This window comes from Streptomyces inusitatus, from assembly GCF_014651115.1.
In the GTDB taxonomy this organism is placed as follows: Bacteria; Actinomycetota; Actinomycetes; order Streptomycetales; family Streptomycetaceae; genus Streptomyces; species Streptomyces amakusaensis.
Genome location: NZ_BMWG01000028.1, coordinates 1 through 57671, shown reverse-complemented (window position 1 = coordinate 57671; position 57671 = coordinate 1). Strand labels below are relative to the sequence as shown.

Below are 57671 nucleotides of genomic sequence, written 5' to 3'. Positions count from 1 at the left end.
AGGAGCGCTGAGTGTTCACCGGAATCGTCGAAGAACTGGGTGAGGTCACCGCCGTCGAGGACCTCGGCGACGCGTCCCGCTTCCGTCTGCGCGGCCCCGTGGTCACCGACGGCGCGAAACACGGCGACTCCATCGCCGTCAACGGCGTCTGCCTCACCGTGGTCGAGACCGGCGGCGGGGAGTTCACCGCCGATGTGATGGCCGAGACCCTGAGCCGCTCCAGCCTCGGAGCCCTCACCCCCGGCTCCCGGGTCAATCTGGAGCGGCCCACACCGGTCGGCGGACGCCTCGGCGGGCACATCGTCCAGGGGCACGTCGACGCCACCGGCTCCATCCTCGACCGCACCCCGTCGGAGAACTGGGAGATCGTCAAGATCGCCCTCCCGGCCGCCCTCTCCCGCCATGTCGTCGAGAAGGGCTCCATCACCGTCGACGGGGTCAGCCTCACCGTCGTGGAAGCGGGCTCCGACCACTTCACCGTGAGCCTCATCCCCACCACCCTCGCGCTGACCACCCTCGGCCTCAAGGGCAAGGGCGACCCGGTCAACATCGAGGTCGACATCATCGCCAAGTACGTCGAACGACTGCTCGGACCCCGAATCGAGGGGATCGCGCCATGAGCGCCCTGTCCACCCTGAACTCCGTCGCCTTCACCGCCTTCGGCCAGGACATCAAATGGTCCGACATGATCGGCAACACGATCGGTCTGGCCGCCCTGGCGCTCGGCTGGCGGCGCTCGATCTGGACCTGGCCCGCCCAGCTGCTCTCCGGCGTCGTCCTGGTCGCCGCCTACGCCTCCGCCGAGCTGAGCGGCGGAGTCGGCAAGCAGTTCCTCGTCATCCTCGTCGCGCTCTGGGGCTGGCGGCAGTGGTCCCGGGGCAGCCGGCAGGCCCAGGACGGCTCCATCGCCGTCCGCTTCGCCACCTGGAAGGAGCGCGGGCTGCTCATCGGCGGAGCGGTCCTCGGCACCCTCGCCGTCGGCGGCCTCTTCACCCTCTACCCCTCGCTGTCCTGGAGCCCCTGGGCCGACGCGTACATCTTCGTCGGCACCCTCGTCGCCATGGTCGCCCAGGCCCGCGGCCTGATCGAGTTCTGGTTCGCCTGGCTCCTGGTCGACATCGTCGGCGTACCGCTCGCCTTCAGCAGCGGCCTCGCCTTCTCCGGACTGGTCTACGTCATCTACTTCGCGCTCGTCCTGTGGGGCATGCGCGACTGGTGGCTGCGCTCCCGCACCCCGGTTCTGAAAGGAGCCCCGGCATGACCTCCCTCCCACTGGAATCGACGGCACCCGCCACCCCCCTTCCGCCGCGCCCGGCCCAGGAGCCGGCCCCCACCTGGTACTCGACCGACAACCGCGAGGACTTCGCCCTCGACCCGGTCGAACAGGCCATCCGTGACATCGCCGAGGGCCGTCCCGTCGTGGTCGTGGACGACGAGAGCCGAGAGAACGAGGGCGACCTCGTCATCGCCGCCGAGAAGGCCACCCCCGAGGTCGTCGCCTTCATGATGAGCGAGTGCCGCGGGCTGATCTGCGCCCCCATGGAGAGCGACGAGCTGAACCGGCTCGAACTCCCCCAGATGGTGGAGCGCAACACCGAGTCCATGCAGACGGCCTTCACCGTCTCCGTCGACGCGTCCGCCGCCCACGGCGTCACCACCGGCATCTCCGCCGCCGACCGCGCCACCACCCTCCAGCTGCTGGCCGGCGGCACCGCGTCGGCCGCCGACTTCGTACGCCCCGGCCATGTCTTCCCGCTCCGCGCCAAGCGGGGCGGCGTCCTCGTCCGCAACGGCCACACCGAGGCGGCCGTCGACCTCGCCCGGCTCGCGGGACTGCGCCCCGCCGGGGCCATCGTGGAGATCGCGGGCGAGGACGGCGTCATGCTGCGCCTGCCCGAGCTGGTCCCCTTCGCCCGCAAGCACGGACTGACGATCATCTCCATCGAGGATCTCGTCGCCCACCGGCTCGCCACCGAGCCCACCGTCCAGCGCGAGGCCGCCGTCGACCTGCCGACCTCCTTCGGCCGGTTCACCGCCTACGGCTACCGCTCCACCATCGACGGCGTCGAGCACGTCGCCCTCGTCCACGGCGACATCGGCGACGGCGAGAACCTCCTCGTCCGTGTCCACTCCGAGTGCCTGACCGGCGACATCTTCCACTCGCTGCGCTGCGACTGCGGCCCCCAGCTGCACGCCTCCATGGACCGGATCACCGAGGCCGGCCGCGGCGTCGTGGTCTATCTCCGCGGCCACGAGGGCCGGGGCATCGGGCTGCTGCCCAAGCTCCGCGCGTACGAACTCCAGGAGCGCGGGCGCGACACCCTCGACGCCAACCTGGAACTCGGACTGCCCGCCGACGCCCGCGACTACGCGGCGGGCGCGCAGATCCTCGCCGACCTCGGCGTGCGGAGCGTACGGCTGATGACCAACAACCCCGACAAGATCACCGCCCTGGTGCGGTACGGCCTCACCGTCCACGGCCGGGAGCCGATGCCCGTCCAGGCCGGCGAACACAATCTCCGCTATCTGCGCACCAAGCGCGACCGGATGGGCCACGATCTGCCCGGGCTCGACGCGTCCACCGGGTCCGCCTGCGGAAATCAGTAGAAGACAACCACCGGGAACCACCAGCATCACGAGCATCACCACCGAACGCACACGAGAACCACGAGAACCACGAGAACTCTGAGGAGAAGCGTTGAGTGGCAAGGGCGCACCCGAACTGTCCGTACGCAACGTCGGCGACCTCCGTGTCGCCGTCATCGCGGCCCTCTGGCACGAGAAGATCATGGACGGGCTCGTCGACGGGGCCCTGCGCGCCCTGGGCGAGCTGGGCATCGACGAACCGACCCTGCTGAGGGTCCCCGGCAGCTTCGAACTCCCCGTGGTCGCCAAGGTGCTCGCGGGCCGGGGCTACGACGCGATCGTCGCACTCGGCGTCGTCATCCGGGGCGGCACCCCGCACTTCGAGTACGTGTGCCAGGGCGTCACCCAGGGCCTGACCCAGGTCTCGGTGGACACCGGCGTCCCCATCGGCTTCGGCGTGCTCACCTGCGACACGGAGGAGCAGGCGCTCGCCCGGGCGGGGATCGAAGGGTCGACCGAGGACAAGGGTCACGAAGCGGTCACCGCCGCCGTGGCCACCGCCGCCACCCTGCGCTCGGTCAGCGAACCCTGGCGCTGAACCGGCCGCCCGTACCCCGTACCCTGAGACCATCATGGCGAACAAAACCTTCGAAGAACTCTTCGCCGAGCTGCGGCTCAAGGCGGAGAACGGCGACCCGGCCACGTCCCGCACCGCCGAGCTGGTGGAGAAGGGCGTCCATGCCATCGGCAAGAAGGTCGTCGAGGAGGCCGCCGAAGTCTGGATGGCCGCCGAGTACGAGGGCAAGGAAGCCGCCGCCGAGGAGATCTCGCAGCTGCTCTACCACGTCCAGGTGATGATGGTGGCGCGCGGGATCTCCCTCGACGACGTCTACGCCCACCTCTGACACCTCTGATCCACCGGCCCGCCCGCTCCCTCCACCCGCCTGCCTGCCTACGTAAGGAAGCCGACCTCATGCTGCGCATCGCCATTCCCAACAAGGGTTCACTGTCCGGACCTGCGTCGGCGATGCTCCATGAGGCCGGCTACCAGCAGCGCAAGGAGTCCAAGGAGCTGGTCCTGGTCGACCCGGAGAACGAGGTCGAGTTCTTCTACCTCCGCCCCCGCGACATCGCGATCTACGTCAGCACCGGCCGTCTGGACATCGGCATCACCGGCCGCGATCTGCTGCTCGACTCCGGGGCGGGCGCCGAGGAGATCCTCCAGCTCGGCTTCGCCCGCTCCACCTTCCGCTACGCCACCAGGCCAGGCACGGCCAAGGGCGTCGAGGACTTCGGCGGCATGACCGTCGCCACCTCCTACGAGGGCATCGTCGCCCAGCACCTCGCCGACAACGCCATCGACGCCTCCGTGGTCCACCTCGACGGAGCGGTCGAGACCGCGATCGAACTGGGCGTCGCCCAGATCATCGCCGATGTGGTCGAGACCGGGACCTCGCTGCGCAACGCGGGCCTCGAAGTCATCGGCGAGCCGATCATGACCTCCGAGGCCGTGGTCATCCGCCGTACCGGGGCCGACACCGAGGACCCCAAGGTGCGGCAGTTCCTCCGCCGCCTCCAGGGCGTCCTGGTCGCCCGCTCCTACGTGATGATGGATTACGACTGCCGCGTCGAGCACCTCGAACAGGCCGTCGCCCTCACCCCGGGCCTCGAATCGCCGACGATCTCCCCCCTGCACCACGAGGGATGGGTCGCCGTCCGCTCCATGGTCGCCGCCAAGGAGGCGCAGCGGATCATGGACGATCTGTACGAGCTGGGCGCGCGGGCCATCCTCACCACCGCCATCCACGCCTGCCGGCTCTGAGGATCACCGACACCATGTCCAGCAGCAGCCCCGCCACCCGGAACGCCACCCTCCCGGTGACCTTCCGTCCCACCCGTACCCGAGTCATCCTGCTGACCATGGGTGTGGCGATGTTCGCCGTCGTCGCCTTCGTCGGTCTCACGCTGGAACGGCTGAACACGGGGGAGCGGATCAGCTTCGTCTTCACCGGCCTGCTCTTCCTCGGGGTGCTCCTCCTGCTCAGCAGGCCCAAGGTGGTCGCCGACGACCGGGGTGTCACGATCACCAACATCACCGGGGTCCGCCGGCTGGAGTGGGCGGAGATCGTCCGGGTCAACCTCCGCCCGGGCGACCCCTGGGTCTTCCTCGATCTGAGCGACGGCACCAGCCTGCCGGTCCTCGGCATCCAGCCCGGCGTCGCCAGAGAACAGGCCATCACCGACGCCCGCGCCCTGCGCGCGCTCGTCGACGAGCGCGCGGGCCACTCCGCTTCCTAGGGCTCAGCCCGCTCAGCCGGCCGGGGGCTCCTGAGGCCCCCGGTCGCGCGGGCCCCGGCCCGAGAGCACCTCGCCGTACGCCTGCATCAGATCGGGCAGCCGCAGCGTGGCGAGATCCTCCCGGGTGGGCGTGCCCGGATAGCCGGAGAGCCGCAGATCGCGGTAGGCGCAGCTCTTCTCGTACAGGGTCCGCAGAAAGCGCCCGTTGCCCAGCTCGTCGATCCAGCTCTGGTCGACCACATGGCCGCTGATGGAGCGCAGCTCGTCCACGGCCTCCTCGTCCCACACATCGCCGTTCTCGGCGGCCAGCACCTCGCCGATCGCGGTCAGCTCCAGCGGGCGGTACGAGGGGAAGTCGACCCGGGTGGTGAAGCGGGAGGTGAGCCCGGGGTTGGCGGCGAGCAGCCGGTCCATGCCCTCGGGGTAGCCCGCCAGGATGACCACGAGGTGGTCGCGATTGTCCTCGGCGCGCTTCAGCAGCACCTGGAGGGCCTCGTCGCCGTAGGCGTCGCCCTTGGTGTAGCCGGAGTTGGCCAGGCTGTAGGCCTCGTCCACGAAGAGGACGCCGCCGAGTGCCGAGTCGATCAGCTCATTGGCCTTCACCGCCGTCTGGCCGAGGAACTCGCCCACCATGTCCGAGCGCTGGGCCTCCACCAGATGGTCGCCGCCGAGCAGACCGAGCGCGTAGAAGACCCTGCCGAGGATCCGGGCGACGGTGGTCTTCCCGGTGCCCGAGGGGCCGGAGAAGATGAAATGGCGTTTCGGCGGCTGCACCGGCAGCCCCTGACCGGCCCGCAGCCGGGCCATCTCCAGCTGTGCCGAGAGCGCCTTGACCTGCCGTTTCACCGGATCAAGGCCGACCATCCGCTCCAGCTCGGCCAGTGCCTCGGCGAGCAGCGCGGGATCGGTGGGGCCCGAGGGCAGCAGGGTGGGGGAGCCCGGCCCCGAGCCCTGGGTCCGTCCTCTGATCGCCTCGGACGGCGGCCCGGGCGGGGTCGCGCCGGGGAGCTGGCTCTGCTGGTCGGGCCCGGGGCGCGCCTCGGCCGGGACGGTCCCCTCGGTCTCCACCGCCTCGGTCGCCCGCTCCTGGAGGGGTTCGGGCCCGAATCCGGCGAGGGAGACGGCGAGCCCGGCCGACTCGTCGTAGCCGTCGATCCCGTCGTACTCGGCGATCGCCGTCAGCCGGGCCGAGGTGTCCATGAAGGCGGGGTCGACGCGGTGCACCGCGCGGTAGAGCGGAAGGGCGGCGGCGCTGCGGCCGGTGCCCTCATGGGCCCGCGCCAGCCAGTAGCGCAGCTCCTTGCGCTGGGGCTGTTCGCTGCGGCAGCGCATCAGGGCCGCCGACAGCAGCGGCTCGGCCTGTCCGTACATCTCCAGCCGCACCCGGGCCATGCCGCCGAAGAGACCGGCCTCGATGCCCAGCAGTGCGTCGCCGACCAGGGGTTCGGTGTGGCGCACCAACTCCTCCCAATCCTTGACGAGATAGGCGCGGCAGGCGTGCAGAAAACGCACCTGGGGGTCGGCGTCCACGGGCGGCAGCCCGGCCAGCGCCCGGTCCAGATCGGGCACATGGCGGCCGTCGAGCCAGTGGGAGGCGTGCGCGAGCAGCAGATCGCGCGGGGTCTCCAGGACCGGCTGGACCCACCAGCCGAGCCAGTACCAGGAGTTGAGGGTGCGCCGGTGGCGGGAGCGCTGCTCGCCGAAGCGCTCGCGGGCGCGGTACATCCGCAGCAGCGCGTTGGAGGTGTCGACGCGCAGCGCGTGCAGCCCCAGCCAGCCGTCGGCCATGCCGGGATCGAGCTGTACGGCGGTCCGGAACTCGTCCTCCGCCTGGGGGTAGGCCCCCATGGTGTACGCGTCCACGCCGCGCACCCAGGCGAGGTCGGCGGGGGCCGGTGCGCCCTGCGTGCCGATGTCCATCAGGCCCCCCACAAAGTGCACCTGCGCCGTGTCCGGGAGGACGTCCCCCGGTCCGCCGTCGGCGGGTGACGGCGGCCAAGGCACCGAACCGCCGTTCCTTGGACGGGATTTGACCCCAACGAAGGGCATCGTACCTGCGCGGGGACGCGGAGATTAAGGGTGCCGCCAAGTGATCCGGGTCGCGGTGACCGAGGGTGAGGAAGAGGTGTCGCGGTGGGCGGATCCGGACGGAAATGAGGGGCAGAACGAAGCCCCCGGTCACGGGGGAACAACCGGGGGCTTCGCGTCCGAGTCGGCCTTCAAGGCCGCACATTGAGAACGTAGGACCTGTACGGCCCCTTGGTCAAGCGGAGTTCGGGCCCTCTTGGGGCGGTTTTCCGACGGCTCGACACCCCACTGAAGAGTGGTCACCCAGTGTGATGATCTGGTTCTGACGTGCGTTTGTTCGGGGCCCTGGAAGCAACTCGTACCCCTGGGGACGCTCACGCACCAGCGCATCCGCGAAAGGGCGCGACGGGTCGGCCGAGAAATGGCGTGTCTCCGCCGCTGTCCAGCCGTCCCAGAAGGCGGTCAGCCCCGCGCCGTCGCGCCGCCGGCCGCGGCGCCAGGAGTCCTCGGCGTTCCGCTCCATCCACAGCAGGGCCGCCAGCCGGGGCCGGAGCGCCCGGCGGCCGGCGCCCACGCCCTCGATCAGGACGACGGGGGCGGCGGGCAGGGCGCGCGCCGGGGTGAAGCGGCGCTCGTTCCAGTCGTACGGGGCGTAGCGCGCCTCCGCCCCCCGTGCCAGCGGCCCGATCACCTGGTCGAGCAGCCGGCCCGTCCAGTCGAAGAGTTCCTCGTGGCTGGCCAGATCGTCCAGGTGCAGTACGGGGACGGGGGCCCCGCCGCCGGGAAGGCGCGCGAGCGCCTCTTGGAGCCGGGCGGTGAAGGTGCTCTTGCCGGAGCCCGCGTGGCCGTCGACCGCGACCAGCCGTACCGGGCCGCAGGACGGCGGCCGTGCGCGCAGCGTTCGGGCGAGTCGGTCGAGATCCTCCATTCGGCCAGCCTACGGCGGGAGGACGCCGCAGGTCACACCAGTGGTCCAGGCCAATATCGGGGTGCCGGGAGGGGGCCGTAACACTGGCCGTGACCCGTCGGAAGCGGCGATAGTGGCCCCCGTCGAGTCCAACCGGCCGAGCGTTACCGACCTGGGGGTTTCCCATGGCCACTTCGCGCAGAACCGTGCTGAGCGCCGCGATCGCGGCGGCCGCGGGAGCGGGCGCCCTCTCCGCCGCGTCCGCCGCCGCTCTTCCCGTACCCGCTCTTCCCGTACCCGCGACTCTTCCCGCCGGACGTCCGCCCCGGCCGTACCGGACGCCCCCGACCGTGGACAACCGCTTCTGGTCCTCGTACGCCGACTGGCACTCCGGAGCCCGGGAGGGCGTCCGGGCCGTCGCCGGACGCCGCTCCGGCCTGGTGATCACCCGCCCGGCCGGACTGCTGGAGTACGCCGATCCGCACACCGGGCGCACCGAGAGCTGGGAGTACGCCACCTGGACCTCGCCCGAGCACCGCCCGGAGGTCCCCGCCACCGAGGTCATCGCCTCCTGGAACGCCGAGACCCCGGCCGGCACCTGGCTCCAGACCGAGCTGAGCGGTGTCTACTCCGACGGCACGACCTCGCCGTGGTTCGTGCTGGGGCGCTGGGCCTCGGGCGACGGGGACATCGCACGGACCTCGCTGGACGGCCAGTCCGACGGCAGGGCCTCCGTCTGGACCGACACCCTCTCGATCGACGACGCCGACGCCGACGCCGACGCCGACGCCGACGCCGACGCCGCGAGCGGGCAGCGGCTGCGGCTGCGCTCGTACCGGCTGCGGCTCACCCTCCACCGCAGGCCGGGCAGCCGGCTCACCCCCACGGTCCACCGGGTGGGGGCGATGGCCTCCGACGTACCGGACCGGTTCACGGTGCCCGCGACGCCCGTGACCCGGCCGGGGGCCGCGCGCGAGCTGGAGGTGCCGCGCTACTCCCAGAACATCCACATCGGCCGCTACCCGGAGTACGACAACGGCGGCGAGGCGTGGTGCAGCCCCGCCTCCTCGCAGATGATCATCGAGTACTGGGGCCGTCGGCCCACCCCCGAGGATCTCGCCTGGGTCGACCCGGCCTTCGACGACCCCCAGGTCTGCCACGCGGCCCGCTCCACCTACGACCATCAGTACCGGGGCTGCGGCAACTGGCCCTTCAACGCCGCCTACGCGGCGTCCCACCCCGGGATGAACGCGGTCGTCACCCGGCTGACCTCGCTGACCGACCTGGAGCGGCTGATCGCGGCGGGCATCCCCGTGATCACCTCGCAGTCCTTCCTCAAGGAGGAGCTGACCGGCGCGGGCTACGGGACCGCGGGCCATCTGATGACCGTGATCGGGTTCACCCCCGAGGGCGATGTGATCGCCAATGATCCCGCGTCCGACTCCAACGAGGAGGTACGGAGGGTCTACCGCCGCCGTGAGTGGGAGAACATCTGGCTCCGTACCAAGCGGTACAACGCGAGCGGGAAAGTGTCGTCCGGCACAGGAGGCGTCTGCTACCTCTACTGGCCCGAGCGCCCCACGCCCGCCCAGCGCCGGGCTCTGGCCGCTCTCGGGGTGCGCTGACGCCGACCGCCGCCCCGGGGCCGGTGACGTACGTCTCTACCCCCGGGGCGGTCCGCCTGGCACTGTGGTCGGGACACCGGCCGACCGGGGAGCTTCCCGAGACCCCCGGGGAGCCGTCCCCCGCCGTCCGACCGAGCGAGACCGCCATGACCTCTGCCACCGGCTCCGCCGCCGCCCCCGCCGTCGCTCCCGCCGTCCGCACCCGCACCGGCGGCCCCGACGACCGCTCCGACCTCGTCGAGCACATCGTCGGCTGGACCCTGGTGGTCGTCCTCGCCATGCTCGTCACCCGGCTCGGCCTGATCTGAGGCGCGTCCTCGAAGCAGCGCCTCCCACCGCGCCGGGAGTTGACGGAGCGTCTGCCTCCGCCAACCCGTGACGTATCTCATCCGATCGGGCATACTCAACGCGCCACAGCCGCCGACCAGCGCCTTCCGTGATCCGGAGGCGCAGCATCGGCCTGGCAGAACGACGGGCGATGCGCGCACCCACCCTTCGCGCGCCACGCCACAGCGCCCGACAGGGAGGAGCACGCGCAATGCCCGACAGCGTCCCGCAGCCGGTGGACCGCCAACTGCCCACGGAGGAGTCCGGGGAACTGATCGCCCTGGTCCGAGACATCGCCCAGCGGGAGATCGCCCCCCGGGCGGCCGAGGAGGAGGAGTCGGGGCACTTCCCCCGGAAACTCTTCTCCCTGCTGTCCTCCTCAGGACTGCTCGGCCTCCCCTACGCCGGTGAGCACGGCGGCGGGGATCAGCCGTACGAGGTCTACCTCCAGGTCCTCGAAGAACTCGCCGCCGCCCGTCTCACCGTGGGCCTCGGCGTCAGCGTCCACTCGCTGGCCTGCCACGCACTCGCCGGATACGGCTCCGAGGAGCAGCGGGCGAAGTGGCTGCCGGACATGCTCGGCGGCGGACTCCTCGGCGCGTACTGCCTCTCCGAGCCGTCCTCCGGCTCCGACGCCGCCTCGCTGCGCACCAGAGCGGTGCGCGACGGCGAGGACTGGATCATCACCGGGACCAAGGCCTGGATCACCCACGGCGGTGTCGCGGACTTCTGCACCGTGCTCGCGCGCACCGGTGAGGAGGGCGCCCGGGGCATCACCGCCTTCCTGGTCCCCGGCGACGCGCCGGGCCTTGAGGCCGCCCTGCCCGAGAAGAAGATGGGCATGAAGGGCTCGCCCACCGCGCAGCTCCACTTCGACGGGGTCCGTGTCCCGGACGCCCGCCGGCTCGGCGAGGAGGGGCAGGGCTTCGCCATCGCGCTCTCCGCCCTCGACTCCGGCCGGCTCGGCATCGCGGCCTGTGCCGTGGGCGTCGCACAGGCCGCCCTGGACGAGGCGCTCGGATACGCCACCGGACGCCTTCAGTTCGGCCGTCCCGTCGCCGACTTCCAGGGGCTGCGGTTCATGCTCGCCGACATGGCCACCCGGATCGAGGCGGGCCGCGCGCTCTATCTCTCCGCCGCCCGGCTGCGGGACGCGGGACGCCCCTTCTCCCGGCAGGCTGCCATGGCGAAGCTGTTCTGCACGGACGCGGCGATGAGCGTGACCATCGACGCCGTCCAGGTGCTCGGCGGCTACGGATACACCGCCGACTTCCCGGTGGAGCGCTATATGCGCGAGGCGAAGGCGCTCCAGATCGTCGAGGGCACCAATCAGATCCAGCGCATGGTCATCGCCCGTCATCTGGCGGGACCCGAGTCGCGCTGAACCTCCCCGCCACGGTGCCGCGTTCTCCCGGAGAGCGCGGCACTGCCGTAGGGGTGTTACGGGGTACGGAAGGGTCAGGCGGCGCGCCGGTGCGCGGACCGGGTCGGCACCGGGCGGGAGCCGGGGCCGCCGACGTGCGAGAAGGGCTGCATCCGCCAGTCCAGGCTCTGAGGCAGCGTCAGCAGCAGCCCCATCTCCTGCTCCTGGACCTCCAGCGTCTCGTCGGCGGGCCGGGCGGCTCCGGCGGAGCGGCCGGTCCCGGAGCAGACGGTCAGCCCGAACGGATTCCACGGAGTGGGGCACAGCGCGTGCTCCGGCAGTGTCTCCTCGTCCGCGAGAAGCGCGATTGGCTGGGAGCAGTCCGGGCAGACGACCCGGTACATCTCGAAGGTGTCGTACGCGTCGAACTCGTCCTGCTCCACCGACTCGGCCGGATCGAGAGGCTCCGGTTCGGGACGGCCGATGTTCTTGACACTCTGCATGGGTTCTCCCCCTCGGGTGGGCCAACCAGGGACATGTGGCCTCGACCACAGCAAGCACTTCCCCATGCGATTAGCTGGTAACCGTCAGGTCACGGCCCAGCCCCTCCCATCTCTGTGGCGTTCGTCACATGAGCCTCGTAGATGCCCCGGCACGGCCCGCGGGACTGTGCCGGAGACGGCTCGGGCAATTAGGTTGATCCGCATGGAGGAGCTGGATCGTCACATCGTTGAATTGCTCGTCAAGGACGGCCGCATGAGCTACACCGACCTGGGCAAGGCCACCGGCCTGTCCACCTCGGCGGTGCATCAGCGGGTGCGCCGGCTCGAACAGCGCGGAGTCATCCGCGGTTACGCCGCGGTCGTGGACCCCGAGGCGGTCGGGCTGCCGCTCACCGCGTTCATCTCGGCCAAGCCCTTCGACCCCAGTGCCCCCGACGACATCGCCGAACGCCTCGCCGACGTCCCCGAGATCGAGGCCTGCCACAGCGTCGCGGGCGACGAGAACTACATCCTCAAGGTGAGGGTCGCCACCCCCCTGGAGCTGGAGAACCTCCTCACCCGCATCCGCTCGCTGGCCGGCGTCTCCACCCGTACCACCGTCGTCCTCTCCACCCCCTACGAGGCCCGCCCGCCGCGCATCTGAACCGGTCCGCGGAACTGGTCCGTGGAACCGGACCGCCTGAATCCGGCCGCCCAAGGACACGGCCTAGGGTGGTGCCATGACCGAGAACAGCCACCCGAGCGGCGAGCACCGCACCACACTGCTGCGCGGCGGAGAAGTCCACAGCCCCGCCGACCCCTTCGCGACCGCCATGGTCGTCGAGCGGGGGCATGTCGCCTGGGTGGGCTCCGAGGGCGCGGCCGACGCCTTCGCCGCAGGGGTCGACGAGGTCGTCGATCTCGAAGGGGCTCTGGTCACCCCGGCGTTCACCGACGCACATGTGCACACCACGGCCACCGGCCTCGCGCTGACCGGCCTCGACCTCTCCGGCTCCCGCACCCTCGCCGACGCGCTGCGGCGGGTGCGGGAGCACAGCGCCGGACGCCCCGCCGGGCAGGTGCTCATCGGCCACGGCTGGGACGCCGCACGCTGGCCCGAGCGACGGCACCCCTCCCGCGCCGAGCTGGACGAGGCGAGCGGCGGACGCCCGCTCTACCTCACCCGTATCGACGTCCACTCGGCCGTCGTCACCACCGCCCTCCTCGACCTGGCGCCCCAGGTCACCGGGTTGACCGGCTACCACCCCGACGGTCCGCTCACCGACGCCGCCCACCACGCCGTACGCGCCGCCGCCCACGCGGCGATCACCCCCGCCCAGCGCGAGCGGGCCCAGCTCGCCGCCCTGGAGCACGCGGCCTCGCTGGGCATCGGCACGATCCACGAGTGCGCCGGACCCGACATCTCCGACGAGGACGACTTCACCGGCCTGCTCTCCCTCGCCGCCTCCCGCCCCGGCCCCCGGGTCGTCGGCTACTGGGCCGAGCGAATCGCGGACGCGAAGGACGCCCAGCGGGTACGGGAGCTGGGCGCGCGGGGCGCGGCGGGCGACCTCTTCGCCGACGGCTCCCTCGGCTCCCACACGGCCTGCCTCCACGCCCCCTACGCCGACGCGGACCACACCGGCACCGCCCATCTCGACGAGGGCGACATCGCCGCCCATGTCACCGCCTGCACCGAGGCCGGTCTCCAGGCCGGCTTCCACGCCATCGGCGACGCCGCCCTCACCGCCGTCGTGGCGGGCGTGCGCCGGGCCGCCGACACCCTCGGCCTCGCCCGGGTGCGCGCCGCCCGCCACCGGATCGAGCACGCCGAGATGCTCACCCCCGAAACCGTCGCCGCCTTCGCGGAATTCGGCCTCACCGCCTCCGTACAGCCCGCCTTCGACGCGGCCTGGGGCGGGGACGAAGGCATGTACGCCCAGCGCCTGGGCGTGGAGCGGGCCCGCACCCTCAACCCGTACGCGGCGCTGCTGCGCGCCGGAGTCCCGCTGGCCCTCGGCTCCGACAGCCCCGTCACCCCGCTCGACCCGTGGGGCACCGTCCGCGCCGCCGCCTTCCACCGGACCCCCGAGCACCGGATCTCGGTCCGCGCCGCCTTCACCGCCCACACCCGGGGCGGCTGGCGGGCCGCCGGCCGGGACGACGCGGGCGTGCTGGTGCCCGGAGCCCCCGCCGACTACGCCCTGTGGCGGACCGGCGAACTCATCGTCCAAACCCCCGACGACCGGGTCGCCCGCTGGTCCACCGACCCGCGCTCCGGCACCCCCGGACTGCCCGACCTCACCCCCGGCCGGGAGCTGCCGGTCTGTCTGCGGACGGTGGTGCGCGGACAGACCGTCTGGACGAACCGGTCGTGAGCCGCCGAACGAGTGACGTACGGATATTTCGCTCCCCGGCCCACCGTTCCGGGCGGTCGGCCGCGACCTGCGAGTCTTCCCCGTGGAACCGGCCGAATTGGGCAAACCGCGCAGATCGCTCGACTGTTGACATGAAGCGCCCAGGGGCGGGTAGGTTCGGCCGAGTCCACCACAGGACGTCCGACCGGCAGACCTCCACGCAGTCGTCGAACGCCGCTGGGCCATGGGGCAGTGCGCCGCACCGGGGCACCGCCACTGGGAGCCAGGTCCAGCGCCCGCGCCTCGGGAGCGAGGGAAGGTTTCAGCCGGACGGCAGGTGAGACCCGGACGGGGTCCGGCGTTCAGTAGACAACGGCTCTCGGTCGGCCCGCAGCCGGCGGGTCCCAGGCCGGCCCGAAGGACGCCGGACCCCTGTCCGTACCCTTTGTCACCTCTCTCGTCATCTCTCGCACGATCTCTCTCACGACGGACCCCCGGCCCCCTCGGCCACGCCCCGGCCGACACCCCAGCCCCGTGCCGTCGCGGGAGCCCCGCCCGGCGATCGCTATGGTTGGGCTCTGTGCACGGACATAAAAGGGGCCAGCAGTGAACGACGGCGCTAGGGACAGCGAAGCCCAGGCGAAGCGGTATGGGCCGCTCGGCAGATCCTTGGTGATCATTCCGACCTACAACGAGGCCGAGAACATCACGACGATCGTCTCCCGGGTGCGGGCCGCCGTGCCCGACGCCGACATCCTCGTCGCCGACGACAACAGCCCCGACGGCACCGGCAAGATCGCCGACGAGCTGGCCCACGAGGACGAACAGGTCCAGGTGCTGCACCGCAAGGGCAAGGAGGGCCTCGGCGCGGCCTATCTCGCGGGCTTCGACTGGGGTCTGGAGCACGGCTACGACGTGCTGATCGAGATGGACGCCGACGGCTCCCACCAGCCGGAGGAGCTGCCCAGGCTGCTGACCGCCCTCAAGGGGGCCGACCTGGTCCTCGGCTCCCGCTGGGTCCCCGGCGGCCGGGTGGTCAACTGGCCCAAGTACCGGGAGTTCCTCTCCCGGGGCGGCAGCACCTACTCCCGTCTCCTCCTCGGCCTCTCCATCCGCGATGTCACCGGCGGCTTCCGCGCCTTCCGCGCCGACACCCTGCGCGGCCTCGGCCTCGGCCAGGTCACCTCCCAGGGCTACTGCTTCCAGGTCGACCTCGCCCGCCGCGCCGTCGCCACCGGCTATCACGTGGTGGAGGTGCCCATCACCTTCGTCGAGCGCGAACTGGGCGATTCCAAGATGAACCGCGACATCGCGGTGGAGGCCCTGTGGCGGGTCGCCGGCTGGGGCATCTCGGACCGGACCAACCGGCTGCGCGGCCGCTCCGCCCCCTGACCGCCCGGGCTCTTTCCCGGCCGCTTGGGCCCTTCCCCGGCCGCCCGGACCCTCCCACCGGGTCCGACTCCTTCCGCCGGATCCGCTACCACACCGGCCGTCGCCCATCCAGTGCGAGCTGTGCCCTGTCACCCGGCGGCCGGCGCCCCGAAACTGATTCCGATCCACCCGAACGCCCCGGCCCTCGGTGGCCGGCCGGCTCCCCGCCTGCCGGCCGGCCGCACGAGCGGGGCGGGCCCGGTCCGAGCGGACGCACGGCGCCGAGCACGGGGGAGCGGGGGGTACGGGGGAGCCCGGGGCCGTGCCGAAACGGCGCGGCCCCGCAGGGCGGTCCCCGCGCGCCCGACGGCGCTTCTCGGACAACGTTCGCCCGCACCCGGTGACGAGGCTGCCCCGGGGCTCCGTACCGGCCGCATAATCTCGACCATGGCCCTCCACAACCCAGAACTCCGGAACTTCCTGCTGTCACGGCGGGCCCGGCTCGTCCCGGGAGATGTGGGGCTGCCCACCTCGGGATCCCGGCGGGTGCACGGATTGCGCAGGGAGGAGGTCGCCGCCCTCGCCGACGTCAGCGTCGACCACTACATCCGGCTGGAGCGGGGCCGCGGCTCCCAGGTCTCCGACACCGTCCTGGACGCCGTCGCCAGGGCGCTGCGGCTGACCCCGGCCGAACACCGCCATCTCTACCGCCTCGCCCGGCCCGACGCGCTCGCCGGGACGGACGACCCCGCCGAGACCCCGGTCCGCTCCGGGGTCCGCCAGGCGCTCCAGGCCCTGTCCGCCCCCGCCTATCTGGTCGGCGCGCGCGGCACGGTCCGGGAGTGGAACGGCCCGGCGTGCGAGGTGTTCCTCGACTTCGCCCGGATACCGCCGGAGCGCCGTCTCATCGGCTGGATCGTCTTCACCGACCCGCGCGCCCGGGAGCTGTACGTGGACTGGGAGTCCAAGGCCCACGAGACCACCGCCTTTCTGCGCACCGAGGTCGCCCAGTACCCCCACGACGCCGAACTGGCCGCCCATGTCGACGAGCTGAGCGCGGCGAGCGAGGACTTCCGCGCCCTGTGGTCGCGCCACGCCGTCCTCGGCGTCGCACACGGCACCACCGCGATCCGCCACCCCGGCAGCGGGGTGCTGGAGCTGTCGTACGAGACCATGCGGCTCACCGACGACCCCCGCGAGGTGGTCGTCGTCTACTCCGCCGCCGCCGGATCGCCCTCGGCCGCCGCCCTGGCACGGCTCTGTGCCCGGACCGGCGGGGCGGATACGGGGCCGGGGCCGGCCGGAGAGCCTCGGGCCGCCGGGGAATGATCTTTCCGATCACCCCCTTACGCCGCTCCGGCGGGTGTCCAGGCACACTGGGGTCATGACGACCGGCATGCCCCCGACCACCCCCGGCCCCAAACGATCCCGCGCCCGCACCCTCATTCCGCTCGCCGTCGCCGGCTGGCTCGTCCTGGAGATCTGGCTGCTGACCCTGGTGGCCGGGGCGGCCGGTGGACTGACCGTGCTCGCCCTGCTCATCGCAGGCGCCGTCCTCGGCGGAGCCGTGATCAAGCGTGCCGGGCGGCGGGCCTTCCGCAATCTGACCGAGACCCTTCAGCGGCAGCAGGAGAGCGGCGGCCGGCCGGACCCCTCGGCCGCCGCCCCGCGGAGCGGCGAGGGCAATGGCCTCCTGATGCTCGGCGGGCTGCTGATCCTGCTCCCCGGCCTGCTCTCCGACGTGGCGGGCCTGCTGCTGCTGGCCCCGCCGGTCCGCTCCCTGCTGGGGCGGTACGCGGAGCGCTCGCTGGAGCGCCGGATGCGCCGCGCCGACCCCGGCAGCCTGGGGGACGCCTTTCAGCAGGCCCGTATCCACCGCCCGGACGGCAAGGTCGTCCAGGGCGAGGTCATCCGCGAGGACGGCACTCAGGCCCGCCCCTACGGCGGCGCCGACGGCGACGGCGGCCCCAGGCCCCCGCTGACCCGCTGACCGGCTGACAGGCAGGCAGTCTGACCTGCACCCGGAGCGCGCTCCGGCCCCGGGCGGAGTGCCCGGGGCCGCCTCGTCTCCCGGTCTCCCGCGCACGGGCGTACGGGCGTACGCGCCCGGGTGCACCACATACGCCAAAAGCCGCGGGCCGTGGCACACACATGGTGTGACACGGCCCGCGGCTCTTGTCTTGCTCGATGCTCCGGTATCCGGCTTACGCGGACTTCCTGCTGTCCCGCGGATGCACGGCGATGTTCATGGCGCCGGAACGAAGGACCGCCAGCCTCTCGGCCAGCACTTCCTCCAGCTCCTCGCGGGTACGCCGCTCCATGAGCATGTCCCAGTGCGTGCGCGCGGGCTTGCCCTTCTTCTCTTCGGGGCCGTCCCCGTCCACCAGGAGTGCCTGGGCGCCGCACGCCTTGCACTCCCACTCCGGCGGAATTTCTGCCTCGACCGAGAACGGCATCTCAAACCGATGTCCGTTCTGGCATGCGTACTCCACCGCCTGGCGCGGGGCCAGATCGATGCCGCGGTCCGTCTCGTAGCTGGTAACCACGAGGCGCGTGCCGCGGAGAGCTCGCTCACTCATGAATCGTGCCTCCCGGGCTTGTCGCCCACAGGACAGGTGTCGCTGTCGTCGTCATCCGGTCAACGTCCGGTCGGCCGTAAAGATTCCCGTTCCGGGTCACGCGTCGCCCGTCGTGCCGCTGCTTTCCCAAAGTTGGGGTACCCGCCAGTGCCCGGTTTGTCACATCTGACAGAAAGTGTCACCCACTGATTCCACTTCCCCCCTGTGCGCAGTAACGGTCCGCCTGGCAGGCCAAACGCGTACACTACCGGCCTTTCACTTCACCGTCTAAATCCGGTCCGGCGCGGGATTGCCGGCGGCCGCCACCGCACGGGCCACGGGAACCCGCGCGAGCAGGACGAAACCCACCCCGAAGAAGACCGCCAGCGAGACGATCGCATCGCGATAACTGCCGGTCAGCTGGTACGCGAGGCCGAAGAACAGCGGCCCGAGCCAGCTCAGTCCGCGGTCGCTCATCTCGTACGCGGAGAAGTACGCGGCCTCTTTGCCGCGCGGCACCAGGTGTGAGAAAAGCGACCTTGACAGCGCCTGACTGCCGCCCAGCACCAGCCCGATGGCCGCGGCCAGCGCGAAGAACCACCCCGGCGAGGCGGCCGGCAGGAAGAAGCCCGCCACCAGGATCAGCGTCCACACCGCCAGCGAGCCCAGGATGGTCCTTTTCGCGCCATGGGCCCTCGCCAGCCGTCCCATCCCCAGCGCGCCCGCCACCGCCAGCACCTGCACCAGCAGCACGGCGACGATCAGGGTCGTCTGATCGAGCCCCAGCTCCTCCGAGCCGTAGACCGAGGCCTGCGAGATCACCGTCTGGATGCCGTCGTTGTAGACCAGATACGCGAGCAGGAAGGAGAGGGTCAGCGGATGCCGCCGCATGTCCTTGAGGGTCGCCGCCAGCTGCCGCCACCCCGAGCCCACCGCGCCCGTGCCGTCGCCGCGCACCCGCCGGTCCCGCAGCCGCCGCAGCGGGATCAGCGTGAACGCGCCCCACCACAGCCCCGCCGTCGCCAGACAGATCCGTACCGCCTCCGACTCCGACAGCCCGAAGGACTCGTGCCCGCTGTAGAGCACCAGATCGAGCACCAGCACCAGCGCACCCGAGGTGTAGCCGAAGGCCCAGCCCCGGGAGGAGACCGCGTCGCGCTCGGCAGGCTCCGCCAGCTGCGGCAGATAGGCGTTGTAGAGCACCATCGACACCGACAGGGACGCGTTCGCCACGATCAGCAGCAGCGCGCCCAGCGCATAGCGCTCACCGCCGAGGAAGAACATGCCGGCCGTCGCCGCCGCCCCGGTGTACGCGGCCACCGCGAGCAGCGGCTTCTTGCGGCCCGTACGGTCCGCCCACGCGCCCGCCAGCGGCATCAGCACCACCGCGAGCACCACCGAGGCGGAGACCGAGTACGCGAAGAGGGAACCCGCCCGCACCGGAACGCCCAGCGGGTGGACAAAGCCGTCCGCGTCCGCCGCCGCCTTCGCCACCGAGGTCAGATACGGGCCCAGGAACACGGTGAGGACGCTCGTCGAATAGACGGAGCACGCGAAGTCGTAGAAATACCAGCCGCGCTGCTCCCGTAAGCGGCCGCCGGGCCCGTCGGTCGCCGTGTCCACGGTCTCGGCGGTCATCCGCGCCCCCACTCGTCGCCCGCTCCTCGCGGTGTCTGTTCCCCGGAGCGGGCGGGCGAATCAGGCCCAGGCCCCCCGGTCCGTCAGGACCGTGCGCAGCGTCTCCAGATGATCGGTCATGATGCCATCCACCCCCAGGTCGAGCAGGAGTCCCATCCGCTCCGGGTCGTTCACCGTCCACACGTGCACCTGGAGCCCCCGGGCGTGCGCCGCCCGCACGAACCGCCGGTCCACCAGCCGTATCCCGGACCGCTCCTCCGGCACCTGGACGCAGACCGCCCCGGCGCGCACGGCGGCCGGGACGCCGAGCGAGAGCAGCCGCAGCCCCACCACCCCGCGCACGCCGTAGGAGGTGGCCAGCCGGGGGCCCGCCAGCCGCGCCGCCCGCGCGACGCGGCCCTCGGAGAACGAGCCGACGCAGACCCGGTCCCACGCCCTCGCGCGGCGCACCAGTTCGACCAGGGGGGCCACCGCCGACTCGGCCTTGACGTCCACGTTCCAGCGCGCCCCGGGGAACTCCTCCAGCAGCTCCTCGAAGAGCGGCAGCGGCTCCCGGCCTGCCACCCGGGCCCGCCGCACCTCGCTCCACGGCAGCCGGCCCAGCCGGCCCCGCGCGTCGGTGACCCGGTCCAGCGTCGCGTCGTGGAAGGCGACCAGCTTCCCGTCCGAGGTGGTGTGCACATCGGTCTCGAAGTAGCGGTAGCCGAGGGCGGCCGCCCGGCGGAACGCGGCGGCCGTGTTCTCGACCCCGTCCGCCGCGCCGCCGCGATGGGCGAACGGCAGGGTCAGGGGGTGGTCCAGATAGGGATGGCATACGCGAGTCACCGCCGCAGTATCGCCCGCTTCGGCGGCCGGACGGCGGCGGGGTCCGCCGGTTCGGCCGGGGCCGCCGGCCCCGGTGCGCCGTTCCCGGAGGCCACGACGATCGTGCCCGCCGGGCCGCCGGCGCCCTTCGCGCCCTCTCCGGCCGCGCCTTCTCCGCCCGTGCCCTCTCCGGTGCCCTTCGGCGTCCCGGTCCCGGCCCCGGTCCCGGCGAAGATCCGCAGGAAGAACTGGGCCAGCGGGCCGATCGCCAGGGCGTACGCGACCGTCCCCACGCCGACCGAGCCGCCCAGCGCGAACCCCGTCACCACCACCGTCACCTCGATCCCCGTGCGCACCAGCCGGATGGAGCGGCCGGTGACCCGGTGCAGCCCCGTCATCAGACCGTCGCGCGGCCCCGGTCCGAGCCGCGCCGTCAGATAGAGGCCGGTCGCCGCGCCATTGGCCACGATGGCCACCGCCATCAGCGGTATCCGGGACCCCAGCGCCCCGATGTCCGGGAGCAGCGCCAGGGTGGCGTCCATCACCAGGCCGATGACCACGACATTGGAGACCGTGCCGAGGCCGGGGCGCTGCCGGAGCGGGATCCACAGCAGCAGCACGGCCGCCCCGACGATGATCGACATCGTGCCGATGGTCAGCCCGGTCCGCTCCGAGAGTCCCTCGTTCAGCACATTCCACGGCTCAAGTCCGAGTCCGCTCCGCAGCAGCAGCGCCGAACTCGCGCCGTACAGCACCAGACCGGCGTACAGCTGGAACAGCCGACGGGGGAGGTGGGTGGACCTTCTCTTCACGGTGGTGGCCCCTCTGGCGATAGTGGACTGACCCATGACACTCTGTGGCTATGGAACGGATGGCAACCATGGCCAATTCCGGGAAGGTGGACTGATTTCCATGACTCAGTGGACCTCGGCGGTCGGAGCGTCCCAGCTCGCCCGTCAGCTCACCGCCCAGCAGCCCCGCCCCGCCGGGCCCGGCACCCGCAAGCCGCCCGCCTATCGCGCGCTCGCCGACGGCGTCCGGCTCCTCGTCCTGGAGGGCCGGGTCCCCGTCGCCGCCCGGCTCCCCGCCGAGCGGGAGCTGGCCCTGGCGCTCTCCGTCAGCCGCACCACCGTCGCCGCCGCCTACGAGGCGCTGCGCTCGGAGGGATTCCTCGAATCGCGCAGGGGAGCGGGCAGCTGGACCGCGGTCCCGGCAGGGAATCCGCTGCCCGCGCGCGGTCTGGAGCCGCTGCCCCCGGAGTCCCTCGGAGCCATGATCGACCTCGGCTGCGCCGCGCTCCCCGCGCCCGAGCCCTGGCTCACCCGCGCCATCCAGGGCGCGCTGGAGGAGCTGCCGCCGTACGCACACACCCACGGCGACTACCCGGCGGGCATCCCCGCCCTGCGCCAGATGCTCGCCGACCGCTACACCGAGCGCGGCATCCCCACCATGCCCGAGCAGATCATGGTCACCACCGGGGCCATGGGCGCGATGGACGCCATCTGTCATCTCTTCGCCGGGCGCGGGGAGCGGGTCGCGGTCGAGTCGCCCTCGTACGCCAACATCCTCCAGCTGATGCGCGAGGCCGGGGCGCGGCTGGTGCCGGTGGCGATGGAGGAGGGACTCGGCGGCTGGGACCTGCCCCGATGGCGGCAGGTGCTGCGGGACGCCGCGCCGCGCCTGGCCTATGTCGTCGCGGACTTCCACAACCCCACGGGCGCGCTCGCCGACGACGACCAGCGCCGTCGTCTGGTGGACGCGGCCCGCTCGGCCGGGACGGTCCTGGTGGTGGACGAGACGATGTCGGAACTCCATCTCGACGACGGCCGCGAGATGCCCCGGCCGGTCTGCTCCTTCGACCCGGCCGGCTCCACGGTGCTGACGGTCGGCTCGGCGAGCAAGGCGTTCTGGGCGGGGATGCGGATCGGCTGGGTACGCGCCTCGCCCGAGGTGATCCGCTCGCTGGTGGCCGCCCGTGCCTACGCGGACCTGGGCACCCCCGTGCTGGAGCAGCTCGGCGTCAACTGGCTGATGCGGACCGGCGGCTGGGAGCGGGCGGTCGCCGTCCGCCGTACCCAGGCCCGGGAGAACCGCGACGCGCTGGTGGCGGCGGTGCGCCGGGAGCTGCCGGAGTGGGAGTTCGCCGTTCCGGACGGCGGGCTCACCCTCTGGGTGCGGACCGGCGGGCTCTCCGGCTCACGGCTCGCCGAGGTCGGCGAGCGGGTGGGGGTGCGGGTGCCGTCCGGTCCGCGCTTCGGGGTCGACGGGGCCTTCGAGGGCTTCGTCCGGCTGCCCTTCACCGTCGGCGGCCCGGTCGCGGACGAGGCCGCCGCCCGGCTGGCGGCCGCGGCCCGGCTGGTGGAGACGGGGGCGACGACGGGCACGGACGCGCCGAGGACGTTCGTGGCCTGATCGGGCGTCGGTGCGGTGCGTGGGACCGCCTTCGGGCGGCCCTCGGCCCCCGCCCCGCCTTCGGCCGTCCGCCGCTCCCGCTCAGCCCTCCGCCGGTACGGGGGCGGGCGTGGCCGACGCGTCCCGCGCGGGCGTGAGGTCGCCCGGCGGGTCCGGCTCGTCCGGCTCGCCCCCGCCCGTGTCCTGGCGCTCCGGCAGCAGGTCCAGCACCGCCCGCCGGTGCGCCTCGCTCGTCGCGTCGTCGTACGGGTCCGGGGTCGCCGGGACCTGGAGCCTGAGCACCGGCCCCTCGCCGAGGCGCGCGTAGCCGCGGCCCGGCGGGACCTCGGGCGTCGGCGTGGTGTGCGGGGCCGCCCCGAGCACCGCGGCCACCTCGTCGAATCCGGCGGGGCCGAGCACCGCCCGGGCGCGGGTGTGCGTCCGTACCGTCTCGGACAGCGTGTCCAGGCTGTCGGACTGCTCGGCCACCACCACCGTCACCGCCGCCGCCCTGCCGTGCCGCAGCGGCACCTGGAGCAGCTCCTGGGGGTCGCGCCGCCCGTCGGCGGCGGCCAGGTGCCCGAAGACGCCCGGCCGGTCCACCAGGATCCACAGGGGCCGTTTGACGTCGTCGGGCACCGGGTGTCCGGCCTGCCGGGCGCGGTTCGCCGCGATCAGCCGCCGCTCGGTCTCGTGCGTCGCCCACTCCAGGGAGCTGAGCGCCCCCGCGAGGCCGCACTCGACGGCCAGCACCCCCGAGCGCCCGGCGAGCGCGGCGTAGTCGCCGGTTCCGCCTCCCTCCACGATCAGCACGTCCCCGTGCTGGAGGGCCTGGAGGGCGATCGAGCGCAGCAGGGTCGTGGTGCCGCCGCCGGGCCGGCCGACCGCGAGCAGATGCGGTTCGGTGGAGCGCGGACCCGTCCGCCAGATCACCGGAGGCGCGTCCCGGCTCTCCTCGCCGTCCGTCACCGGCACGGTGCGCTGCACCGCGCCCGCGTCGGTGAAGCCGAGCACGGTCTCGCCGGGGGCGGTGACGAAGCGCTGCGCCGCGATGGCGGTGGACAGGGCGGGCAGCACCCGCATCAGCAGCCGGTTGCCCTCCTCGTCCCAGACGAAGCGGTACTCGCGGCCCCGGCCGGACTTGGCGTGCAGCAGCTGTTCGATCCGGGCCCGGGACTCCGCCTCGCCGTCGGTGAAGTACGCGGGGTAGGACACCCGCAGCTCGGTGAGCCTGCCGTTCTCGTCGAAGGCGTAGTCGTGGAGGGCGCCGGTCCACTCGCCGCCGTGGGTGTAGAGCGGCGCGGGGTCCTCGGGGACGGTGAAGTACGGCACGAGGGCTTCGTAGAGCGACTGGAGCCGCCCGGCCTCGGCCTCGTCGGGGCCGGTCCGCACCGGGGTGCGCACCCGCCCCTGCCAGGCGGCCGCCCCCATCACCGAGACCAGGGCCAGCAGCGGCCCGAACGGGACGAGCGCGATCGCCGTCACGCATCCCGCCACCAGGGCGAGCGTGGGACCGCGCCTGTCCTTGGGGGTGCCGGCCCACTTCCGGCGGGCCAGGACCGCCAGCTTCCGCAGGCCGCGGGAGACCGTGATCAGCGGGTGGAGGACGTCCGTGGCGCTGTCGGCTGCGGTGCGGGCGATCTCCCTGGTCCGGGCGATCCGCGCGGTGCCGCTGCTCAGAATGCGGGGGAGCGGTCGCCGGGCCACATCGGTCTCCTGAGGGTGCGGGGTGCTGAGCGGACTGAGCAGGCTGAGCGGGCTGAGGGTGCGGGCATGCGCGGAGGTACGGGGACACGCGGGTCGGCCGGGGGAGTGGCCGGGTCAGAACTTGATCCCGCCGAGCAGGCTGGCCAGGCTCTGGCTGCCCGCCGCGATGCTGGGGGCGATGGCGGTGCCCGCCAGGAAGAACCCGAAGAGTGCGCAGGCCACGGCGTGGGATGCCTTGAGGCCGCCCTTCCGGAAGAAGAGGAAGACGATGATCGCGAGCAGCACCACGCCCGACATGGAAAGGTTCATGAGTTCTCCTGGGTGAGGGGACGGTCACCATGAGTTCTTCCAACCTCGCAGGAAGTATCTATGCGATAAAAGGTGCAAATGGGTGAAAGGGTGAGAATTTCACTGCACTGGTTCACGGCGACCGGCCTCCCGGCGGGCGCACCGGGCCGCCGCACGGCACAGTGCCCCCGTCACAGCCGGAACGGGCCCTGTCCCGGCCGGCCGGGCAGTAATCTGTCCCGGTTCACCCATGCGGCCGCCGCTGCCTCGCGCACCCCGGCCCACCGAGGCACCCATCAGCCCAGCGAAAGGCGGTTCCCACGATGAGCGAGACCCCGGACCCCGAGGTCATCGAGCTCGCGACCAAGGTCTTCGACCTGGCCCGCCAGGGAGAGACCGAGGCGCTCGCCGCCTATGTCGACGCGGGCGTCCCCGCCGATCTCACCAATGACCGGGGCGACACCCTGGTCATGCTCGCCGCCTATCACGGCCACGCCGCCGCTGTCGAGGCCCTCCTCGCCCGTGGCGCGGACCCCGACCGCCACAACGACCGGGGGCAGACCCCGCTCGCGGGCGCCGTCTTCAAGGGCGAGGACGCCGTCGTGCGCGCCCTGCTGGCCGGCGGAGCCGACCCCGAGGCCGGAACCCCCTCCGCCGCGGATACCGCGCGGATGTTTGGGAAGACAGAGCTTCTGGAGCTGTTCGGCGTCCGGTGAGGCCGTCGCACGGCACACGGACAGCAAGCTCAGAGGCACCCGGACATCACCGTGAGCCCCTGGCGGGGACGTCGTAAATGTGGTCGCGGTGGCGATATGGGTGGGTCATCATGACGTCAGGCCCTGCCCCGGACATCACCGGGAGTTCCCCTGGGGCCCACCGACGAGAGGCAGGAAGATGGTCTACAACAAGCGGAAGACGCGGATGACGACGGGCGGCTCCTCATGCTGCTGCGCGGCCTAGACATCTCCATTCCCCGGTCGCGTCGAGAGCTTGATGTGAGGCCTTCCCCATGTTCGATCCAGTCATAGCGCCGAGCGGCACGCTGCTCGGCCTGCTGCAGAGGGGCCGCGGCGACGGCACACTGCACGCGCTCGCCGCTCCCCGCGCCGAAGCGCTCGCCGCCCTCAACCACTGCGTGCTCAACGATCCCCGTCACGACTGGCAGGTCGAGAACCGTTCTCTCTACTACGCCCGTCTCTACATGGACCTCCACGGCGGTCTGGAGGAGATCCAGCGGCATCTGTACGACATCGACGACCGCCTCGACACCGACGAGGCCAGAACCGGCCTCGCGCTCGCGGTGCTCGGCCATCTCGCCTCGTACGGCAGGGACGACGCCCTGAGGCTGCTGCGGGGCTACGCGGCCACCGGAGCCGGCTGGGCCTGGGCCCTCGACGAGCTGGCCCTGCGCGACGACGACGCCGGACTCCGCGCGCTCGCCGCCCCCGTCCTCGCCAGATTCCCGGTCACCCCGGACGGCGAGGCCGAACTGACCGCCGCCGTGCGGGACGCCTTCGAACCGAGGCCCTGGCGGCTGTGGGCCGAGGACCCCAGGCCCGAGATCGGCCCCCGGGTGCGCGCGGCTCGCGAGGCCGGCTCCTTCGACCGCTGGCAGCGGCAGCTGAGCCCCACCGGCCCGCGGCCCGGCTGGAGCGTCCAGGCGGTCTTCGACTGGGCGGAGGAGGGCCTGGAGCGCGGCGCCGCACTCCATGTCCCCGCTGCCCGGTGTCTCTCGGCGGTCGCCGGGGCCGAGGACCGGCCCGCGATCCTCCGTGCGGCCCGCGAGGGCGGCGACGGCGCGCGCTCCACCGCGCTCCACCACCTCGCCGTCTCCGAGGACCCCGTCGTCCTCGACCTCATCGAGGCGGCGTACGCGGGCGGCTCGCGCACCGTCGCGGACGCGGCGATCTCGGCGTTCGAGCGGATGTGCGGCGACGAGGCCGTCAACCGCGCCCGGGGCTGGGTCCACCGGCCCGACGCCCTCGGGGCCTCCGCCGCCGGAGTGCTGGCCTGCCGGGGCGGCGCGACCGACTCCCCGCTCGTCCTCGGCGCGCTGCGCGAGACGGTCCGCGCCGACGGTCCCGACGCGCCCACGCTGTGGACCCTCGTCGACGGCGCCGGACGCCTCGGCATCGGCTGCGCGGCCCCCGTGCTGCGCCATGTCTACCGTGAGACCGCCTCCTCCCAGCTGCGGGGACGCGCCGCCAGGGCGCTGGCGGCCACCGACGCCTCCTTCGCCACGGGATTCGCCGTCGAATGTCTCTGGGACTGCGAGGAGACCACCCGGGAGGTGGCCGCGCGGCACGCCGAGACCGGCGATGTGCGCGTCGCCGAACGGCTGCGCAGGCTCGCCGCGGACCCCGCCGAAGAGGCCGAGGTCCAGACCGCGGTGCGCAGCAGAATGCACCAGCCCCCCCGCGGGGCCCGCCCCCGCCCCCCCCCGCCCGCCCCCCCGCCCCCGCCGCCCCGCCCCGGGGGGGGAGTGGCGCCGCGCGGCCCCGGCGCGCGTCCCGGGGCCGCCCGCCGCGGTGGCGGACGGCCGCCCGGTCGCCAGAATGGGGACATGGCCGGGCGCTGGGAGTTCTGGATCGACCGAGGCGGCACCTTCACCGACATCGTCGGAAGGCGTCCCGACGGCCGGCTCGTCACCCGCAAACTCCTCTCCCACGACCCCGAGCGCCACCGCGACGCCGCCGTCGCCGGAATCCGGCTGCTGCTCGGTCTCGGCCCCGACGAGCCCGTCCCCGCCGACCGGGTCGCCGAGGTGCGCATGGGCACCACCGTCGCCACCAACGCCCTGCTGGAACGGCGCGGCGAACCGACCGTGCTCGTCATCACCGAGGGCTTCGGAGACGCCCTGCGCATCGCCTACCAGAACCGCCCCCGGATCTTCGACCGCCATATCGTCCTCCCCGAAGCCGTGTACGAACGCGTCATCGAGGTTCCCGAACGCCTCGACGCCCGCGGCACCGTCATCCGCCCGCTCGATCTGCCAGCCGTCACCGAACAGCTCTCCCGGGCCCACGCCGACGGCTTCCGCGCCGCCGCCGTCGTCCTGATGCACGGCTACCGTCACCCCGCCCACGAGCAGGCGGTCGCCCAGGCCGCCCGCGATCTCGGATTCCCCCAGATCAGCTGCTCCCACGAGGTCAGCCCGCTGATCAAACTGATCCCGCGCGGCGACACCACCGTCGTGGACGCCTACCTCTCCCCGATCCTGCGCCGCTATGTGAGCGAGGTCGCCGCCGAACTCGACGGCATCCGCCTGATGTTCATGCAGTCCAACGGCGGACTGCGCGAAGCCGCCCACTTCCGGGGCAAGGACGCCGTGCTCTCCGGCCCCGCCGGCGGCGTCGTCGGCATGGCGCGCACCGCGGCCCAGGCCGGATTCGACCGGGTCATCGGCTTCGACATGGGCGGCACCTCCACCGATGTCTCGCACTACGCCGGAGCGTTCGAACGGGAACTCGGCACCCAGGTCGCGGGCGTACGGATGCGCGCCCCCATGATGAGCATCCACACCGTCGCCGCGGGCGGCGGCTCCGTCCTCCACTTCGACGGCCGCCGCTACCGCGTCGGCCCCGATTCGGCGGGAGCCGTCCCCGGCCCCGCCTGCTACCGGCGCGGCGGCCCCCTCACCGTCACCGACGCCAATGTGATGCTCGGCAGGGTCCAGCCCGAACACTTCCCGGCCGTCTTCGGCCCCGACGGCGACCAGCCGCTCGACGCCGACGTCGTACGCGAACGCTTCACCGCCCTCGCCCGGCGGGTCGGCGAGGAGACCGGCTCCGAGCCCACCCCCGAGGAAGCCGCCGCCGGCTTTCTGGAGATCGCCGTGCTCAACATGGCCAACGCGGTCAAGAAGATCTCCGTGCAGCGCGGCCACGACATCACCCGCTACGCCCTCACCTCCTTCGGCGGCGCGGGCGGACAGCACGCCTGCGCCGTCGCCGACGCCCTCGGCGTCACCACTGTCGTGGTGCCCCCGCTCGCCGGAGTGCTCTCCGCCTACGGCATCGGACTCGCCGACGTCACCGCCATGCGCGAGCGGTCCGTGGAAGCCGAGCTCGACGAGGACACCCTCACCCGGGTACGGGATCTCTGCGCCGAACTCGCCGCCCGCACCCGCGCCGAACTGCGCTCCGACGCCGTCCCCGACGACGCGATCACCACCCGCGCCGAAGTCCTCCTCCGCTACGCGGGCACCGACGCGAGCCTCCCGGTGCCACTGGACACCGTCGCCGCGATGACGGAGGCCTTCACCTCGGCCCACCGCGCGCGCTACGCGTTCACGACCAGGAAGCCGCTCGTGGTCGAGGCTGTCTCGGTCGAGGCCGTGGGCGCGGCCGCCGCCCACGGAGCGCCGGTCCCCGACGGCCCCGGGTCGGCCGGCCCTCATTCCCCGCCGCCCCGGCCCGCCCGGGTCACCGTGTTCATGGACGGCGCGCCGAAAGAAGTGCCCCTGCACCGGCGGGCGGAGCTCGGCCCCGACACCCCGGTCGACGGACCCGCGATCATCGTGGAGCCCGACGCCACCACCGTCGTCGACCCCGGCTGGCGCGCCCGCGTCCATGAACACGGCCATCTGCTGCTCACCCGGGTCCGCTCCCGCCCAGGCCGGGCCGCCGCCGGCACCGAGGCTGACCCGGTCCTCCTGGAGGTGTTCAACAACCTCTTCATGGCCATCGCCGAACAGATGGGCGTACGGCTGGAGAACACCGCGCACTCCGTCAACATCAAGGAGCGGCTCGACTTCTCCTGCGCCCTCTTCGACCCCGACGGCAACCTCATCGCCAACGCGCCCCACATCCCCGTCCACCTCGGCTCCATGGGCGAGTCGATCAAAGAGGTCCTGCGCCGCCGCGACAGGGCCGGGATGCGGCCGGGGGACGTCTACGCGATCAACGACCCTTACCATGGCGGCACCCATCTGCCCGATGTCACCGTGGTGACCCCGGTCTTCGGCCCCGACGGGCGCGAGCTGCGCTTTCTGGTGGCCTCGCGCGGCCACCACGCGGAGATCGGCGGGATCACCCCCGGCTCCATGCCGGCCTTCAGCCGGACCATCGAGGAGGAGGGCGTCCTCTTCGACAACTGGCTGCTCGTGCGGGACGGCCGACTGCGCGAACGGGAGACCCGGGAACTGCTGACCGGGGCGCGCCACCCGTCCCGTGCCCCGGACGTCAACATCGCCGACCTCCGCGCGCAGATCGCCGCCAACGAGAAGGGCATCGCCGAGCTGCGCCGTATGACGGACCAGTTCGGCCTCGACGTCGTCCACGCCTATATGCGCCACGTCCGGGAGAACGCCGAGGAGTCCGTCCGGCGGATCGTCGCCCGGCTGGACGACGGCGAGTGCCGTTACGAGACGGACGACGGCTCGGTCATCCAGGTCGCCGTGCGGATCGACCGCGCCCGGCGCGCCGCCGTCATCGACTTCACCGGCACCTCGCCCCAGCGCCCCGGCAACGCCAACGCGCCCACCTCCGTGGTGATGGCGGCGGTCCTCTATGTCTTCCGCACCCTGGTCGGCGAGGACATCCCGCTCAACAGCGGCTGTCTGGAACCGCTGGAGGTGAGGGTGCCGGAGGGCTCCATGCTCGCGCCGGTCTTCCCCGCGGCCACCGTCGCGGGCAATGTCGAGACCTCCCAGGCCGTCACCGGGGCGCTCTACGCGGCCCTCGGCGTACAGGCGGAGGGATCGGGCACCATGAACAATCTGACCTTCGGCAACGATCTGGTGCAGTACTACGAGACGGTCGCCTCCGGCTCCGGCGCGGGCGAGGGCTTCCCCGGCGCGGACGCTGTGCAGACCCATATGACCAACTCCCGTCTGACCGATCCGGAAATCCTGGAATGGCGCTACCCGGTACGGGTCGACGCCTTCTCGATCCGCCGCGGCAGCGGCGGCACCGGCCGCTGGCGCGGCGGCCGTGGAGCGGTACGGCGCATCCGCTTCCTGGAGCCCATGACCGTCACCCTGCTGACCGGCCACCGCCGCGTCCCGCCCTACGGCATGGCGGGCGGCGGCCCCGGCGCGCTGGGGGAGAACTCCGTGGAGCGCGCCGACGGCACACTCACCCCCCTGGCCGGAGTCGACTCGGCCGCCGTCGGCCCGGGCGACGTCCTGGTGATGGCGACCCCGGGCGGCGGCGGCTTCGGAACCCCGCCCCGGGACGGTCAGCCCAGCGGAACGAACCGCACCGGTGTCCCGGGCGTCGCCTGGGCCGCCGCCCCCAGGTCCCCTTCGTCCACCACCGCCACCACCGGATAGCCGCCCGTCGTCGGATGGTCGGCGAGAAAGACCACCGGGCAGCCGTCCGGCGGCACCTGCACCGCCCCCAGCACCATGCCCTCGCTCGGCAGCTCCGCACCGCGCGCCCGGGTCAGCCCCGGGCCCTCGGTGCGCAGGCCGATGCGATTGCTCGCGGCCGACACCCGGTACCGGGCGGCGGTGAGCGTCCGCAGTGCCCCGTCCGTGAACCAGTCGGCGCGCGGCCCGAACCGTATGCCCAGCACCAGCTCCGCAGGGGGCGCGGGCCAGGGCACACCGCCGTCCAACCGGGCCGGCGGGCTCGTCGGAGCACCCAGCGGCAGCACCGCTCCGTCGGCCAGCGGCGGCGGACCTGTGCCGGAGAGCAGATCGGTGGAGCGGCTCCCGAGCACCGGATCGACCGCTATCCCGCCCGCGAGGGCCATATAGCCGCGCACCCCGGCGACCGCTCTCCCCACCTCCAGCAGCGCCCCGCCCGGCACGCGCACCGGCGTCCCCCAGGCCGCCGGCCGCCCGTCGACGGTCACCGGGGACGGAGCCCCGCCCACCGCGACGGTCACCGCGCACCGGGGCCGCAGCGCACAGCCCGTGAGCGTCGTCTCCAGCACCGCCGCCCCCTCCGGATTGCCCACCAGCCGGTTGACGAGCCCGGCGGCTCTCGGATCGAGTGCCCCCGAACGCGGCACACCGAGATGCGCGTGCCCCGGCCGCCCCAGATCCTGCACGGTGGTCAGCGCACCAGCCCTCACCACCACGACCGCCCGGTCCGTCATCGCCGCCCCGTCTCCGCGACGAACCGCACCCGCGCCCCCGGGCTCAGCAGCGCGGCCGGCTCACGGGACGGGTCCCACAGCTCCAGATCCGTGCTGCCGATCAACTGCCAGCCGCCGGGCGACGATCGCGGATACACACCCGAGTAGGGGCCGGCCAGCCCGAGCGACCCGGCGGGGACCGAGGTGCGCGGAGTGGCCCGGCGGGGCACCGCGTACCGCTGCGGCAGCCCGGTGAGATAGCCGAAGCCCGGCGCGAACCCGCAGAACGCCACCCGGAACTCGGTCGCCGAATGGATCGCCACAACCTCCTCCTCCGTCACCCTCCACACCGCCGCCACCTCGGCCAGATCCGGCCCGTCGTAGCGGACCGGGATCTCCACCGCCTCCGCCGTGCGGGCCGGCGGGGGCAGGGTCTCCCACCCCGCCAGCTCCGCGGCGAACCCGGCCGGCCGGTCGATTCCGTCGAGGAGGACGGTCCGCGCCGCCGGCACGATCTCCCGTACGGCGGGCAGGGTGCCCGCCGCGCGCCTGCGCAGCAGCTCGGCATGGAGCGCCTCGGCCGCCGCCCCGTCCGCCAGCTCGATCAGCAGTGCCCGGTCCCCGACCGGCAGCACCTTGATGCCCGAAGGACCGCCGGGCCGGCTCATGCGAACGGCTCCACCCTGACCCCGGCGGCCTCCAGTTCGCCGCGCACCCGGCGGGCGAGCGAGACGGCCCCCGGGGTGTCGCCGTGCAGACAGAGCGAGCGGGCGCGCACCGCCACGGTCTCGCCGCAGCGCGCGGTGACCGTCCCGAACCGGGCCATGCCGACCGACCGTTCGACCACGACGGCGGGATCGGTGAGCACCGCGCCGTCCTCGCCGCGCGGGGCCAGCCTGCCGTCGGCGGTGTACGCCCGGTCGGCGAACGCCTCGGTGACGACCGGCACTCCCGCCTTCCCCGCCGCGGTGTGCAGAACGGAGCCCGGCAGCCCCAGCAGCGGCAGCCGCCCCCCGGCCAGCAGCACCCCGTCGACCACGGCGGCCGCCTGCTCCTCGTCGTGGACGACCCGGTTGTAGAGCGCGCCGTGCGGCTTCACATACGAGACCCGGGAGCCCGCCGCGCGGGCGAACACCTCCAGCGCCCCGATCTGATAGGCGATCTCGGCCGTCAGCTCGGCCGCCGGGACATCCATGGAACGGCGCCCGAAACCCGCGAGATCGCGGTACGAGACCTGCGCGCCTATGCGCACCGACCGCTCGGCCGCCAGGTCGCAGACCCGCCGCATGGTGACCGCGTCCCCCGCGTGGAATCCGCAGGCGACATTGGCGCTGGTGACGACCGACAGCAACTCCTCGTCGTCGGTGAGCCGCCAGCGGCCGAAGCCCTCGCCGAGATCGGCGTTGAGATCGATGGACGCCCAGGTCATGTACTCCTCCTCCGTGCTCCGTGCCGTGTCATCCGTGCCGTGGATCGATGCGATGAGGCAAACGTAGGGGATTGTTGAACGATCCGACAAGGGGCGTGTGGGCTCGTACCTCCTTCTACGATGGACACCCGTGCGCCGGTTTGAACCCGGCGGCGAAGGAGAGAGGGGTGTCGTGGGGACGACCCAGCCGGATACCGGCCACGCCGAAGGACTCGACGGACTCGACGGACTCGCAGGACCCGGGGGACCCGGCGGCCTGGAGGAGGACCGTGTCCTGCTCGGCCGCACCAGCACGGCGGAACGCGTCGCGGACATCCTGCGCACCCGGATCGCGGAGGGGTACTTCGCGCCGGGGGAGCGGCTCTCCGAGGACGCCATCGGCAAGGCGCTCGGAGTCTCGCGCAACACCCTGCGCGAGTCGTTCCGGCTGCTGACCCACGAACGGCTCCTCGTCCACCGGCTCAACCGGGGAGTGTTCGTCCGCAGACTCGCGGTCCAGGACGTCATCGACATCTACCGCACCCGCCAGCTCGTCGAGCGCGCCGTCCTCCACGACCTCGGGGACCCCCCCTACCCCCTCGACCGGCTCGACGCGGCCGTCGACCACGGCGAGCGCTCGGCCCGCGAGGAGGACTGGAAGGGCGTCTCCACCGCCGACATCCGCTTCCACCGCGAACTGGTCGCCCTCGCCGGCAGCGCGCGCACCGACGAGCTGATGCGCGGCGTGCTCGCGGAACTCCGCCTCGCCTTCCACGCGGTGGCCGACCCGCGCGGGCTGCACCAGCCCTTCCTGGTCCGCAACCGGACCATCCTGGAAGCGCTGCGCGCGGGCGACCGCACCGGGGCCGAGGAACTCCTCGCCCGCTATCTGGACGACTCCCGGGCGAGAGTGGTGGAGGCCTGCGCGCGCCTCGCGCCGGATCGGGAGTAGCGGCCGGGGCCGCCCCGGGCGAGAGGTCCGCGGCACGGCGCGCCCGGAGAGCTTCTGCGCCGTTTCGACCGTTGTCAGTGCGAGGACCTAATCTGTGCAGCGTGACTTCGCCTGCCTCGACGGAACTCGTTCCGCCCCAGCTCAGCGCGGGGCCCCGGCCCGCCCAGGGCCCGGCCGCCGACGAAGGGCTCGCGCGGCGGCTGCGCGCGCTCGCCTGCACCGCGCCGCTGCACGATCTGGACGCCCGCAAGGCCAACCTGGCGGGCGAGTACACGGTCTACGCGATGGCGGAGGTGGCCCTCGCCGCCATCGACCTCGTGACGCTCAACATGGACTTCGACACCGGTGCCGACCATGACCAGATCGTCGCCAGGCTGCTCCCCAGAATCGCCGCCCAGGCCCCCCGCCGCCCCGCCTCCGAGCACGAGCGGGTGGCCCGCTGGGTGCTGGAGAATCTGATCAACGTCGGCAGCGTGGACCGGGGCTTCCGCGCGGTCTACGGCACCTTCGGCCCCGACGGCGTCTACACCCGCCGCGACTACGACTTCAAACTCATCGAAGAGGTCCCGGGATACGGCGGCAGCGTCTGCCTGCGCACCACCGACGAAGCGGTCAACGTCCTGGTGGGCGCGCTCGACACCGATGTCACCAGCTCGCAGATCGCGGCCGAGGTCAAGCTTGAGGTCCTCATCAGCCGAGGCCGCCTCGCGGACGCCCAGCTCGCCGCCGAACAGGCCCGCTACCGCACGGTGCAGTACGCCGAGACCCTCCGCAGGACCCTGGAGGCCACCCGGCGCAATGTCCGCGCCGTCGACTGGCTCAACGCCGTGCCCGACATGATCGCCGAGGCGCTCGACCACGTCGCCGACCGCTACCGCCACGAGAACGCGATCCTCACCAACATCCGCCGGGCACGCGACGAGGCGGAGGAGCCGGAGCACAAGCGCCGCGCCGCCGAGCTGGTCGACATCGTCAAGGACTGCATCCGCCGCCACACCCAGCTCCAGTCCCGCCTGCTGGAGGCCGGCCCCCTCTTCCGCGCCGAACAGGACCGCCAGGCCTTCGCCCGCCCGGCCACCCGCTCCGGCCTCGATCTGTACGGCCAGCTGGTGGCCCCCGTACTGCCCCTCCCCCTGGACGCGGCGATCCGCGTCACGGACGCCTTCTTCGCCCGGGGCACCGGGCCGCGCACCCCCTCGTCCGTCCGGATGGGGGACCTGGTGGACATGCTGCTGACCCCGCCGGTCGAGCGGGAGCACCTCGGCGCCGAGATGCCCGAGCCCGATCTGATCGCCACCCCCGACGACAGCCGGTTCAGCGAGGAACAGCTCGCGGCCGCCCTGCGCCTGCTCGACCTGGAACACGACGCGCCCCGCCGCCTCTCCGGCCTGCTGGCCGATGCCCGCCGGCAGGACCCCGAGCTTCCCTACCTGGTGGCGCTGCTCGCCGTCCACGCCGCGAGCCCCCCGGTCGGCACCGCCTACCGCCAGGGCGAGGAGCGCCTCCTCTTCGCCGTCGACGACGGCACGGAGCTGGACGACTGGGAGTTCGGCGGCGCGGACCTCATCGTCGGCACGGCCCTGCTCGACGCGGCCGGCATGGCGGCGGACCGCACGGAGGCCGCGTGACACGCCCCGCCGCCCCCGCCACCCCACCGGGACACACCATGAACCCCGTGAATCCCGCGAACCACCCCCGCCCGCCACGCCACGACGAGGAGCCACCCCAGTGACCGACCACCACGCCGAGCGCGACCCCTGGCGTGACCCGGCCACCACCGAGACGCCCGCGGACGCCGACCCCGGCGCCGCCGCCCGCCTCACACCCCCCGACGCGGCCGACGCGGCCCGGCTGGTCTCCTTCGGACTCCAGCCCAAACTCCTCCCCGCCCGCGACGCCGAATACGCCGACCTGCTGCGCCGCTACCGCGAGGACCCCGCCTTCGCCCGCGTCGCCGACGCCGTCGCCACCGGGCTCGGCCTCATCGTCCTCGAAGTGTCACCCCGCGCGGGCATGGCCCTCGCGGCGGGCGAGGACTCCGTCTTCGCCGTCCGCATGGGCGACTACGCCCGCCGGGCGGCCACCGACTCCGCGGACCGCTTCCTCCACGGCCTGGCCCATCTCGCCGTCGCCGCCATGTCCTTCCCCCGCCCCGAGGACCTCGCCGACGACGGCTACATCGGCCGCATCACCGTCAACGGGGTCGACGCCTTCGTCCGTCAGGCCTGCCACCGGCTCGAAGAACGCGCCGAGGCACAGGGCGAGAACACCGACCCCGCCACCGACGCCCCCGGCCTGGAGGCCGCCTGGCGGATCTACGCCCGGCGCAGCTCCACCGGCGCGACCAAGGACGCCCGGCGGCTCGCCGGATCCACCACCGGCATCGTCGCCAAGGCCGTCGCCTTCCTCACCGACTCCGGCTTCCTCCAGCGGACCGGCGACGACGCGGGAGGCGCCTACCGCACCACCGCCCGCTACCAGCTCCAGGTCCGAGACATGGCGGGCAACGCCGCCATGGCCGAATTCCTCGAACTCGGCGTCGTACCCGTCAGCGACGGCACCGCCACCCTGCTGCCACCGCCCGACGGCGACGACCTGGAACTGGCGGCCGACGCCGGACTGCCCTTCCACGCCTGACCCGCCCCCGCACCACCGCATCCCCACCCGCGCCGCCAACCACGAGAGTCCGCCGCCATGTACGAGCTGTCCCGCGTTCGCCTCTACTCCATCGGGCCCGCCGGTGCGCGCTACGCCGACACCGTGCTGGACCTGCGCGGAGTCGGCGAACCGGTGCCTCACCCCGCCCCCGCCCAGGCGGAGTTCTTCGAGGAGGAGCCGGTCGGCCCGCCCCGCCGCCCCGCCCCCGCCGGCGTCCTCTTCCTGGAGAACGGGGGCGGCAAGTCCGTACTGCTCAAGCTGATCTTCTCCGTGATGCTGCCCGGTCACCGCAACACCCTGGGCGGTGCCAGCTCCGGCGTGCTGCGCAAATTCCTCCTCGCCGACGACTGCGGCCACGTCGCCCTGGAGTGGCAGCACACCCTCACCGGCGAACTGGTTGTCGTCGGCAAGGTCAGCGAATGGCGCGGCCGCCAGGTCTCCAGCGACCCCAGGAAGTTCGCCGAGGCGTGGTACTCCTTCCGCCCCGGCCCCGGACTGAGCCTGGACTCGCTGCCGGTGGCCGAGTCCACCGTCGTACGCCCCCCGGTCGAGGGAGCCTCCGGCGCGCAGGGCCGCCGCCGCACCATGAAGGGCTTCCGCGACGCGATCACCGAGTCCGGCAAGGCCTACCCCCACCTTGAGGTCTCCTGGGAGGAGATCCACGACCGCTGGAACGAACACCTCGGCGATCTGGGCCTCGACCCCGAACTCTTCCGCTACCAGCGCGAGATGAACGCCGACGAGGGCGAAGCCGCCGGCCTCTTCGCGGTGAAGAAGGACTCCGACTTCACCGACCTCCTGCTGCGCGCGGTCACCGACACCCGCGACACCGACGGCCTCGCCGACCTCGTCAGCGGCTTCGGCGACAAACTCGGCCGCCGCGCCGAACTCACCGCCGAGCGCGACTTCACCGCGGGCTCGGCCGACCTCCTCGGCCGGATCGTCGAAGCCGCCGACGCCAGAGCACGCGCCCGCGAGATCCACACCGGCGCCGAGCGACGCACCCGTACCCTCTCCCGCAGGCTCGCCGACCGCGCGGCCGTGGAGCGCTCCCGCACCGCCGATCTCGCCCAGCGCGTCACCGCCGCCGCCCACACGGTCACCGAGGCCGAACAGGCCCGGGGCAACAGCTCGCTGATCGCCGCCGAACTGGCCTACCGGCACGCCTCGCTCGCCCTCACCGCCGCCGAGAAGGGAGCCGCGGCCCAGCGCCGCGAGCTGACCGACGCCCGCACCCTGCACTCCGCGTGGCAGGCGGCCGAAGCCGTGCTCCGGCACCGCGCCGCCGCCGACCGCTCGGCCAGGGTCGCCGTGGCGATCCGCGAGGCGGAGCGGGACGCCGCCCCCGCGCTCGCGGCCCGCGCCACGGCCGCCGCCGACCTCGTCCGGGCCCTGCACTCGGCGGCCGAGGACGGCGAACGGCTCGCCAACGAGGAGGAGGAGCGCTCCGCCACCCTCCAAGAGGCCGCCGAGACCGCCCACCGCGACGCGACCGCCGCCGCCACCGAGGCACAGCGCGCCCGCAGCGAGATCGGCCACCTCCGCCAGCGGCTCACCGAGGTCGAACAGGAGACCGCCGAAGCCGTCCGCGCCGGCTGGCTCGACGACACCGCCCCCGACGCCGACCCCGCGCGCGCCGCGCTCGCCGCGAGCGACGCCGAGAAGACCGCCGTCGCGGCCTGGGACACCGCCTGCGAGAGCGGCCGAGCCACCGCGGACCGAGCCAAAGAGGCCGCCGCCGAGGAGGCCCGCGCGGAACTGGCCGCCGCCCGCGCCTCGGACGCCGCCCGCACCGCCGACCACGCCTACGAAGCGGAACGCCGAGCCGCCGCCTCCATCGCCGAGCATCAGCGCCTGGCCGAACTGCTCAGCCTGCCCGCCCCGGCCACCGCCGCACCCGTGCCCGCACCCCGGCGCGGCGGCCCTGCCCCGCGACCGGCCGACGGCACCCCGGACACCACCCCCGAGCCCCACGGCGCCCCGGCCGCCCCACCCCGCCCCGACGGCACCCCCCTCACCGCCGAAGAGCTCGACCGCTACGCCGACGACCTGCGAGAACTCCTCGACCAGTACGTGGCGTCCGCCGAACGCCAGCTCTTCGACCTGCGCACCGCCGCCGCCGACGACTCCCGCATCCTCGGCGCGCTCGGCGACGGAGGACTCCTCCCGCCTGGACCCGACGTCCTCGCCACCGTCGAATACCTGGGCGAGCACGGCATCCCCGCACTCCCCGGCTGGCGCTATCTCGCCCAGGCCGTCGACCCCGCCGACCACGCGGCCGTGCTCTCCGCCCGCCCCGAGCTGGTCGACGGAGTCGTCATCACCGACCCCGCCTCGCACCCGCGCGCCCGCGAAGTCCTCGCCGGAGCCGCCCTGCTGCCCCGCTCCACCGTCGCCGTCGGCACCGCCGCCGCACTGCTCGCGCCGGTACCCCCGGCCGGCGGCGGCCAGGCCGACCCCGAGGTCTTCCTCGTACCGCCGAACCCCGCCATGCACGACGAGCACGCCGCCGACGAGGAGAGGCAGACCCTCCGCGCCCGGGCCACCGCACGCGACGAGGAGATCCGCGACCTGGCCGCCCGCCTCGCGGGAGACCGCTCACTCGCCGCCCGGATCGGCTCCTGGCGCGCGGACTGCCCGCCCGGAATGCTCGCCGAACTGGCCCAGGGCGCGGCGACGGCCCGCGAGACCGCCGAAGAGGCACAGGCCCGGCTCGCCGAGGCCCGCACCGTCCGCGCCGAGGCCGACGAGACCGCCGCCGACGCCGCCCGTGTCCGCGACGACCGCCAGGAGACCGCCCAGCGCGCCCGCCGCGCCGCCGACGCCCTCGCCGGCCTCGCCTTCCGGCTCCGCGAACGCGCCGGATGGCAGGTGAAACGGCGCGAACTCGCCGACGAGGCCGCCGAGTCCGAAGCCCGCGCCACCGTCTGCCTGGAGCGCGCGAAAGCCGCCGACGAGGACCGCAGGGCCGCCCAGCGCGCCGGCGACGACGCCCGCCGAACCGCCCGCGCCCTGCGCGCCGAGCGCGCCGAGATCGCCGGCGCTCCGGAGACCCTGCCCGAGGCCGACCCCGCCGCACCGCGCGTCTCCTTGCCCGCCCTGCGCGAGGCCTACCGCGCCGCCTCCCAGCTCTACGAGAAGGTCGGCGTCGGCGCCGACCTCCGGGCCGAACAGGCCCGCGCCGAGAGCGACGAGAGCGCCGCCCTCGCCGAGCTGGACCGCCTCACCAACAAGGTCCGCACCCGCGCCGCCCTCCTCCTGGAGAGCACGGACGGCGCGGACGGCCCCTCCCGCCAGGCCGCCGCCGCCCGCGCCGAATCCCTGGTGCAGATGCTGGAGACCCGCGCCTCCGAGGCCAGCGAGAAACTCGGCAGGCTCCGCGGCGAGGCCGAGCGCCTGGCCCCCGCCGACGGCGGAGCCCACACCGAACTCCCCGCCGACGCCGTGCCCGCCGACGCCGAGCAGGCCCAGACCCTGCTGCGCGTCGCCACCGCCGAACTCGCCTCCCGCACCGACGCGCTGGAGACCGCCCGCGACGCGCACACCGCCCTCCTCCAGGCCCACCGGGCCGCCGAGGACGCCGCCGGCGGCTTTGACGAGACCGCGGCCCTCCTCCGCGACCTGCTGAGGGAACAGCGGGACGACGACGAGGCAGCCGAGCGGGAATCCGACCCCTACCCCGGCGGCCCCGCCGAGGCCCGCGAATCCGCCGCCGAGGCCCGGCGCTCCCTGCGCGGCTGCGCCGCCGACCTGTCGGCCGCCGAATCCGCCGTCCGCGAGGCGAGCGACATCCTCGTACGCCACGCCAACTCCACCCGCTACGAGCAGGTGCGCACCCCCGCCCGCCAGCAGATCCGCGAACTGCCCGCCGCCGCCCTGCCGGAGCACGCCGCCAAGTGGGCGGAGGCCTTCCTGCCCCGGCTGCGCGTGCTCACCGACGAACTGGAACAGCTGGAACGCAACCGCGACACCATCGTCGACCGGCTGCGCGGCCTCGTGGAGTCGGCACTCGCCACCCTCCGCTCCGCCCAGCGGCTCTCCCGGCTGCCCGAAGGACTGGGGGAGTGGTCCGGGCAGGAGTTCCTCCGTATCCGCTTCGAGGAGCCCGACCAGGCGACCCTGGCCGAGCGCCTCGGCGAGGTCGTCGACGAGGCCACCCGCGCCGCCGTCCGCAAGAACTCGTCCGCCGTCTACGGCGAGGGACGCAGGGACGGCATGTCACTGCTGCTGCGCGGGGTCCAGGCGGCACTCCAGCCCAGGGGCATCGCCGTGGAGATCCTCAAGCCGGACGCCGTGCTGCGCGCCGAGCGCGTCCCCGTCGGCCAGATGGGAGACGTGTTCTCCGGCGGACAGCTGCTCACCGCGGCCATCGCGCTGTACTGCACCATGGCCGCCCTCCGCAGCAACGACCGGGGCCGGGACCGCCACCGCCACGCCGGGACGCTCTTCCTCGACAATCCGATCGGCCGGGCCAACGCCACCTATCTGCTGGAGCTCCAGCGGGCCGTCTCCGACGCCCTGGGCGTCCAGCTGCTCTACACGACCGGACTCTTCGACACCACAGCGCTCGCCGAATTCCCGCTGGTCATCAGGCTCCGCAATGACGCGGACCTGCGGGCAGGCCTGAAGTACATCAGCGTCGAGGAGCATCTGCGCCCCGGCCTGCCCCAGCAGGACCCGTCCGGCGAGACCGTGCACGGCGAGATCACGGCCACCCGGATGTTCAAGCGCTCCCAGCCCGCCGCCGGACCCGACCGGACCGGCCGCCGACCCGCCCCGGCCGCGGGCCCGGCGGCACCCGCCAGCGAGTAGCGACCCGCCACCGAGCAGCACACAGCCCGGGCCGGCGGATCCCTCCCCGGCCCGGGCTTCGGTCAAGTCAGGCGCGGTCAGGTCAAGTCAGGCCAGGCCAGGCCCGGTCGAGCCAAGCCCGGTCAGCCCGGTCAGACCTCGGACAGCTCCGAAAGGCGGCCGGCCCCCCGCTGCGGCACCCGCTCCCCGCGCCCGGGCCCCCGCCGCCGTATACGCGCGCCACGCCGTGCCGCCGCCCTGGCCGCACGCCGCTCCCGCCTGCGATCACGCCGCAGCCGCCGGGCGCTGCTGCTCGGCTCCGACACCACCCCGTGGCGCTGATTCCAGACCTGACGGGTCACCCAGGCGTCCAGCACGCCCCAGGTTGCGACGACCGTCCCGGCGACACCGCCGAGCACCATCGGAAACGCCAGCCAGGAACCCGCCATCGTGCACAGAAAGGCGATCATCGCCTGAATCAGCGTCAGCGAAACGATGAGCACCGCGCGGACCGCAGACGTACGCACCGGATCGGCCATCCTCCGCCGCGCGGCCGGCTCCTCCACCCAGAGCTGCCGCCGAACCGGCGTCCCCGGCACCCGGTCCGCCGCTCCGCTCCCGTCGCGACGCTCGTCCGCTTCCATCGTCCTTCTCACTTCCCACCCCCTACACACATGTCTCCACCCTCGGTTCGGCTGCCCGGAATCCACCGCTCCACTCCGGCCCGCCACCGCCCCTCGCGGAGCGCCGCCGAACCGGCCGGACCGAACATCCCCCGCCCCGACGAGATCGAGACCCCCACTCGCGCCACCGGCCGGTGAGCCGGACCCACCGTCCCGCGCGTCCCCTCACTACGAAGACGCGCGATCAGCTCGGATGATTCCCGTATCCCGGGCACGAGGCGAAGAATTCCAGCCAATGCCCCTCGTTCGGTATCCGAGGCGCGCCGGGTCTCATACGACACGCCGGGAATGCCAACTCCTTGAATACCGGGACATCCCGTGATCAACACAGCAGCGACAGGCCGAAAATCGACCGGACGTGTCTTCGAGTTGTCTGAGTGACAGTAGTAGGCTCGCGCCGTTTGTTGACCGAGGGAACACCGTTTGTACCGGACGGTGTTGAGCAGGGGGAGGCCATGCGCTTTCGCGGGAAGTCCATCCGCCGGAAGATCGTGGCGTTGTTGCTGGTGCCGCTGCTCTCCCTGACCGCCCTCTGGGGCTTCGCCACAGCCATCACCGGACGCGAGGCCGACAACCTCCTCGACGTGGGCGCGGTGGTCGACCGGATCGGCGAACCGATGGTCGACGCGCTCGACGTCGTCCAGGGGGAGCGCCGCCAGACGCTGATCTACCTGGCCGACCGCCGCGCCTCCGACGCCCTGCCCACCCTCCGCGACAAGCGCCGCGCCACCGACAAGGTGGTCGCCAAACTCAAGGAGAGCATCGCCGGACAGGACGTACGGGACGATCTGCGCTCCGACTCCGAGCGCAGGCTCGCCTCGCTCGTCAAGGGTTTCGACGGACTCGTCGCCCTCCGCCGCTCCGTGGACTCCGGCACCGTCTCCCGCGCCCAGGCCCTCGACTACTACAACCGGATCATCAACCCCGGCTTCAGCTTCATGGCCACACTGCACTCCGTCCACGACGTGGACATCGAGCGCCAGGGCCGTGCCGTCGCCGGACTGGCCCGCGCGGCCGAGATGCTCTCCCGCGAGGACGCGCTGATCGTCTCCGCCCTCACCACGGGCAAGGTCACCGCGGGCGAGATCCGCAGGCTCTCCGACTTCGTCGCCCACCGCGAGCTGTACTACGAGATCAACCTCGAATCCCTGCCCGCCCGGGAACGCGAGATCTATCTGCAGTTCTGGCGCGGCCCCAAGACCGAACCCCTGCGGGCCGCCGAGGAGCGCCTCATCGACGGCGGGCCCGTCGCCCGGGCCTCCGCCGCCCAGGTCGAGGAGTGGCACACCGCCGCGACCCCCGTCCTCGAAGAGCTCAGCCGTGAGGCCAGGGCGTCCGGCGAGCGCCACCAGGACCGTGTCGGCCCCGCCGCCAACGGAGTCTTCCTCCAGGCGGGCGTCGCGGGCATCCTCGGCTTCCTCGCCCTGCTCGTCTCCGTCATCGTCTCCGTACGCGTCGGCCGCGACCTGATCCGCGACCTCTCCAGGCTGCGCAAGGAGGCCCACGAGGTCTCCGGCGTCCGGCTGCCCAGCGTGATGCGCCGTCTCGCCGCCGGAGAGAAGGTCGACGTCGAGACCGAGGCACCGCGCCTGGAGTACGACAAGGACGAGATCGGCCAGGCGGGCCAGGCCCTCAACACCCTCCAGCGCGCCGCCGTCGAGGCCGCCGTCCGCCAGGCCGACATGCGGCGCGGCGTCTCCGAGGTCTTCGTCAACCTCGCCCGCCGCAACCAGGTCCTCCTGCACCGCCAGCTCACCCTCCTCGACGCCATGGAACGCCGCACCGAGGACACCGACGAACTGGCCGACCTCTTCCGCCTCGACCACCTCACCACCCGTATGCGACGCCACGCCGAAGGCCTGGTGATCCTCTCCGGCGCGGCCCCCTCCCGGCAGTGGCGCAAGCCGATCCAGCTGATGGACGTCGTACGGGCGGCCGTCGCCGAGGTCGAGGACTACGAGCGCATCGAGGTCCGCCGGCTGCCCCGCATCGGCGTCGGCGGCCCCGCGGTCGCCGACCTCACCCACCTCATAGCCGAACTCCTGGAGAACGCCACCGTCTTCTCGCCGCCGCACACCGGTGTCCAGGTGCTCGGCGAGCGGGTGGCCAACGGCTTCACCCTGGAAATCCACGACCGGGGCCTCGGAATGGCCTCCGAACTGCTCCTCGACGCCAATCTCCGGCTCGCCGAGACCCCGGAGTTCGAACTCTCCGACACCGACCGCCTCGGACTGTTCGTCGTCAGCCGGCTCGCCCAGCGCCAGGGCGTCAGGGTCTCGCTCCAGCCCTCGCCGTACGGGGGCACCACAGCGGTCGTCTTCATCCCCGCGCCCCTCCTCACCGAGGCCCCCGAGACCCAGGGCACCGGCTTCCGGCTCGACCGCAAGAGCGACTCCCCGGCCGGGCGGCGCGGCAGCGACGGCAAACTGTCGGCGCGCGCCAGGCCCTCCGGCCGGACCCCCGACCACCGGGACGACTCCGCGCTCTTCGACGGCCCGGTCGAACTCGAAGGACCCGTCGACCCGCTGGGGCTGAGCGGCGCGGAGACCCTCACGGACCCCGACACCCTCACCGGCCCCGGCGCGCTCCTCGATCTCGACGGCGGCGACCGGGACCGCGCGGGAGTCTTCCGCTCCCGCTCGCGCCACGCCCGGCGCACCGCCCCGGACGAGCCGCACCCGCAGCCGTCCGACGCCGAGGCGGAGCGGAGGGCGGAGCCCGTGCCGCTGCCCCGCCGCACCCCCACCCTCGTCGCCGACCGCGGCCGCCGGGTGGACGAACCGGCCCACCCCCGCCCCGCCGCCACCCCGACCCTCCCGTCGAGCCGCGCCACCGCGCCCGGCACAGGGAGCGGTACGGCAAGCGGCGGTACGGGAAGCGGTACGCGGAGCAGTGGTACGGGAAGCGGCAGCGGCAGCGGTGACGACGCGGCACCCGCGCTGATCGACGGCCTGCCCCGCCGGGTCCGCCAGGCGAACCTGGCCCCCCAGCTCCGGGCCGCCGCGCCCGACCCCCGTACCGAGGACCGGGAACCGGGCCGGGAGACCGAACGCGACGCCGAGGAAGTACGCAGCCGCATGGCCTCCATGCAGCGGGGCTGGCAGCGGGGCCGCCTCAAGAACGCACACGGGGACGACGAGGCCGACCGGACCATCGGCACCGTCCCCGGCCGGACAGCACCACGAACGACATCGGAGGGGGACGGTCCATGACCGCACCGCATGCCGCAGCACACCACACCGCCGGCGGACGCCCGGCCAACCCGGCAGTGGGTGAACTGAACTGGCTGCTGGATGAACTGGTCGACCGGGTCGGCAGCATCCACAAGGCTCTCGTACTCTCCAGCGACGGTCTGGCGACCGGCACCTCGCGGGAGCTGACCCGGGAGGACAGCGAGCATCTCGCCGCCGTGGCCTCCGGGTTCCACAGCCTCGCCAAGGGTGTGGGCCGCCACTTCGACGCGGGCAGGGTCCGCCAGACCGTCGTGGAGCTGGACGAGGCCTTCCTCTTCGTCACCGCCGCGGGCGACGGCAGCTGTCTGGCCGTGCTCGCGGACGCCGACTCGGACGTCGGCCAGGTGGCGTACGAGATGACGCTCATGGTCAAACGAGTAGGAGTCCACCTCGCCACCGCGCCGCGGACCGGTCGCGCCGGAGGGTGACGGTTCCGTCATGAGTGAATCCGCTCATCACTCCCAGAATCCGCACCACTACTTCGACGCCGAGGCGGGTCCGGTGGTCCGCCCGTACGCCATGACCCGCGGCCGTACGAGCAGCACCTCCCACCACCGGCTCGATCTGATCGCCCTCGTCGTGCCGGAACCGGCCGCCGACCACCCCGTGCACGACCAGTCGCTCTCGCCGGAACACGTCGAGATCGTCGAACGCTGCGAGGACACCCCGCAGTCCATCGCCGAACTCGCGGCCGGCCTCGACCTCCCCGTGGGGGTGGTGCGCGTCCTCGTCGGCGATCTGGTCGAGGACGCGCTCGTGCATGTAACCCGTCCCGTACCCCCGGCAGAACTGCCGGACGTGAATATTCTCCGCGAGGTGATCAATGGTCTTCGGGCGCTCTAACAGCCGGCGGCCCGTCGAGCCGGTGACCCTGAAGATCCTGGTCGCGGGCGGATTCGGGGTGGGAAAGACCACCCTGGTGGGCGCGGTCAGCGAGATCAGACCGCTGCGCACCGAGGAGACGCTGAGCGAGGCGGGACGCCCGGTGGACGACACCGCGGGCGTCGAGGGGAAGACGACGACCACCGTCGCCATGGACTTCGGGCGCATCACGCTCCGCGAGGATCTGGTGCTCTATGTCTTCGGCACCCCTGGCCAGGACCGCTTCTGGTTCCTCTGGGACGAACTGGCCCAGGGCGCGCTGGGCGCGGTCGTCCTGGCCGACACCCGCCGTCTGGAGGACTCGTTCGCCGCCGTCGACTACTTCGAGCGCCGGGGGATTCCCTTCACCGTCGCCGTCAACTGCTTCGACGGAGCCGGCCGCTTCCCCGTGGAGACCGTGCGGACCGCTCTCGACCTCGATCCCGGTGTGCCGCTGATGATGTGCGACGCCCGCGAGCGCGAATCGGTCAAGGAGGTCCTGGTCGCGGTGGTCGAACACGCCCTGGAGCGCGTCGACGGCTCGCGACGCGCGGCGGCCGCGACCTGATCCGCCGCCCCGACCGGCCGTTCCGACAGCGTTCTCAGCGTTCTCAGCGTACGGCGACGACGGCCGAGCCGTGCCCGAACAGCCCCTGGGTCACGGCGATCCCGGCCCGCGCCCCGGCCACCTGGCGCGCGCCCGCCGTCCCCCGCAGCTGCCGGGTCAGCTCGCACACCTGCGCGATGGCCTGCGCGGGCACCGCCTCCCCGAAGGAGGCGAGCCCGCCGCCGGCGTTCACCGGGATCCGGCCGCCGAGCGCCGTCACGCCCTCCCGTACGAGCTTCGCCCCCTCGCCGGGCCCGCACAGCCCGATGTCCTCGTACCACTCCAGCTCCAGGGCGGTGGAGAGGTCGTAGACCTCGGCGAGCGAGAGATCCGCCGGACCGATGCCCGCCTCCTCGTACGCGGCCCGGGCGAGCGAGGCGCGGAAGGAGTGCGGCGGCGATCGCACCGCGAGCGCGGAGTCGGTCGCGATGTCCGGAAGGTCGAGGACCGTCCTCGGATACACCGGGGTCAGCGTCGACACGGCACGGAGCCGGACGGGATCGGCGGCCCCGTGCCGACGCGCGAACTCCAGGCTGGAGAGGACCAGCGCCGCGGCCCCGTCGGAGGTGGCGCAGATGTCGAGCAGCCGCAGCGGATCTGCGACGACCGCCGAGGCCGCCACCTCGCGCGGGGAGACCCGGGTACGGTAGCGGGCGTCCGGATTGAGCGCGCCCGCCGCCGCGTTCTTCACCTTGACCAGGGCGAAGTCCTCCGGAGTGTCACCGTGCAGGGCCATCCGCCGCCGGGCGTGGAGCCCGAAGTACGCGGGGTTGGTCGCCCCGAGGACCCGGAACCGCAGCCAGTCGGGATCGTCCGGCCGGTCGCCGCCCGAAGGCGCGAAGAAGCCCTTGGGGGCCGAGTCCGCGCCCACCACCAGCACCGCGTCGGCGAGACCGGCCAGGATCTGGGCCCGTGCCGCGTCGATGGCCTGCGCCCCGGAGGCGCAGGCCGCGTAGACGCTGGTGACGCGGGCGCCCTGCCAGCCGAGCGCCCGGGCGAAGGTCGCTCCGGCCACCTGCCCGGGGTAGCCGCCGCGCACGGTGTTCGCACCGACCACCGACCGGATCCGCCGCCAGTCGAGGCCCGCGTCGCCGAGCGCCGCCCGCGCCGCGACCACCCCGTACCGCACAAAACTGTGGCCCCACTTGCCCCAGGGATGCATCCCGACCCCCAGGACCGCGATCTCGCCGGACCCGGACCCGGCTTCGGCCCCGGATGTCATCGGCCCACCGCGACCGGCCGCCACCACCAGGTGGTCCGGACCGTCCCCGTCCCCGCCCCTGTGTCCTCGCCGAGCACCCCGGGCACCGCCTCGGCCGTCATGCCCACCGCGAGATCCGCCGGGGTCACCCCCGGGGCCGCCTGCCCCAGCACCACGATGCGCTCGGCCGCCAGCTCGACGGCTATCAGGGTGTACGGCCGCCACGGGGTGTCCGGGTCGGACGCGTACGGCGCGGGCGGGCGGTAGCGCGCGTCGGTGTACGACCAGATCCGCCCCCGCCGGGAGAGCGGCGCCCGGGTCAGCTCCCCGCCCGGGCAGCCGGGGTCGCGGCAGAAGTCGCGCTCGGGCGGGAAGAAGACCGCCGAGCACGCGGTGCAGCGGGTGCCCAGCAGCCGGAAACCCTCCTCGTCGCCGTCGCCGCCTTCGTCGGTGAACCAGCCGGCCACCACGGGTACGCGCGCCACAAGCCCTCCCCGGCCCAGTATCTGACGGTACGTCAGAAGTGTGGCACGCCCGACGGCCCACGACGAGAGGCGCGGCGCCCCGGGTGGCCGTACCGCGCCCGTGCCGAGCGCGTGATCGGATACAGTCCGCCCGTGCCCAAGGACTCGTACTGCGGCAACTGCGGAACCCCGTACGGCGGTTCCGCCGGCGGATGGCCCCGCACCTGCCCCGCCTGCGGCGAAACCGCCTACCGCAACCCCCTGCCGGTCGCCGTGGCACTCCAGCCCGTCCACGGCGGCGAAGACGGCCCCGGCCTCGTCGTCATCACCCGCACCATCGAACCGATGCGCGGCGGAGTCGCCCTCCCCGGCGGCTTCATCGATTACGGGGAGACCTGGCAGCAGGCGGTCGCCCGCGAACTCCACGAGGAGACGGGCATCGAGGCGTCACCCTCGGACGTCCGGCTCGCCGACGCCCTCAGCGCCCCCGACGGCCATCTGCTCCTCTTCGGCCTGCTCCCCGCACGAGCCGCCGCCGAACTGCCTCCCTCCGTCCCCACCGACGAGACCTCCGGCCACCATCTGCTGCACACCCCCGCCGAACTCGCCTTCCCCCTGCATACGACGGCGGTACGGAGATGGTTCCTGCACCGCTACGGCTGAGGCGGGATCCGGCCATTCCCCGGCCGCCCGCTCCCGACGGCCCCCACGGCTCTCACAGCCCTCGCAGCCGCACCCGCCGACTCGGCGGAACCGCCCCCTCCGCGCTGACCCGCCGCACCTTCACCCGCCCGTCCACCAGCCGGGACGTATAGCGCTCCACCTCGGCGCGCGCCCAGCCGTCCCCCGGATCCGGCACCACCACACCGCCACCCCTGCGCCCGGCGGCCGGAGCCCACACCTCCAGTTCCACCCCGCCGTCCGCCCCGCGCACCGGAATCACCGCACCGCCCCGCGCCAGCACCGGAACCCGTGACAGCGGCGCGTCCAGCACCACCCGCCCCGGCCCGTCGTACGCCCGGCCCGTCACCGTGTCGTACCAGCGCCCCTTCGGCAGCCGCACCGCCCGCCGCTCCACCCCCGGCTCCAGCACCGGGGCCACCAGCAGGGCGTCCCCCAGCAGAAACGCGTCCTCGCACTCCCGCAGCCCCCGGTCCTCCGGGGAGCCCCACCACAGCGGACGCGCGTACGGAGCACCCGTCGACCGCGCCGTATGGGCGAGCGTCACGAAGTACGGCCGCAGCCGCTCCCGCTCACCGAGCGCGGCCCGCGCGTGCCCCAGCACCGACGGCCCGAACTCCCACGGCTCCCTGCGCCCCGCGCCGAGCGCCGCGTGCGTACGGAACAGCGGCAGATACGCGCCCATCTGGAACCAGCGCAGATACAGCTCAGGCGAGGGATCACCGGCGAAACCCCCGATGTCGGGCCCCGAGTACGGCACCCCGCACAGACCGAGCCCCAGCACCAGCGAGAGCGAGGCCCGCAGCCCCGGCCAGTCGCTGGACACATCGCCCGACCAGGTCCCCCCGTACCGCTGCATCCCCGCCCACCCCGAACGCGAGAAGAGGAACGGACGCTCCCCGGGGCGCAGCCGCGCCAGCCCCTCGTACCCCGCCCGGGCCATCGTCAGCCCGTAGACGTTGTGGCCCTCGCGGTGATCCCCGCCCCGCCCGTCCAGATCGTGCCGGGCCGACCGGGGCAGCGTCCGGTCGCCGAAGGGAGCGAAGGACACCGGCTCGTTCATGTCGTGCCACACCCCCGCGAAACCCCGGGCGAGCCGCTCCTCGTACAGCCCGCCCCACCAGCTCCGCACCCGCGGATCGGTGAAATCCGGATATACGCACTCACCGGGCCAGACCACCCCCCGCACCTCCCGCCCGTCCCCGTCCCGGACGAACGCCCCGGCCGCCGCCCCCTCCTCGTACACCGGATTCCCCGGCTCCGCGCGCACCCCCGGATCCACGATGGAGACCAGCCGGACCCCCGCCCCGCCCAGCTCCTCCGCCAGCTCGGACAGTGCGGGAAACCGCTCCCGGTCGACCGTGAACACCCGGTGCCCGGCGAGATGGTCGATGTCCAGATGGACCGCCGACAGCGCGAGCCCCCGCTCCCGATACCCCGCCACGATCCGCCGCACCCCCTCCGCGCCGCCGAAACCCCAGCGGGCGTGCTGCGGACCCAGCGCCCAGGACGGCGGCACCGCGGGCGCGCCCGTCAGCCGGGCCCAGTGCGTCAGCACCCGCGCCGGCCTGCCCACGATCACCCAGCAGCGCAGCGGCCCGCCCGCCATCCGGACCTCGCTGGTGCCCGGCCGGTCATGACCGGAACCCGCCCCCTCCTCGCCCTCGCGCAAGGTCACCAGCCCGTCCCAGGAGTTGTCCTGAAACGCGAGATGCGTCCCCGCGTCGGCCACCACCAGCTGTACCGGCATGGTGATGGAGAGAGGATCGTCACCGGGACCGAAGGAACCCCCCGGATCCGTGTTCCACAGCCGGTACGCGCCATTCCGCAGCCGGGGCCCCGAAGCCCGCCCACCCAGACCGAAGAACCGGGCGTCCGCCGCCACCTCCGACCGCTGCGACCACCGCGCCGGACCGCCGCCCACCGGCTCCCACCAGCGCGGCGGCAGCTCCCGCCGCAACGCGATCCCACCGGGCGTACGGATGGAGACCGCGCCGATCCGCGAGATCTCCACCGTCACCCGCTCCGACACCACCCGCCAGCCGCCGTCCTTGTCCGGCTCCAGCACCGCCCGGGGATCCGGCTCCGGCGCGCCGCCGGCCAGCGCGTACGAGGGCTCCGGACCCGCGCCGTCCCAGCCCCAGAACACCGCACCGCCCACCACCACACAGATCCGCAGCTCAGAACGGGCGAACCGGACGATCCCGCCCCCGGGCAGCGGCTCGGCACCGGTCACCGCCCCCGGCGCCCTGGCCAGCTCCGGACCCCGGTCGGGCAGCCATCGCGCGTCGATCCGCCGCCGTCGCCAGGCGAAACGTGTCGCACGCACGCCTTGCCAGGTCGCGACACCCCGTGCCCAGCGGATCAGTCCCCGACAGTCCATGCAGTTCAGCCTGCCACCGGCGCGACCGGGAACGCGCTCCGTTCAGCCGCTGTTCACCCCGGTCGTGGCCGCATCCGGCCGCATCCCGGGGGTCTCCCGGAGGTCTCCCGACGGTCGGGCAGCGGCCCCGCGAGGAGCCCTGGTGCGAAAGACGATCACATGGCATCGTCCCTCTCAGCAGCCACAGAGCCACCCGGGAGCCGCCCCATGACCCCAGCAGCGAACGCCGCGCCTCTCTGGCAGCCCGACGAGCGACGGATCGCCGCCGCCCGGGTCACCCACTTCCAGACCTGGGCCGCCGAACACCACGGAGCCCCCGCCCACGGCGGCTACCCGGCCCTGCACCGCTGGTCGGTGGAGCGGCTCGAAGACTTCTGGCGCGCGCTCGCCGAATGGTCGGACGTCCGCTTCACCACCCCGTACGAGTCGGTCCTCGCCGACCCCGCCATGCCCGGCGCGCGCTGGTTCCCCGGAGCCACCCTCAACTACGCCGAACACGCGCTGCGAGCCGCCGCCGACCGCCCCGGCGAACCGGCCCTCCTCCATGTGGACGAGTCCCACGCGCCCGCCGAGACCAGCTGGTCCGAACTCCGCCGCCAAGTGGGAGCGCTCGCCTCCCAGCTCCGCGCCCTCGGCGTACGCCCCGGCGACCGCGTCAGCGGCTACCTCCCCAACATCCCGCAGGCCGTCACCGCCCTCCTCGCCACCGCCGCCGTCGGCGCGGTCTGGACCTCCTGCGCCCCCGACTTCGGCGCGCGCAGCGTCCTCGACCGCTTCCAGCAGGTCGAACCCGTCGTCCTCTTCGCCGTCGACGGCTACCGCTACGGAGGCAAGGAGCACGACCGCACCGAGACCGTCGCCGAACTCCGCCGCGGACTCCCCACCCTCCGCGCCCTGATCCATGTGCCAGTGCTCGGCGCGCCCGCCCCCGAAGACGCCCTCGACTGGTCCGAAGCCACCTCGGGGACCGCCGAACCCGTCTTCGAACAGGTCGCCTTCGACCACCCCCTGTGGGTCCTCTACTCCTCCGGCACCACCGGCCTCCCCAAGGCCATCGTCCAGTCGCAGGGCGGCATCCTGCTGGAACACCTCAAACAACTCGCCCTCCAGTGCGACCTCGGCCCGGGCGACCGCTTCTTCTGGTACACCTCCACCGGCTGGATGATGTGGAACTTCCTCGTCTCCGGCCTGCTCACCGGCACCACCGTCGTCCTGTACGACGGAAGCCCCGGCCACCCCGGCACCGACGCCCAGTGGCGCATCGCCGAACGCACCGGGGCCACCTTCTTCGGCACCTCCGCCGCCTACGTCATGGCCTGCCGCAAAGCCGGCGTGCACCCGGCCCGCGACCACGACCTCTCCCGTGTCCGCTGCGTCGCCACCACCGGATCCCCCCTGCCCCCCGACGGCTTCCGCTGGCTCCACGACGAGTTCGCCGACAACGGCGGCGACCTGTGGATCGCCTCCGTCAGCGGCGGCACGGACGTCTGCAGCTGCTTCGCCGGAGCCGTGCCCACCCTCCCCGTCCACATCGGCGAACTCCAGGCCGCCTGCCTCGGCACCGACCTCCAGTCCTGGGACCCGCACGGCAAGCCCCTCGTCGGCGAGGTCGGCGAACTCGTCGTCACCCGCCCCATGCCCTCCATGCCGATCCGCTTCTGGAACGACCCCGACGGCAGCCGCTACCGCGACAGCTACTTCGAGATGTTCCCCGGCGTCTGGCGGCACGGAGACTGGATCACCATCACCGACCGAGGCTCCGTCGTCATCCACGGACGCTCCGACTCCACCCTGAACCGCCAGGGCGTGCGCATGGGCTCCGCGGATCTGTACGAAGTCGTCGAGCGACTCCCCGAGATCAAGGAGTCCCTGGTCATCGGAGTGGAGGAGCCGGAAGGCGGCTACTGGATGCCGCTCTTCGTCCACCTCGCCGACGGCGCGACCCTCGACACGGCGCTCCGCGACCGGATCGTCCGCACGATCCGGGAACAGCTCTCGCCGCGCCATGTCCCCGACGACATCATCGAGATCCCCGCCGTCCCCCACACCCTCACCGGAAAACGCCTCGAAGTCCCGGTGAAACGCCTGCTCCAGGGCACCCCCCTGGCCAAGGCGGTCAACCCCGGCTCGGTCGACGACGCCGGACTCCTCACCTTCTACACGGACCTCGCCCGCACCCGGGGGCGCTGACGGTCCGGCCGCGTTGTCAGTGGCACCCGCTACGGTCAGTAATCAGTGAGAGACCGACCGCAGGGGGAAGACATGGCTCACGACAAGACACCCGGTTCTCCGTCCGGCAACCCGTCGGGCAACCCGTCCGGTGGACCGGCCGGCCGCCCCACCCGGCGACCCAAACAGCGCGCCCGGGGCGGCCCACGACGCACGGGCGACCGCCCGGCCGGCCGGAGCGAGGCACGCACCGCACTGCGCCGGGAAGTCGTCAGCACCGTGGGCGTCCTCGCCGACGCCACCGACTTCGCCGCGATGCGCCGCTACCGCACCTTCGCCTTCCACAACCACCGCGTCTACCTCCGCGAGGTCGAAGAGCTGCTTAAATCCCTCACCACCGACCGGCTGCACACCACCGTCGCCCTCTTTGACCCGCAGGACTTCGCCGCCTACTGCGAGACCCACGACCTCGACCCCGACACCGCCCTCAGCCGCAGCAAATACACCGCCGGCATCGCCGAGCGCGGCAGCACCCTCCCCTACGGCGGAGAGCCGCTCGACCGACTGCTGCCCCGGCTCGTCGACACCGCGGTCCGCCGGGCCACCTGGGAGTACGCCACCGCGCTCCTCGCCGACATCGGAGAGTGCGCCGACTGCGGCCAGGACATCGGCCGCGCCGCCCTCAACCGCGCCTCCCACCTGCTGTCCCGGCTGCTCACGGCCGCCGGACCGGGCCGCCACCACGTGGTGTGCAGCGTCCGCGCACCCGATGAGCACCTGCTCGCCGTCCTGCACATCACGGACACGGACACGGACAGGGACACGGACACCGACCGCGATGCCGCTGAGGACGGCGAAGGCGACGACCCCCCGGCCACCGCCCGGTTCGACGCGGCGGAGAGCGCGGAGTTCGTGACGGTACTGGCCACCGCGATCGCCCTGGAGAACCCCGGCGGAGTGGTGCTGCGCACCAGCGCCCCCGACAGCCCCGACCGCCTCCACGGCTGGCGACTGCACCAGTCCGACCTGGTCCCGCTCACCGAGGCGGAAGTCTTCAGCGCCTACTGCACGGACGCCACGACGGGCGAGCCCATCTCACCCGAACCGAACGTCGAATACCTGGCCGGCTTCGACCTCGGGACCGACGCCCCCGACTCCCACCACTGAACGAGCGGGAGGGGCCCCGCCTCCGCGGAGCCCCTCCCACACACCACCCCGGCCCTCCCGGGGCGCGCCGCCCGGCCTACTCGCCCGAGAGCACCGCCCGGGCGGCGACCCGCGCCTCCTCGGCGGTGTCCACCGCACGTGCCGCCGCGGCGGCACGCTCGCACTGGGCCAGCGTGTACTTCGCCAGAGTCGCCCGTACATACGGGATCGAGGCAGCCCCCATGGACAGCGACGTCACGCCCAGACCCGTCAGCACACAGGCGAGCAGCGGATCGGACGCGGCCTCACCACAGACACCACAGCTCTTGCCCTCGGCCTTCGCCGCCTCCGCCGACAGCGCCACCAGATCGAGCAGCGCGGGCTGCCACGGATCCTGAAGCCGGGACACAGCGCCCACCTGACGGTCGGCGGCGAAGGCGTACTGCGCCAGATCGTTGGTGCCGAGCGAAAGGAACTCGACCTCTTGCAGAATCGAACGCGCCCGCAGCGCGGCGGACGGAATCTCCACCATCGCGCCGAACTTCGCCCGCAGACCGGCCTCCCGGCACGCGTCCGCGAACGCCTTGGCGTCCGTGCGGTCCGCCACCATCGGGGCCATGACCTCCAGATACACCGGCAGACCCTCGGCGGCCTTCGACAGCGCCACCAGCTGCGTACGCAGCACCTCCGGATGATCCAGCAGGCTCCGCAGCCCCCGCACACCCAGCGCGGGGTTGGGCTCGTCGGCCGGCGTCAGGAAGTCCAGCGGCTTGTCCGCGCCCGCGTCCAGCACCCGCACGACCACCCGGCCCTCGGGGAACGCCTCCAGCACCTTGCGGTACGCCTCGACCTGCGCCTCCTCCGACGGAGCCCGCTCACTGTCGTCCAGGAAGAGGAACTCCGTACGGAACAGACCGACGCCCTCGGCGCCCGCAGCCACGGCGGCCGGAACATCGGCGGGCCCGCCGACATTGGCCAGCAGCGGCACCTTGTGACCGTCCGACGTGGCACCCGGACCGCTGGACGCGGAGAGCGCGGCCTTCCGCGCTGCGGCGGCGCGCTCCAGCTCGGCCCGCTTCTCGGCGCTCGGCTCCACGAAGATCTCGCCGGTGCTGCCGTCGACCGCGATCAGCGTGCCCTCGGCCAGCTCACCCGCGCCCGGCAGCGCGACCACGGCGGGCACCCCGAGCGCCCGCGCCAGAATCGCGCTGTGGCTGGTCGGCCCGCCCTCCTCGGTGACGAACCCCAGCACCAGCGCGGGGTCCAGCAGCGCTGTGTCGGCGGGGGCCAGATCGCGGGCGATCAGTACATAGGGCTCGTCGCTGTCCGGCACCCCCGGCATCGGCACCCCCAGCAGCCGGGCCACGATCCGGTTCCGCACATCGTCGAGGTCCGCCACTCGGCCGGCCAGATACTCACCGGCACCCGCCAGCAGCGCCCGATAGGCGGCGAAGGCGTCGTAGACCGCGCGCTCGGCGGAGCTGCCGACGGCGATCCGCCGCTCGACGTCCGCCATCAGCTCCGGGTCCTGCGCCATCAGGGCCTGCGCTTCGAGCACGGCCTGAGCCTCCCCGCCGGCCAGGTTGCCCCGGGCGATCAGGTCCGCGGCCACGGCCTCCACCGCCTGGTGGGCGCGCCCCTGCTCGCGCTCGGCGTCCTGCGCGGTGTTCTGCTTGGCCGGCGGTTCGAGGACGGCCGTCCCCATGTGCCGTACTTCGCCGATGGCCACGCCGTGACTCACACCGACGCCTCGCAGCGTTGTCTCCATCTCACCCGTCTCCGATCGAGCGGCGGCATGTGCCGCCGCGCTGGCTGTCTATCCGGCCCGTCACCCTCTGTTCGGCGTCACCGCCAGCCGAAGAGAGGGTCCCCGAGCTTCACGTCCCCGTCCTCACGGACATCGGAGAGGGAGTCGGCGGTCGCCTCCAGCGCGACCACCGGACAGATCGGGGACTTGCCCGCGGTTTCCACGGCGGCGGGGTCCCAGCGCACGACGGCCTGGCCCCGGACGACGGTGTCGCCCTTGTTGACGAGCAGCTCGAAGCCCTCGCCGTTGAGCTGCACGGTGTCAATGCCGAGATGCGTCAGCACCCCGTGCCCCTCGTCGTCCACGACGACATACGCGTGCGGGTGCAGAGAGACGATGACACCGCCGACGGGAGCCAGCGCCTCCGAGGGTTCCCGGGCGGGATCGATGGCGGTACCGGGACCGACCATCGCGCCGGAGAACACCGGATCGGGCACCGCCGCGAGTCCGATGGCGCGTCCGGCAATAGGTGACGTCACTGTGGTCATGGAGCCTCCCAGGGGCGGAGAGTCGATTGACGCGCCGTCACTGCCTGTCCCGGACGGCGCACTGTTGAGCAGCGTAAGTCATATGAAGTCCCGGTTCCGCCCGAATGCTGCTGGTTGGCGGCTTCCTCGGGGCGCTCCGGGGGCGATTTGCCTCGCATCTCAGCGCCGGGTACTGTCGTACTCCTGCCCGACACCAACCGGACTTCGAGTCCGGGGTCGAGCGGAAACCCATCAAGCTCAGATCGTAACTGGTCTACATCTCTGCATGTCCGCAGAGAGGTGGTCAGGAAGACCGAGAAAGCCTGATACGGTTTAGACACACCGAAGGGAAAGCCCGGAGGGCCTGGTGAAAAGGGCCTGAAGGAAGCGTCCGTTCCTTGAGA

At 73.1% G+C, this 57671-nt stretch carries 48 protein-coding genes and 1 pseudogene (1 of these 49 running past the window's edge); 31 read left to right on the top strand and 18 right to left on the bottom strand.

The window, feature by feature from the left end; translation table 11 throughout:
• The 8 genes from ribD to IE247_RS30160 all read left to right on the top strand — a co-directional run.
• A protein-coding gene (gene ribD / locus IE247_RS30195) for a bifunctional diaminohydroxyphosphoribosylaminopyrimidine deaminase/5-amino-6-(5-phosphoribosylamino)uracil reductase RibD (RefSeq protein ID WP_190126508.1) crosses the window boundary here: on the top strand, nt 1–11 show its final stretch. It extends 1126 nt beyond the left edge of the window; the window shows 11 of its 1137 coding nt (coding positions 1127–1137); the start codon falls outside the window, past its left edge; it ends in the stop codon at nt 9–11.
• The gene (locus IE247_RS30190) at nt 12–620 is read left to right on the top strand and encodes a riboflavin synthase (RefSeq protein WP_190126507.1); all 609 of its coding nucleotides are present in this window, start codon (nt 12–14) and stop codon (nt 618–620) included.
• A complete protein-coding gene (locus IE247_RS30185; RefSeq protein WP_190126506.1) occupies nt 617–1261 on the top strand; it encodes a nicotinamide mononucleotide transporter family protein in 645 nt (214 codons plus the stop codon). Before IE247_RS30190 ends, IE247_RS30185 begins: the two co-directional genes overlap by 4 nt.
• A complete protein-coding gene (locus tag IE247_RS30180) occupies nt 1258–2607 on the top strand; it encodes a bifunctional 3,4-dihydroxy-2-butanone-4-phosphate synthase/GTP cyclohydrolase II (protein WP_229869446.1) in 1350 nt (449 codons plus the stop codon). Before IE247_RS30185 ends, IE247_RS30180 begins: the two co-directional genes overlap by 4 nt.
• A 91-nt stretch (nt 2608–2698) precedes the next feature.
• Nucleotides 2699–3184 carry a 6,7-dimethyl-8-ribityllumazine synthase gene (gene ribH / locus IE247_RS30175; protein WP_190126505.1) on the top strand — a complete coding sequence of 162 codons (486 nt, stop codon included), beginning with the start codon at nt 2699–2701 and terminating at the stop codon, nt 3182–3184.
• 34 nt (nt 3185–3218) lie between these two features.
• Nucleotides 3219–3491, top strand: a complete 273-nt coding sequence (locus IE247_RS30170; RefSeq protein ID WP_190126504.1) for a phosphoribosyl-ATP diphosphatase — start codon at nt 3219–3221, stop codon at nt 3489–3491.
• Between the two features lie 68 nt (nt 3492–3559).
• A complete protein-coding gene (gene hisG / locus IE247_RS30165) occupies nt 3560–4408 on the top strand; it encodes an ATP phosphoribosyltransferase (RefSeq protein WP_190126503.1) in 849 nt (282 codons plus the stop codon).
• 14 nt (nt 4409–4422) lie between these two features.
• Nucleotides 4423–4884 carry a PH domain-containing protein gene (locus IE247_RS30160; RefSeq protein ID WP_190126502.1) on the top strand — a complete coding sequence of 154 codons (462 nt, stop codon included), beginning with the start codon at nt 4423–4425 and terminating at the stop codon, nt 4882–4884.
• 12 nt (nt 4885–4896) lie between these two features.
• Here the strand turns inward: IE247_RS30160 and IE247_RS30155 are convergent, their stop codons facing one another.
• Nucleotides 4897–6804, bottom strand: coding sequence for an AAA family ATPase (locus IE247_RS30155; protein WP_190126501.1), 1908 nt, complete (start codon nt 6802–6804; stop codon nt 4897–4899).
• 343 nt (nt 6805–7147) lie between these two features.
• Nucleotides 7148–7840 carry a uridine kinase family protein gene (locus IE247_RS30150; protein WP_190126500.1) on the bottom strand — a complete coding sequence of 231 codons (693 nt, stop codon included), beginning with the start codon at nt 7838–7840 and terminating at the stop codon, nt 7148–7150.
• A 164-nt stretch (nt 7841–8004) separates the two neighbouring features.
• Between IE247_RS30150 and IE247_RS30145 the strand changes: the two genes are divergently transcribed.
• From IE247_RS30145 to IE247_RS30135, 3 genes are all read left to right on the top strand, one after another.
• Nucleotides 8005–9444: a C39 family peptidase gene (locus IE247_RS30145; protein ID WP_190126499.1), complete on the top strand. Its 1440-nt coding sequence runs from the start codon at nt 8005–8007 to the stop codon at nt 9442–9444.
• A gap of 146 nt (nt 9445–9590) precedes the next feature.
• Nucleotides 9591–9752, top strand: a complete 162-nt coding sequence (locus tag IE247_RS30140) for an SCO1431 family membrane protein (RefSeq protein ID WP_190126498.1) — start codon at nt 9591–9593, stop codon at nt 9750–9752.
• A 230-nt stretch (nt 9753–9982) separates the two neighbouring features.
• Nucleotides 9983–11155, top strand: a complete 1173-nt coding sequence (locus IE247_RS30135; protein WP_190126497.1) for an acyl-CoA dehydrogenase family protein — start codon at nt 9983–9985, stop codon at nt 11153–11155.
• A 74-nt stretch (nt 11156–11229) separates the two neighbouring features.
• Here IE247_RS30135 and IE247_RS30130 read toward each other — a convergent pair whose 3' ends face one another.
• Nucleotides 11230–11637 carry a hypothetical protein gene (locus tag IE247_RS30130; RefSeq protein ID WP_190126496.1) on the bottom strand — a complete coding sequence of 136 codons (408 nt, stop codon included), beginning with the start codon at nt 11635–11637 and terminating at the stop codon, nt 11230–11232.
• A 202-nt stretch (nt 11638–11839) separates the two neighbouring features.
• Between IE247_RS30130 and IE247_RS30125 the strand changes: the two genes are divergently transcribed.
• From IE247_RS30125 to fxsA, 5 genes are all read left to right on the top strand, one after another.
• On the top strand, nt 11840–12280 hold the full coding sequence (locus IE247_RS30125) for an Lrp/AsnC family transcriptional regulator (RefSeq protein ID WP_190126495.1): 441 nt from the start codon (nt 11840–11842) through the stop codon (nt 12278–12280).
• A 76-nt stretch (nt 12281–12356) separates the two neighbouring features.
• The gene (locus IE247_RS30120) at nt 12357–13994 is read left to right on the top strand and encodes an amidohydrolase (protein WP_190126494.1); all 1638 of its coding nucleotides are present in this window, start codon (nt 12357–12359) and stop codon (nt 13992–13994) included.
• 585 nt (nt 13995–14579) lie between these two features.
• Entirely contained in the window at nt 14580–15365 is a 786-nt protein-coding gene (locus IE247_RS30115; protein ID WP_190126493.1) for a polyprenol monophosphomannose synthase, read from the top strand.
• A 426-nt stretch (nt 15366–15791) separates the two neighbouring features.
• Nucleotides 15792–16673 carry a helix-turn-helix domain-containing protein gene (locus IE247_RS30110; RefSeq protein ID WP_190126492.1) on the top strand — a complete coding sequence of 294 codons (882 nt, stop codon included), beginning with the start codon at nt 15792–15794 and terminating at the stop codon, nt 16671–16673.
• Nucleotides 16674–16728: 55 nt separating this feature from the next.
• Complete coding sequence (fxsA, locus tag IE247_RS30105; RefSeq protein ID WP_190126491.1) at nt 16729–17334, top strand: FxsA family membrane protein; 606 nt, start codon at nt 16729–16731, stop codon at nt 17332–17334.
• Nucleotides 17335–17548: 214 nt separating this feature from the next.
• On the opposite strand, the gene IE247_RS30100 is transcribed toward fxsA, so the two are convergent.
• From IE247_RS30100 to yczE, 4 genes are all read right to left on the bottom strand, one after another.
• The gene (locus tag IE247_RS30100) at nt 17549–17923 is read right to left on the bottom strand and encodes an RNA polymerase-binding protein RbpA (protein ID WP_003959706.1); all 375 of its coding nucleotides are present in this window, start codon (nt 17921–17923) and stop codon (nt 17549–17551) included.
• A gap of 267 nt (nt 17924–18190) precedes the next feature.
• Nucleotides 18191–19540: an MFS transporter gene (locus IE247_RS30095; RefSeq protein ID WP_190126490.1), complete on the bottom strand. Its 1350-nt coding sequence runs from the start codon at nt 19538–19540 to the stop codon at nt 18191–18193.
• Between the two features lie 60 nt (nt 19541–19600).
• Nucleotides 19601–20365 carry a glycerophosphodiester phosphodiesterase family protein gene (locus IE247_RS30090; RefSeq protein WP_190126489.1) on the bottom strand — a complete coding sequence of 255 codons (765 nt, stop codon included), beginning with the start codon at nt 20363–20365 and terminating at the stop codon, nt 19601–19603.
• Nucleotides 20362–21192 carry a membrane protein YczE gene (gene yczE, locus IE247_RS30085; protein ID WP_190126488.1) on the bottom strand — a complete coding sequence of 277 codons (831 nt, stop codon included), beginning with the start codon at nt 21190–21192 and terminating at the stop codon, nt 20362–20364. Before yczE ends, IE247_RS30090 begins: the two co-directional genes overlap by 4 nt.
• Nucleotides 21193–21256: 64 nt before the next feature.
• Between yczE and IE247_RS30080 the strand changes: the two genes are divergently transcribed.
• On the top strand, nt 21257–22756 hold the full coding sequence (locus IE247_RS30080) for an SCO1417 family PLP biosynthesis transcription factor (protein ID WP_190126487.1): 1500 nt from the start codon (nt 21257–21259) through the stop codon (nt 22754–22756).
• A gap of 81 nt (nt 22757–22837) precedes the next feature.
• Here IE247_RS30080 and IE247_RS30075 read toward each other — a convergent pair whose 3' ends face one another.
• Complete coding sequence (locus tag IE247_RS30075) at nt 22838–24442, bottom strand: hypothetical protein (RefSeq protein WP_229869445.1); 1605 nt, start codon at nt 24440–24442, stop codon at nt 22838–22840.
• 114 nt (nt 24443–24556) lie between these two features.
• The gene (locus IE247_RS30070; protein ID WP_190126486.1) at nt 24557–24751 is read right to left on the bottom strand and encodes a hypothetical protein; all 195 of its coding nucleotides are present in this window, start codon (nt 24749–24751) and stop codon (nt 24557–24559) included.
• A 302-nt stretch (nt 24752–25053) separates the two neighbouring features.
• On the opposite strand from IE247_RS30070, the gene IE247_RS30065 reads away from it, so the two are divergent.
• Together IE247_RS30065 and IE247_RS30060 are read left to right on the top strand one after the other, a co-directional pair.
• Nucleotides 25054–25446, top strand: a complete 393-nt coding sequence (locus IE247_RS30065; RefSeq protein ID WP_190126485.1) for an ankyrin repeat domain-containing protein — start codon at nt 25054–25056, stop codon at nt 25444–25446.
• A 1847-nt stretch (nt 25447–27293) separates the two neighbouring features.
• Nucleotides 27294–30899 (top strand): annotated as a pseudogene (locus IE247_RS30060) (hydantoinase B/oxoprolinase family protein); the annotation flags it as partial.
• Nucleotides 30900–30910: 11 nt separating this feature from the next.
• Here IE247_RS30060 and IE247_RS30055 read toward each other — a convergent pair.
• From IE247_RS30055 to IE247_RS30045, 3 genes are read right to left on the bottom strand one after another with little or no spacing between them, the layout of a single operon-like run.
• Nucleotides 30911–31777, bottom strand: a complete 867-nt coding sequence (locus IE247_RS30055; RefSeq protein ID WP_190126484.1) for a 5-oxoprolinase subunit C family protein — start codon at nt 31775–31777, stop codon at nt 30911–30913.
• Nucleotides 31774–32424 carry a 5-oxoprolinase subunit PxpB gene (gene pxpB, locus IE247_RS30050; protein WP_190126483.1) on the bottom strand — a complete coding sequence of 217 codons (651 nt, stop codon included), beginning with the start codon at nt 32422–32424 and terminating at the stop codon, nt 31774–31776. The genes IE247_RS30055 and pxpB overlap by 4 nt, the downstream gene beginning before the upstream one ends.
• A complete protein-coding gene (locus IE247_RS30045) occupies nt 32421–33185 on the bottom strand; it encodes a LamB/YcsF family protein (protein ID WP_190126482.1) in 765 nt (254 codons plus the stop codon). Before IE247_RS30045 ends, pxpB begins: the two co-directional genes overlap by 4 nt.
• Nucleotides 33186–33441: 256 nt before the next feature.
• On the opposite strand from IE247_RS30045, the gene IE247_RS30040 reads away from it, so the two are divergent.
• From IE247_RS30040 to IE247_RS30025, 4 genes are all read left to right on the top strand, one after another.
• A complete protein-coding gene (locus IE247_RS30040; protein ID WP_190126541.1) occupies nt 33442–34116 on the top strand; it encodes a GntR family transcriptional regulator in 675 nt (224 codons plus the stop codon).
• Between the two features lie 101 nt (nt 34117–34217).
• A complete protein-coding gene (locus IE247_RS30035) occupies nt 34218–35744 on the top strand; it encodes a hypothetical protein (protein WP_190126481.1) in 1527 nt (508 codons plus the stop codon).
• A gap of 100 nt (nt 35745–35844) precedes the next feature.
• Nucleotides 35845–36753 carry a hypothetical protein gene (locus tag IE247_RS30030; RefSeq protein WP_190126480.1) on the top strand — a complete coding sequence of 303 codons (909 nt, stop codon included), beginning with the start codon at nt 35845–35847 and terminating at the stop codon, nt 36751–36753.
• A 57-nt stretch (nt 36754–36810) separates the two neighbouring features.
• A complete protein-coding gene (locus IE247_RS30025) occupies nt 36811–41586 on the top strand; it encodes a hypothetical protein (RefSeq protein ID WP_190126479.1) in 4776 nt (1591 codons plus the stop codon).
• Nucleotides 41587–41717: 131 nt separating this feature from the next.
• Here the strand turns inward: IE247_RS30025 and IE247_RS30020 are convergent, their stop codons facing one another.
• Entirely contained in the window at nt 41718–42275 is a 558-nt protein-coding gene (locus IE247_RS30020; RefSeq protein WP_373305627.1) for a hypothetical protein, read from the bottom strand.
• Here IE247_RS30020 and IE247_RS30015 point away from each other — a divergent pair.
• The 5 genes from IE247_RS30015 to IE247_RS29995 all read left to right on the top strand — a co-directional run bounded on the left by IE247_RS30015 (nt 42240) and on the right by IE247_RS29995 (nt 46910).
• Nucleotides 42240–42386 (top strand): hypothetical protein, encoded by a 147-nt coding sequence (locus tag IE247_RS30015; RefSeq protein WP_190126477.1) that lies wholly within the window; start codon nt 42240–42242, stop codon nt 42384–42386. The two genes, IE247_RS30020 and IE247_RS30015, sit on opposite strands and share 36 nt — an antisense overlap.
• A 317-nt stretch (nt 42387–42703) precedes the next feature.
• Nucleotides 42704–45460: a sensor histidine kinase gene (locus IE247_RS30010; protein ID WP_190126476.1), complete on the top strand. Its 2757-nt coding sequence runs from the start codon at nt 42704–42706 to the stop codon at nt 45458–45460.
• Nucleotides 45457–45909 (top strand): roadblock/LC7 domain-containing protein, encoded by a 453-nt coding sequence (locus tag IE247_RS30005; protein ID WP_190126475.1) that lies wholly within the window; start codon nt 45457–45459, stop codon nt 45907–45909. The genes IE247_RS30010 and IE247_RS30005 overlap by 4 nt, the downstream gene beginning before the upstream one ends.
• Before the next feature lie 10 nt (nt 45910–45919).
• Entirely contained in the window at nt 45920–46324 is a 405-nt protein-coding gene (locus IE247_RS30000; protein ID WP_190126474.1) for a DUF742 domain-containing protein, read from the top strand.
• Nucleotides 46305–46910 (top strand): GTP-binding protein, encoded by a 606-nt coding sequence (locus IE247_RS29995; protein WP_190126473.1) that lies wholly within the window; start codon nt 46305–46307, stop codon nt 46908–46910. The genes IE247_RS30000 and IE247_RS29995 overlap by 20 nt, the downstream gene beginning before the upstream one ends.
• 43 nt (nt 46911–46953) lie before the next feature.
• Here the strand turns inward: IE247_RS29995 and IE247_RS29990 are convergent, their stop codons facing one another.
• Both IE247_RS29990 and IE247_RS29985 read right to left on the bottom strand, forming a co-directional pair.
• Nucleotides 46954–48171 (bottom strand): lipid-transfer protein, encoded by a 1218-nt coding sequence (locus IE247_RS29990; protein ID WP_190126472.1) that lies wholly within the window; start codon nt 48169–48171, stop codon nt 46954–46956.
• Nucleotides 48168–48635: a Zn-ribbon domain-containing OB-fold protein gene (locus tag IE247_RS29985; RefSeq protein ID WP_190126471.1), complete on the bottom strand. Its 468-nt coding sequence runs from the start codon at nt 48633–48635 to the stop codon at nt 48168–48170. The genes IE247_RS29990 and IE247_RS29985 overlap by 4 nt, the downstream gene beginning before the upstream one ends.
• A 132-nt stretch (nt 48636–48767) precedes the next feature.
• On the opposite strand from IE247_RS29985, the gene IE247_RS29980 reads away from it, so the two are divergent.
• Nucleotides 48768–49277, top strand: a complete 510-nt coding sequence (locus IE247_RS29980) for an NUDIX domain-containing protein (protein WP_190126470.1) — start codon at nt 48768–48770, stop codon at nt 49275–49277.
• 52 nt (nt 49278–49329) lie between these two features.
• On the opposite strand, the gene IE247_RS29975 is transcribed toward IE247_RS29980, so the two are convergent.
• Entirely contained in the window at nt 49330–51678 is a 2349-nt protein-coding gene (locus tag IE247_RS29975; RefSeq protein WP_190126469.1) for a glycoside hydrolase family 31 protein, read from the bottom strand.
• Between the two features lie 207 nt (nt 51679–51885).
• Here IE247_RS29975 and IE247_RS29970 point away from each other — a divergent pair, with 207 nt between their 5' ends.
• Together IE247_RS29970 and IE247_RS29965 are read left to right on the top strand one after the other, a co-directional pair.
• Entirely contained in the window at nt 51886–53868 is a 1983-nt protein-coding gene (locus IE247_RS29970; RefSeq protein ID WP_190126468.1) for an acetoacetate--CoA ligase, read from the top strand.
• Between the two features lie 72 nt (nt 53869–53940).
• On the top strand, nt 53941–55014 hold the full coding sequence (locus IE247_RS29965) for a DUF8829 domain-containing protein (protein ID WP_229869444.1): 1074 nt from the start codon (nt 53941–53943) through the stop codon (nt 55012–55014).
• Between the two features lie 76 nt (nt 55015–55090).
• Here IE247_RS29965 and ptsP read toward each other — a convergent pair whose 3' ends face one another.
• The gene (ptsP, locus tag IE247_RS29960) at nt 55091–56761 is read right to left on the bottom strand and encodes a phosphoenolpyruvate--protein phosphotransferase (protein WP_190126467.1); all 1671 of its coding nucleotides are present in this window, start codon (nt 56759–56761) and stop codon (nt 55091–55093) included.
• A gap of 77 nt (nt 56762–56838) precedes the next feature.
• Complete coding sequence (locus tag IE247_RS29955) at nt 56839–57288, bottom strand: PTS sugar transporter subunit IIA (RefSeq protein WP_190126466.1); 450 nt, start codon at nt 57286–57288, stop codon at nt 56839–56841.
• Between the last annotated feature and the right edge of the window lie 383 nt (nt 57289–57671).

Coding starts and splice junctions, on each gene's coding strand:
- IE247_RS30025 (WP_190126479.1), top strand. CDS start 36,811: ATGTACGAGCTGTCCCGCGTTCGCCTCTACTCCATCGGGCCCGCCGGT.
- IE247_RS30125 (WP_190126495.1), top strand. CDS start 11,840: ATGGAGGAGCTGGATCGTCACATCGTTGAATTGCTCGTCAAGGACGGC.
- IE247_RS30110 (WP_190126492.1), top strand. CDS start 15,792: ATGGCCCTCCACAACCCAGAACTCCGGAACTTCCTGCTGTCACGGCGG.
- IE247_RS30070 (WP_190126486.1), bottom strand. CDS start 24,751: ATGAACCTTTCCATGTCGGGCGTGGTGCTGCTCGCGATCATCGTCTTC.
- yczE (WP_190126488.1), bottom strand. CDS start 21,192: ATGGGTCAGTCCACTATCGCCAGAGGGGCCACCACCGTGAAGAGAAGG.
- IE247_RS30095 (WP_190126490.1), bottom strand. CDS start 19,540: ATGACCGCCGAGACCGTGGACACGGCGACCGACGGGCCCGGCGGCCGC.
- IE247_RS30015 (WP_190126477.1), top strand. CDS start 42,240: ATGTCTCCACCCTCGGTTCGGCTGCCCGGAATCCACCGCTCCACTCCG.
- IE247_RS30055 (WP_190126484.1), bottom strand. CDS start 31,777: ATGACGGACCGGGCGGTCGTGGTGGTGAGGGCTGGTGCGCTGACCACC.
- IE247_RS29975 (WP_190126469.1), bottom strand. CDS start 51,678: ATGGACTGTCGGGGACTGATCCGCTGGGCACGGGGTGTCGCGACCTGG.
- IE247_RS29990 (WP_190126472.1), bottom strand. CDS start 48,171: ATGACATCCGGGGCCGAAGCCGGGTCCGGGTCCGGCGAGATCGCGGTC.
- IE247_RS30130 (WP_190126496.1), bottom strand. CDS start 11,637: ATGCAGAGTGTCAAGAACATCGGCCGTCCCGAACCGGAGCCTCTCGAT.
- IE247_RS29965 (WP_229869444.1), top strand. CDS start 53,941: ATGGCTCACGACAAGACACCCGGTTCTCCGTCCGGCAACCCGTCGGGC.
- IE247_RS30080 (WP_190126487.1), top strand. CDS start 21,257: ATGACTCAGTGGACCTCGGCGGTCGGAGCGTCCCAGCTCGCCCGTCAG.
- IE247_RS30045 (WP_190126482.1), bottom strand. CDS start 33,185: ATGACCTGGGCGTCCATCGATCTCAACGCCGATCTCGGCGAGGGCTTC.
- hisG (WP_190126503.1), top strand. CDS start 3,560: ATGCTGCGCATCGCCATTCCCAACAAGGGTTCACTGTCCGGACCTGCG.
- pxpB (WP_190126483.1), bottom strand. CDS start 32,424: ATGAGCCGGCCCGGCGGTCCTTCGGGCATCAAGGTGCTGCCGGTCGGG.
- IE247_RS30135 (WP_190126497.1), top strand. CDS start 9,983: ATGCCCGACAGCGTCCCGCAGCCGGTGGACCGCCAACTGCCCACGGAG.
- fxsA (WP_190126491.1), top strand. CDS start 16,729: ATGACGACCGGCATGCCCCCGACCACCCCCGGCCCCAAACGATCCCGC.
- IE247_RS30005 (WP_190126475.1), top strand. CDS start 45,457: ATGACCGCACCGCATGCCGCAGCACACCACACCGCCGGCGGACGCCCG.
- IE247_RS30150 (WP_190126500.1), bottom strand. CDS start 7,840: ATGGAGGATCTCGACCGACTCGCCCGAACGCTGCGCGCACGGCCGCCG.
- IE247_RS29970 (WP_190126468.1), top strand. CDS start 51,886: ATGACCCCAGCAGCGAACGCCGCGCCTCTCTGGCAGCCCGACGAGCGA.
- IE247_RS30065 (WP_190126485.1), top strand. CDS start 25,054: ATGAGCGAGACCCCGGACCCCGAGGTCATCGAGCTCGCGACCAAGGTC.
- IE247_RS30000 (WP_190126474.1), top strand. CDS start 45,920: ATGAGTGAATCCGCTCATCACTCCCAGAATCCGCACCACTACTTCGAC.
- IE247_RS29955 (WP_190126466.1), bottom strand. CDS start 57,288: ATGACCACAGTGACGTCACCTATTGCCGGACGCGCCATCGGACTCGCG.
- IE247_RS30185 (WP_190126506.1), top strand. CDS start 617: ATGAGCGCCCTGTCCACCCTGAACTCCGTCGCCTTCACCGCCTTCGGC.
- IE247_RS30145 (WP_190126499.1), top strand. CDS start 8,005: ATGGCCACTTCGCGCAGAACCGTGCTGAGCGCCGCGATCGCGGCGGCC.
- IE247_RS30010 (WP_190126476.1), top strand. CDS start 42,704: ATGCGCTTTCGCGGGAAGTCCATCCGCCGGAAGATCGTGGCGTTGTTG.
- IE247_RS30140 (WP_190126498.1), top strand. CDS start 9,591: ATGACCTCTGCCACCGGCTCCGCCGCCGCCCCCGCCGTCGCTCCCGCC.
- IE247_RS30170 (WP_190126504.1), top strand. CDS start 3,219: ATGGCGAACAAAACCTTCGAAGAACTCTTCGCCGAGCTGCGGCTCAAG.
- IE247_RS30160 (WP_190126502.1), top strand. CDS start 4,423: ATGTCCAGCAGCAGCCCCGCCACCCGGAACGCCACCCTCCCGGTGACC.
- ptsP (WP_190126467.1), bottom strand. CDS start 56,761: ATGGAGACAACGCTGCGAGGCGTCGGTGTGAGTCACGGCGTGGCCATC.
- IE247_RS30155 (WP_190126501.1), bottom strand. CDS start 6,804: ATGGACATCGGCACGCAGGGCGCACCGGCCCCCGCCGACCTCGCCTGG.
- IE247_RS30180 (WP_229869446.1), top strand. CDS start 1,258: ATGACCTCCCTCCCACTGGAATCGACGGCACCCGCCACCCCCCTTCCG.
- IE247_RS30100 (WP_003959706.1), bottom strand. CDS start 17,923: ATGAGTGAGCGAGCTCTCCGCGGCACGCGCCTCGTGGTTACCAGCTAC.
- IE247_RS29995 (WP_190126473.1), top strand. CDS start 46,305: ATGGTCTTCGGGCGCTCTAACAGCCGGCGGCCCGTCGAGCCGGTGACC.
- IE247_RS30120 (WP_190126494.1), top strand. CDS start 12,357: ATGACCGAGAACAGCCACCCGAGCGGCGAGCACCGCACCACACTGCTG.